Here is a 49,439-nt window from a genome sequence, read left to right on the forward strand (position 1 = left end):
TGCGCCCAAGAGTGCGCGCAAGACAATCGGACAGGGCGAAAAACGCAACCCTGCCAAATACTTGACAAGACGGTAGTTCTTCTTGCAGAAGTGCGACGACAGACAGTTAAGACACTGAAAAGACGGATCAGACGAGCCGGCAATCTGCAATCGTCTGATCCTATCTGACACGCATCAGACGGAAAGTGCGCCCAAATCGTCGTTTGCGCTCACATTTGGGCGCACCGCTTGGTCCGGCTTCCGGGCCGCCGAGATGTGCTCCACGGCATCGGCGAGCCCGTCCGGCGAGTGCTTCGCGTAGACCTGCTCGACCATCTGCATCGTGTTCCCGAGGATGCCGGCGATCTTCCAGAGCGGGACGCCCCGGCGCGCCATCCAGGTCGCCGCGGTATGCCGCAGGAGGTGCGGGTGGAAACCCTTCACGTCTGCCGCCCGTGCGATCCGTTCGATGTGATGGTAGATGTCGGATGACGTATCCAACACATAAGACGTGGTGCGCTCCTTGTAGGCGCGCTCCAGGATCGGCCGCAGGCGCGACGAGATGGGCACGCTCGGGCGCTTCTTCTTCGAGCGCAGGTCGCCGTGCCGGTGGTAGTGGATGACCCCGGCCTCTAGGTCGACCTGATCCCACTGGAGGTTCTCGATCACGGCCCGGCGCGCCGCCGTCTCGATCGCTAGGTGCAGGAAGCGCTCGGCCCGGGACAGCCGGCCGCCCTCGCGGCGGGTCTCAGCCTCCGCGATGATCCTGTCGACTTCCTCCGGCCGGAGCCAGCGGTCCCGCACCTCCGGCGGCTCCAGGCTGTCCAGCTCCAGGCGCGCCGTCGCCGGCAGCTTCCGGCGCTTGATCGCGAAGTTCACGGCCGCCTTGAGCTTCGCCACCTCCAGCCAGATCGTGCTGAGCTTGGCCGGCCGGCCGATGCGGCCGGCGCGCCGATCGCGCACGTAGTCGTCGAGATGGGCTTGCCCAATGTCTGCGACCGGCAGGTCGCCAAAGGCCTCCAGGAGGTGCCGGCCGCTGCGCGCGGTGTTCTCGCCGGAGACGAGCTTCGGCAAGGCCTCCTTCGCATAGAAGGCCCACACGTCCGCGAAGTCTAGGCCCGCCCCTTTCGGGTCGCGCGCGGCCCTTTGCTCGTTGATGAGCCACTCGCCGAAGTAGATCTGAGCCGAAGCCATTTCGCTCTTGCCTGTCGACGCACGGCGAGTTCGTCTTCCGTCGATCCAGTGGATGTAGAATTTCCCGTTGGCGTGCTTTTTGAGTTCGGGCGCTTTAGACATCTTTCAGTCTCCAGAAAATGCTCAAAGTCGCGCTCGCGAATTAAAACGGGCCGGCCGGGAATAAATGCTAGGCGGCCCGCGGATCTGAGCTTTCGCACCTTTGAGACTGAGCACCTCAGTCTCTGGGCTATCTCAGCCTCTGTCAGCAGCGTCTGCGTCATCTTCGGCGATGAGCTGGAATATCTTGAGCGCCGTGGCCGTCTTGAGCATCCGGTTGATCTGGACGGCCATGTAGCCCGGCCGACCCTTGGCTTCCGTGAGGCTGAGCGCAGCCGGCGCCCGGTGGTGCGCCTCTATGACGAACACGTCCGTCAGCTCGTTCAGCTCGATCCCGAGCGCGCTCGCCATGCGGGCGAGGTTCTCCCGGGTCGGGAAGCTCGTCTCGTTCTCCGTGGTGTTGACGACGTTCCGGTTGAGCCCAGCCCGGCGCGCCAGTTCGGCCTGCGTCCAGCCTCGATCCCGGCGCAGCTCCGCGATGCGGCCTGCGATCATGTGGAGCTTGTGCTTCCGGACGTTGTCGTCCTGCGGCTGGAAGCTGGGCTCGCGCACGGGCTCGTCATGCCCGGACCCACCAGACATATCCTCTGTGTTCGCGATCATCACGTCCTGATCCTCGCGGCAGTGGCGCCGCAACGCCGTCGTAAGACATTTTGTCCGAAAGCGCAAATCCGACCGTTGACGCCGGACAATATGTCCGTTACCTGTCTGATGCAACGGACGGGGGAGGCAATGGCGGGGTTCAACAGCACGAAGTTCCTCAAGGCCCACTTCCCCGACTGCGCGACCATGCGCAGCCTGCTCACGGCCTACGGCTTCGAGCCGCCGGCCGCGGACACCGCCGAGAAATGGTGGCGACGCGGATCGGTGCCGGGCGCGTGGCTTCCTGTCCTACTCGGCATGCTGGAGCTGGAGCACGGAAAGCCTGTCAGTCTCCTGCCGTACCTGGATCGCTAACGCTTCCGTGAGGAGCGCAATCGCGCTATATGTCGCTGTTCTCGTTTTGTGTCGCTAGAGCTAGGAAGGTGAGCCGTGAGCTTACAGTCGGAATGCGCTTTCTATTGGCGTTTCGCGCCCATCCTTGAGATGGCGAAGACTTCCTGGGTAGCCGGTCCAATCTTAGCGGAAGCTAGGGACGAGATCCAGAGCATTGCGGCGCACACCCGCAATGCTTTGCTCCGCGAAATGTGCATCAGCCTCTTGGACGCCACCACCGAGGATCGGATTGTCAACTTTCCGACGGAACAAGTGGTGAACGAAATCCTAGAAGGCATCGTTCAGGGCAACGGTGCAAAATTTCCAGGCATTTTCGAGGGGAAAAAGGTCGCACATCTAAACGTGCAGGCCTTCGGGTAATGCGCATTCTAGGTGTGGATCCCGGGGCGAAGGGGGCCCTAGCGCTTGTGGAAAACCACGCTGTACGCGTCTTCGACATGCCGCGCCTCACGGTGCGGCGTGGCGGGAGCGATAAGGACGAAGTCGACGGCTTCGCCCTTATGGACCTTCTGTCTGATCTGTCACCCGACGTAGCTTATCTGGAGCAGGTCGGTGGGATGGATGGTCAGTCGGCGTCTGCTGCCTTCAACTTCGGAAGGGCCGCTGGAGCCCCGGAATACCTGCTGATGGGCCTGCGCATCAGACACACGCGGGTGCCTCCGCAGGTCTGGAAGAAGGCCCTCAAGATCAAGGGCGGGAAGGACGACGCCCGCATGGAAGCGATGCGCCGCTGGCCGGCACTCGCGAAGGAGTTCCGCGTCCGCCGGCCCGACTTCGCCGAGGCCGCGCTGATCGCTGAGTACGGACGGCTCCAGGAGGGCGCCAATGACCTGTTTGCCTGACTTCTCCCAGCCGGCCCCGCACCGCGCCGACGCCCGCTTATCCGGGGCGCGCCGGTCCGAGCCCAACGCTCCCGGGATGGGCACGCTGAGCCCCCGCGAGCGCGAGGCGCTTCTGCTGCGCCTGGAGGCCTTCGCGGACGCCCCGCGCGAGCCCAGCCGCTACGCCGCCAACACCCTCCAGGCCGATCTGGTCTCCGCGTTCCGCGACGGCGACCGCCACTACCTTCTGGTCGTGCCGGCCGGCGGACAACCTGTCCGGGTCGACGTGACCGGCCGGCTCGGCGCCCTGTTCGCCTACCTGGGCGAAGTGATCGAGAAGGCCGGCATCTGATGCAGCCGGTCCCGCTCCCGCACCAGATCGTCGGCGGCCAGTTCCTCGCGAACGGAGGCCTGCTGCTGGCCGACGAGCCTCGCGTCGGCAAGACGGGCGCCTCGATCCTGGCGCTCGACTTCCTGATGGCCCGGCGCGTCCTGGTCGTCACGACGGCGTCGGGGCGGTTCAACTTCGGCCGCGAGGTGCGCGAGTGGCAGGCCTTCCCGCGGGAGGTCCAGGTCATGATGGGCACGGCCGGCCGCGTGCAGCCGCAGACCGACGTGGCGGTCGTGGGCTGGTCGACGGTCGGGAACGAGCAGCAGCAGGCCCATCTGCTCGACTGGCGCCCCGAGCTGGTCGTGCTCGACGAGAGCCACTACGCCAAGAGCTTCGAGGCGAAGCGGACCGTCGCGGCCATGGCGCTCGCGGACGCGGCCGACCGGACATTCTGTCTGTCCGGCACGCCCATGCCGAACAGCCCGCTCGACCTGTGGCCGATGCTCCGGACGCTGGCGCCCGAGCGGGTGAGCGATCTGAGCTTCGACGACTTCATGGGCCGCTACTGCGTCGTCCGCCACAAGTTCGTGGCTGGCGAGTGGAAGCCGATCGTCAAGAAGGGGAAGAACGAGGCCGAGCTGCGCCAGCGCCTCGACGGGCTGCTCCTGCGCCGGACCCAGCAGGACGTGGGGATCCGCGAGCCCATCTTCTCCACCCTGGCGCTCGACGGCGGCGCGGTCGGCACGGCCGCGATCCGGGCCGCGCTGGCCGAGCTGCCCGAGGCCGACGAGATCCTCGACGCCGCGGAGACCGGCGACACGAAGATGCTGGAGCACCACCTGGGCACGCTCCGGCGCGTGACGGGCATCGCCAAGGCCTACGCGGTCGCCGAGCTGGTGAAGGAGGAGATCGAGACCGGGAAGATGCAGCGCGTCGTCCTGATGTGCTGGCACACCGGGGCGATCGAGGCGCTCCGCGGCCTGCTCAAGGCCTACAACCCGGTCGTCCTGGACGGCTCGACCCCGGCGGCGAAGCGGGCCGGCGTGATCGAGGCTTTCCAGAACAACCGCTCCCAGGTGTTCATCGGTCAGATCATCGCCGCGGGCGAGGCGATCGACCTATCAGTTTCGCGCGACCTGATCTTCGTTGAGCAAAGCTTTGCTCCGAAGGACATGAAGCAGGCCGCGCTCCGGATCACTAACCACGGCCAGAAGGCTCAGTGTTTGGTGAGAGTAGCCGCGCTCGCGGGCTCGATAGACGAGGCCTTGACCGCGGTGTTAGTGCGCAAAGTCGCTTCAATCAAAGAGGTTCTCCAGTGAGCATTTCGATCACCATCAACGGCGACAACGCTTCCGAGGCGATCCGCGAGATCTTAACGCTGGCGGGCAGCATGGGCATGTCGCGGGGCACCGACACGTCGGCCGCCGCGCTCGCGACTGGCATGTCTGATGTGTCGTCCGACAATCGCCAGACGGCCGAGCCCGCGAAGGAGCCGGCCAAGTCGACCCGGAAAAAGGCCGACAAGCCGGCCCCGGCCGCCCCGCCGGAGCCCGCCCCCGAGGTGAAGGCCGCCGACGCGGCCGACGAAGCGGCCGAGAGCGAGAAGGTCGTCGAGGAGAAGGCCGCCGAGGCCAAGGTCGAGCCAACGGAGGTGTTCGATCGGAACGTCATGCGCAACGCGGGCGGCGAGTACGCCAAGCTGTACGGCATGGCCGCGGCCCAGGAGGACGGCCCGAAGATCATCGGATACCCCGCCTTCTCGAAGGTGCCGGACGAGGAGATCGAGAAGGCCACCCGGGCGCTCCGCGCGGCCATCGCCGAGAACCCCTACGGCCGCACGAAGGCCGCCGCCTGATGTCCGCCGGCCACGCCCAGCGGGATCATGCGCAATGGTCCGCCAGCGCAAGCGCCCGGCTCTGGGCGTGCGCCGGCAGCCTTGCCCTGTCCGGTCGCACCGGACAGGCTGACAGCGAGAGCGAGGCGGCTGCCTGGGGCACCGCCTGCCACGAGGTGTCCGAGGACTGCCTTCGCCACGGGCGCAAGCCCGAGGAATGGATCGGACGCTTCATCCAGACGAAGCGCCACCGGATCGAGGTCGACGAGGAGATGGCCGAGACGGCCCAGGTCTACGTCGACTACGTGATGGAGGCCGGCGTCTTCGGGCTCAAACCGACGTGGATCGAGGAGCGCTTCAAGCTCGACGCGATCAACCCGCCCTTCGAGGCCGGCGGCACGGCCGACACCGTCATCTACCACGACGGCGAGCAGCTCCTGGAGGTCGTCGATCTCAAGGGCGGCCGTGGCATCGTGGTCGAGGCGCTCGGCAATAAGCAGGCCCGGACCTACGCGCTCGGCGCCGTGCTCAACAACCCTGGGCTCGACATCCAGGAGGTCAAGGTCACGATCGTCCAGCCCCGGGCGCCGCACCGGGACGGGCCCATCCGCTCGGAGACCTTCCACGTCACCGACCTGATCGACTGGACGACCGAGCTGCTGGCGGCGATGCGGCTCGCGAAGCTGGCCGACGACACCTACGGCTCGAACGGGTCCGAGGATGGGTCCTTCGACGAGTGGGCCGAGCGGTTCCTGCACCCCGGCGATCACTGCACGTTCTGCCCGTGCGCCGGGTCCTGCCCGGCCCTGGCGGTCGCCGCGAAGTCGAAGGCGCTCCTGTTCTTCAAGGATGAGAGCGGCGTCGAGCAGGAGAACACGGTCGGCAAGCTCACGCCGGCCGAGGTCGCCGAGATCCTCGACCGGGCCGACATGATCCAGAACTGGCTCAACGCCGTGCGGGCCCACGCCCACGCGGAAGCGGAGGCCGGCGTCGAGATCCCGAACTATCAGCTCGTCGCCAAGGTCGGGCGCGAGCGCTGGAACGACGGCGCCGAGGCCGACGTGATCGCCGCGTGCGAGTGGGCCGAGCTGCCCCTTAGCGAATACCAGAATGCTCCGAAGCTGAGAACGCCTAAGCAAGTACGCAAGGCGCTCGGCCCGGATCTCGCCAAGCTCGTCGAGAGACACTCGACGGTGCCCACTGCCGGAACATCCCTGGTCCGGCAGGATAAGACGGTGCGCACTCCGGTCCAACCGAAGGCTCACCTGTTATTCGACGTGATTGACGACTGAAAGGACACAATATGACTTCCCGTACCGAAGATTTTCGCTCCCCGCTGGCCCGTCTGTCCCGCGTGAACCTCTACAAGCCCCGGGCGAACAAGAAGAACCCGGACAAGCTCAAGTACGAGGTGAACCTGCTCTATCCGAAGTCGGCCGACCTGTCGGCGATCAAGGCGGCCGTGATCCAGGCCGCCAAGGCCGAGTGGGGCGAGAAGGCGGTCGACCTGCTCAAGAACGGCGTCATCAAGCAGCCGATCCTGGACGGTGACGGCCCGCAGGGCGTGAACAAGACGACCGGCGAGCGCTACAAGGAGCTGGAGGGGATGTTCTTCATCCGCTGCGCCTCGAACCTCAAGCCGGCGCTGCTGAGCCCGAAGGTGACGGCCGCGGTCGAGGGCGAGCACCTCTACTCGGGCTGCTACGGCTACGCGGCCATCCACGCCTACACCTGGGAGAGCGACGAGCAGGGCAGGGGCGTCTCGATCGGGATCAGCATGGTCCAGCACGCGAAGGATGGCGAGCGCCTGGGCGGCGGCCAGCAGGATCCCTCGAAGTTCTTCGAGACGATCCCGGACGACGACAGCGGCACGGGCGGCGCGGCGGCCGACACGGGCGACGGCGCGGGCGCGCTGTTCTCCTGATCGTCTGATCCGTCATGCGACGCCGGGCATGGTGTCCGGCGTTGCCCCGCAGTAGGAGATCCTCAGATGTCACGCATGAAGTCCCTCGCCGTCGCCGCCCTGGGAGCTGGGCTCGGAATGGCCGCCGCGGCCGGCGCGCTCACCAACGCCGTCACCGCGGGCGCGGAGCTGATCTCGGGCGAGCCCCGGGCCGCGCGCCGCAGGCAGGCCCGCAAGGGCCATCGGTTCGTCATCGGCCGCCGCGGCAGCCGGAGCCGCTACCAGCCCCACCAGGGCTCCCGGGAGATCGCCCGGCGCGTCCGGCAGATCATGGACGGCCAGCTCGTCGCCTGGACGCCCCCGGGCACCGAGGCGCCGGCCGCAGACGCCGCCCTGCGCGCGGAGAAGGCGATCCCCGCCCAGGTGCTGATCGACGCCGGACTGGAGGCCGAGCGCCGGGCCAAGCGCAGCGAGACGGCCCGCAAGGCCGCTGTGACCCGCGCTCGCAAGCGGGAGGCGGCCAATGGCTAAGGGGCAGCCGGACCCGGGGATCGGGCACAACTCGGACAGCATCGCCGCCGACGAGCTTCGCACCTTCATCGAACGCCTGGAGCGCCTCGCCGAGGAGAAGGCGGGCATCATGGGCGACATGAAGGAAGTCATGGCCGAAGCAAAGGGCCGCGGTTTCGACGCCAAGACCATCCGGAAGATCTTGCGGATCCGTTCGCGCGATCATTCCGAGATGCAGGAAGAGGCCGCGGTACTCGAACTGTACTGCCAAGCGCTCGGCATGGAGAACTTCTTCGCATGACCGCGCCCACTCGCAAGGTCCGGGGCGGCTGCGGCTTCTGCGCCCCGGTGTTCGCCGCCGGCCTGATGATCGCCGGCTACGCCCTGGCCTTCTTCGTCACCCTGCACGGCTGATCGACCCGTCCCGCCCCGGTCCGCCGGGGCGGTCCTGTTTCCGCACCAAGGATGCCTGCCATGTTCGATGCAGACGACACCCCCGGCTACCTCCACGACGCCTACCGCGCCGCCCTCGACAACGGGCTGCTGAGCCTCAACCTGACCCGCGTGGGCACGGACAACCGCATGTGGCAGGCCTCCAGCCGCTTCGCGAAGTCCAGCGGCTTCCACGTCGAGATCGAGGCCGACGCCCTGGACGCGGTCATGAAGGCGCTCGGGGCCTGGGCCCGGATCGGCGCTCCGGCGCCCGCCGGCCTGTTCGACGACGAGCCCGCCACCGAGGGCGACCCGCGCGAGGACATGACGCTCGCGGACCGGCAGGCGCCGGCCGAGCCCGAGGGCGCGGGCCTGTTCGACTGATGTCCGGCCTGGAGATCGACTTCGAGACCCGCTCGCCCGTCAACCTCAAGGTCGAGGGCGTCTACCGCTACATGGAGCACCCGGAGACGGCGCCCCTGATGGCGAGCTATACGATCGACGGGGGCCCGGTCCGCCGCTGGCGCCCGCCGGAGCCGTGCCCAAACGACATCGTCGCCCACGTCGAGAAGGGCGGGACGATCGTCGCGCACAACGCCGGCTTCGAGCGGCTCCTGTGGCAGATGATCCTGTCGAAGCGCTACGGCTGGCCGGCGGTTCGCCTCCGGCAGTTCCGCTGCACGGCCGCGACGGCCGCCGCCCTGTCGCTCCCGCGCGACCTGGATGGGCTCGGAGTGGCGCTCAACCTGTCGGTCCAGAAGGACAAGACGGGCAAGACCCTGATCGACCGCTTCTCGAAACCGCGGAAGGTCACGAAGGCCGACCTGGAGCGCCACCAAGGCGGGCCCATGCCGGCGCTCTTTCACGAGCCGGCCGACTTCCCGGAGGATTTCGAGCGCTTCCACGACTACTGCGACGTGGACGTGCTGACGGAGCAGGCGGCCGATCGGCGCATGATACCGCTCCGGACCGAGTGCCAGGAGGCCTACTGGCGGTCCGAGCAGATCAACGACCGCGGCCTACGGATCGACGTGGAGAGCGCCAAGGCCGCGCTGCTCCTGGTCGACCGGGCGAAGCTTCGGCTGGATCGCGAGATGCGGCACCTGACGGAAGGGGAGGTCGAGGCCTGCTCCCAGGTCGCCAAGCTTAAGGACTGGTGCGCCGTCCGGCTCGGCCAGGGCCCGGCGATGAAAGCGGCCCTGGAGTTCTTCGACGGCGTGCTGCCGGAAGGGAGGGGCGAGGAGATCGCCAGCCTGGGCAAGGCCGACATGGACGACCTGCTGGAGCGGGAAGACCTGCCGCCGCTGGTCCGGAAGGCGCTGGAGCTGCGCCGCGACTACGCCAAGGCCTCCACGGCCAAGATCAAGGCCTTCCTGTCCCGCGCCGGCCAGGACGGCCGCATCCGGGGCGCCTTTCTGTTCCGGGCCGCCGGCACCGGCCGCTACAGCTCGACGGGCGCCCAGGTCCACAACCTGCCGCGGCCCCGCAAGGTGTTCGACGACGCGCACCTCGACCCGCGCGACCTGTTCGAGGCGATCCGGAAGGCGAACGTCGAGTGGCTGGAGATGCTCTACGGCGAGGAGCTGGGCAAGCCGCTCCCGCTGCTCTCGGACAGCATTCGCGGCTTCATCTGGGCCGACCCGGGCAAGGAGCTGCTCGCTGCGGACTACAGCGGTATCGAGGGCGCAATCCAGGCGTGGTTTGCCGGCGAGGAGTGGAAGGTCAAGGCGCTATTCGACCTGATCGCCGACCCGAGCCTGCCCGATATGTACCGGCGGGCCGCGGCCGGCATCTTCAACACGACCACGGATCTGCTGATGAAGAAGGACAAGCGCCGGCAGGTCGGCAAGGTGTCCGAGCTGAGCCTGGGCTACCAGGGCGGCGTCGGCGCCTTCCGGAGCATGGCCCGGAACTACTCGCTCAAGCTCGGGCCCATCTTCGGCCCCGCGTGGGAGGCCGCGGACCCGGAGCGCCGCGAGAAGGTGCTCAAGCGCTACGAGGAGTGCCTGGAGCGCGGCGAGCTGCTGACGAAGCAGCTCACCCGGGAGGAGTGGATGGGCGCCGAGCTGGTGAAGGTCGGCTGGCGCGCCACGCACCCGGCGATCGTCGCGAGCTGGAAGGAGCTGGAGGCCGCGGCGCGCGAGGCGGTCGTGTCGCCCGGCACGAAGGTCCAGGCGCTCAAGGTGTCGTTCCTGGTCGCCCGGGGCTTCCTCTGGTGCCTGCTGCCGTCCGGCCGGTGCCTCGCCTACGGGGCGCCCTCGATCCGCGAGGTGGAGGTGCCATGGGCCGACAAGGCCCTGACGCCGGAGCTGCGCGAGAAGCGCCCGGTCGTGACCTGCCTGGGCGTCGACAGCCAGACCCGCCGGCTGATCCGCTACGCGCTCTACGGCGGCCTGATCTTCGAGAACGTGGTCCAGGCCATCGCGCTCGATCTCCTGGACAACGGGATCGAGATCGCTGAGCGCGCCGGCTACCCCGTGGTCGGGCACGTCCACGACGAGATCATCACGGAGGTGCCCCGAGGCTGGGGCGATCTCGCGTGGTTCGAGAAGGCGATCTGTGAATTGCCGGGATGGGCTCGCGGTCTGCCGCTGACTGCTGGCGGATGGCGCGGCAAACGCTACAGAAAAGACTAGACGTCATAAGGCTGTGTGCCGTTTGCCCACATCTGACACTTATGCTGCGCACATGGGCAGGCGCCCCTGTCAACCTCACGCCTATTAAATAACCTGATCGACAGACATAACGGGGCCGTGATAGCGCCGTTATGGCGCCAGTGTGGCGTCTCAGCCATAGGTTCTGCTGAGATGAGTGAAGGTCCCAGATACGAAACGCCTTGGGCTAACGCTCTGAACGAGCGCTCGTATTGGTATCACACCATGAAGTTCCCGGACGGTGACACTGTCCGTGGTAGCTGGACTATTGCTGACTTTAGTCAGTACATCGGCGGTTACGATCTCCAGGGTAAGTCTGTCCTGGATGTAGGCACAGCGTCTGGCTTCCTGGCCTTCAATGCTGAGAAGGCCGGTGCGCAAGTCACGGGCTTGGATGCAGCTTCGACCGACGAGTTTAGGCACGTCCCTTTTTCAGACAGCCTGTCATACAGGGACATCCGACAATTCAAAGATACGTGGACGACCCACAACCTAATCCCAATAAAGAACTCCTGGTGGCACGCGTGGCATAAGTACAACAGCAAAGCCCGCTGCGTGTACGCGCCCATGCCCGAGCTGTATGAGTGGCCGGAGCAGATGTTCGACGTGGTCATGGCCGGCGCGATCGTCGAGCACCTGTCGGAGCCCGTATACGCGATCGGAGCCTGGGCTCGCCTCGCGCGCGAAGCCGTACTGATCCCGTTCACCGACGTTGTTCCGGTAGACGACCTGATGATGCGGCCGATCACACCGCTGGACAACAGCGCGATCAACTACGTCTGGTGGCACCTGTCGCGCGGCCTCTACAACAAGATCTTCGACAATCTCGGCTTCGACGTGCATTACACGCTCGCGCGTGCTGAGCACCATGACGCCGAGGGCGGCACGCAGCTCGCCACCCGTCCGTCGATCATCGCGATCAGACGGGGGACGGACGCGGCCAGACGCTTCGACGCCTCGAAGCTGGAGGATCCGTTCCCGAGCGTGCTGGTGTCTGCCGTGCCGGCGCCGCCAGACACGGTCGTCCCGGCCGGGAAGAAGCGCTGGTGGCGCGGGAAGCTGTAGTGGGTGACGGTCCGATGGCCGACGAGATCCACCCTGCGGACCGGCGAGCGTTCCTGCTCGCCGGGCTCTCAAAGTCCAGCAAGCTCGTCGAGGTCGGGCCCAGCTACAACCCGCTGGTGCCCAAGCGCGACGGCTGGAACACGTTCATAATCGACCACGCCTCGCGCCAAGATCTCGTCGCGAAGTATGAGATCCACGCCAAGGCGATCGACGTTATCGAGGAAGTCGACTTCATCTGGCGCGGCGGATCGTTGGCGGATGCTCTGCCGGAAGACCAGCGCGGCACGTTCGACGCCTTCATCGCGTCGCACGTTATCGAGCATACGCCCGATATCGTCACGTTCCTACAGGCGGCGCGGACCGTTGTGCGCCCGGACGGCCTTGTCATCCTGGCCGTGCCGGACAAGCGGAAGTGCTTCGACTTCTACCGGCAGCCATCCTCGACGGCCGATGCAGTCGTCGCGTTCGAGGAGCGCCGAGATCGGCACGAGCTGCGCACCCATATCGAGTATTCGATTCGGACCGTTCTGAAAGGCGGCATGCCGGCTTGGTTCGATACCGATACCCGTCCGGTCGAGATCATCAAAGGCCTGGACGATCTACCGATCACGCTGTCGCTGAGATTCAACAACGACTACGTCGACGCCCACAACTGGATCTTCGTCCCGTCGAGCTTCCGCCTGATGATGCTGGAGCTGGGGCAGACCGGCTACATCGATCTTGAAGTCGACGAGCTGGTCGAGCGCCCCGACACCGAATTTCTGGTGCGGATGCGCCCCGGCTTCCGGAAGCTCGGTCTGCCCGAGCTACAGGCCCGACGCCGGGCGTTGATGGATCAGGTCCTGATCGAGATCGCTGAGCAGACACGCCAGATCGAGGGCGCGCCGCTCTACGTCGCCAGCCAGCCGCCACCGCCGCCGCGGCCTCGACGCCGCTGGTGGCAGCGCCGAGCGTAGTGATTCGAATGGGATGCGTAGCAACCGCTGCAAGGGCTGCTTGCGACCCATAGTGGGCGGCCTGAGGCGTATCAGGATTTCCACAAACCGGACGTAAGTCGGTTGCTTTGCGACATCAGCTTGGGATGCAAGTGGGGGGCCGACGTACCCTGGGCGGGTTCGCACAGGAGATGTGCTTGGCCGACGTCGGCGCAGCGACATGCCGGCGGGCGCTTGAAGCGATCTTAACTCGCATCGGGCTTGATGCCTTGGACGGAGGCTTCCCGGCATGGCGAGCGTCGAAGCAGTAAAGACGAAGGTAATGCGCGTTGTTTCGCTGTCGCCTTTCACGGCGGCCCTATGTCTCGCCGGAGCTTGCCTGGTCGAGGGCATGTCCCGGTACTTCAAATTTAAGACGCAGGCCACAGATCCTGGATCGGTTTTAGTGCTAATCGCGCTATGCGTCACACTGCGGTTTTTGCCTGTCCTCCGGGCGAGACCATGGCTGACTATCCCGTTCGATGTCTTTGCGGTCGTCGTTGTCGTCCTCGACTTGACGCTGATCCTTCCCTGGCAGGCGCAAGCGTTCGGGTTGCCACTGGCCGATGACGTTATCCATGCCTTCGATCTATCTATTGGCTTCGATCACACCGTATGGATGAGATGGCTCAACGCGCATCCAGATGTCACGTGGGCGCTGGGTATCGTCTACAACACTATGATACCCCAGACGATCCTGATAATCGTCCTGTGTCTGATGATGGGGCGTATCAGGCATCTCGACCGCTATCTGTGCGCCTTTGCCATAGCAATTATTCTCACCTCAGCGCTCAGCATCTTGTTGCCGACCCGCGGCATCGTCGCCATCCTCGACCCGGCGCTAAGGAATTTGCCCGGTTGGCCGTTCGCTGCAACGGATATCGCGACCTACGACGCCCTCAGATCAGGGGCACTGCGCGATCTAATTGGCGTACCGAAGTTGGGCATCGTCTCATTCCCGAGCTTCCACGCTGCGTCGGCGGTTTTGGCAACTTGGGCATTCTGGGCTTGGCGGCCGGCGCGCTGTCCCGCCGCGGTGTTGAACGGTACGGTCTCCATTGCCACCGTGGGATGTGGCGGCCACTACGTCGCAGATGTGGTGGCGGGCTTCTTCGTCGCCACGTGCTCGATCCTGCTGGCCGTGCGAGGTTCAGACCTCGGGTACACGCTCCTGGACCGCATAAAGCCAATCTCACGTTCCAACGTCCAGAGAGACGCAGGATCTCCAGAGATAGCTTAGGATCGATATTGGGCCGAACGTTAACGTTCGCCCCGATGCTCTTGGCGCTCAGAAGCGGGCCATCGCAAAACCATTCATCGCGGACACCGCGAGCGATCACACGGGGTTGCGGAGCGACCATCATACGATGTCTCCGGACAGGAGAGCGATCTGGAACGCCGCGCGATCGACCGGCAGGTTGGCAACGACCGCGTCGGAATAGAAGATCATCCGGACCTGATCGCCCTTGTTGAAGTGGGCCATGCGAGAATACTGACTGACGTACCTGCCGTTATTGGTCGGCCGGAAGGTCCAGTTCATGTGCGACCCATCTTCCTCTGCCGTGTGGACGCCGAAGCCGTAGAAGAACGAGCCTGTATTGTCCGGGAAGCGCAGCGCGCCCGTGATGTTGTAGACGCCGGACATGGGCACGAGGTAGTAGCTCTGCCCCGAGCCCGTCTTGAACAGCCCCTCGACATCCGCCTCTGTCGCGTTGAGCATGATCCGCTGGAAGCCGTTGCCGGCGGAGGCGGTCAAGCCGGAGCTGCCGAGCCCGACCGCCGCGCAGAAGTGCGCGCCCGTCGCGAGGTTCTCGATCCGCTTCCGGCCGAACGACTGCCCCAGGAGCTGATCCGTCCAGATCGCACCCTGCGCTTGGCCGTCGATCGACAGGAGCAGCGCGGCCGTGTCGATCCCGGCGGCGTTCTTGATCGTGCCCCAGCCGACCGACACGGTGTTGGTGCCCTGGCCCGGCCCGGTGCCCTGCTGCACCGGCTGGAAGCCGAGGCTGCCTGCCGGCCCCTGCGGACCCTGATCGCCCTTGTCGCCTTTTGGGCCCTGGACGCCCTGGATCCCCTGGTCGCCCTTCGGGCCCTGAATGCCCTGGTCGCCCTTGGAGCCCGTGTCACCCTTCGGGCCCTGGGAGCCGGTGTCGCCCTTCGGCCCGGCCGCGCCCGGGTCGCCCTGGACACCCTGGATCCCCTGGTCGCCCTTGGGCCCCTGAATGCCCTGGTCGCCCTTGTCGCCCTTGGGCCCCTGCACGCCCTGCGCGCCGGCATCGCCCTTTGCACCCTGCGCGCCGGGCTCGCCCTGCACACCCTGGAGCCCCTGGTCTCCCTTGTCACCCTTCGGGCCGGCCACGCCCTGCGGGCCGCGGATCTGGCCCACGTTGGTGAAGCCCGAGCCGGTCCAGGCGTAGCCGTCACCGGCCGCGTAGCCCGAGCCCGAGCTGGTGACGATGTACGTGTCGCCCGGGGTGTTCCCGGAGGCGGGGAGGTCGGCCGGCGTGGGCACGCTTCCCTTGATGACGACGCCCGCGCCCTGGTCGCCCTTCGCGCCCTGCTCGCCCTGATCGCCCTTCGGGCCCTGGATCCCCTGGTCGCCCTTGTCGCCCTTCGGGCCCTGGACGCCCTGATCGCCCTTGTCGCCCTTCGGGCCCTGCGCGCCGTCCTCGCCGTCCGCGCCGGGCAGGCCCTGGAGCCCGCGGGCGCCCGTGTCGCCCTTCGGCCCCTGGAGGCCCTGGTCGCCCTTGTCGCCCTTCGGGCCCGTCAGACCCTGCGGGCCGCGGTCGCCGGTCGCCCCGGGCGCGCCCTGCTCACCCTGATCGCCCTTCGGCCCCTGCACGCCCTGGACGCCCTGGTGCCCGGGATCGCCCTGCGGTCCCTGGGAGCCCGTGTCGCCCTTCGGGCCCTGCTGGCCCTGCTGGCCGCGGTCGCCCTTGTCGCCCTTGTCACCCTTCTCGCCCTTGAGGCTGGCGAGCCACTCGATCACGTTCCCCTGGAAGCCGTTGGCCTTTGCCACGCCGTAGGCGTCCAGCGTCTGCTCGAAGGCGGCGCTGATCGCGTCCAGCTCGGCGTCGATCTGCGTCGCCGGCAGGGGGCGCTGTGGGTTGTTGGCCTGATAGCCGGAGAAGCTGTACTTGCGCTGGTAGTTCATCGCGCCCTCGAAAGCAGAAGGGCCCGCTGCCCCGGAAGACAGCGGACCCTAAGTCTTATGACAGATCAGACAGGCGAGGCCTAGAAGACGTGGTTCCCGCCCAGGTCGATCAGGTTGCCACCGACGAGCAGGGCGCCCTGGCCGCCGCGGCCGTTACCGCCAGCACGGTTGTTGCCGCCGGACTGATTGTAGATGACCGCCGACCCACCGGGGAAACCGATGCCGTCGTTGTTCTGGGCACGCGAGGCGGTCGTGCCGTTGGCGAAGGCCACGCCGTAGACGCCGCCCCCGGTGTCGCCCGTCTGCGCGATGTGGATCATCTGATTGTCCCGCGCCCGCATCTGCGTGCAGCCGTTGAACAGGATGAACCCCTGCTTGTTCGCCCCGCCAGCGTCCAGGTAGAGCAGGCAGTCGGCGATCTCGAACTGCGAGATGCTGTCGAACTGCGCGCAGACCGCCTGGGCGTTGATGTGGCCGCCCTTCCAGGAGTGGCCCGGCACCTGATAGCCGTTGCCGACCATATGCAGGCCCACCTGGACGCCCACGGCGACGCAGTCCGTGAAGGACGAGCCCTCGACCGTCGCCTGCCCGGGACCGGCGCCTTCGTTGACCAGGAACGCCGTGCCCACGCCGATGACCGTGCAGCCCTCGCACGACCAGTCGCCCGAGGCGCCACCGCTCGGCGATACCTCGCCGAAGATGTAGATGCCCGTGCTGTCGACCGGGAAGGACTGGTTGTAGAAGCCCACGACGGTGACGCCGCGGATGCGCGAGGTGGCCGGGCCGTTGACCGCCAGGAAGTAGCTCGGCCGAGCGTCGACACGACCCTCGAACCGCATATCCTCCACGACGATGTTCTGGAACGAGCCGCCCAGCGCCGAGGCGTTCCGTAAGTAGCAGGCCGAGCCCTGGCCGATGTTCGGCATGGCCGAGACGACGATCCGGAAGCCCGAGAGCTTGATGAAGCCGGCGTCGACCACGAGGCCGTTCTGCCCGCCACCCGTGAAGGTGATGGTCGAGTTGGTGTCGGCGCCCTCCATGAAGATCGAGCCGTTCTGACCGAGGCTGGCGGTCAGCGGCGCGTTCACCACGAAGATGCCCTGCGGGACGACGAACCGGCCGCCGCCCTTGGCCTGGAGCGCGTTGATCGCGTTCTGGAAGGCGACGCGGTTGGTCTCCGGGTCGGCGTTGACGCTCGCGCCGTAGTCGAGCGGGGACACGGCGAAGGAGTTGATGTCCATCTCAGTACCTATGCTTGAGTTGCACTTTGTCTGGTGAGACGCGCCCATAGGCGCGTCCCGTCGTCACTGTCGGATGACAGATCAGACACTTGAGATCAGACGACGATGTCCTGACCGATCTCGGTGTAGGCGCCGGCGCCGTAGGCGCCCCCGCCGCGCTTCGTGTTGAAGGCCGACCGGACGTTGCTGTTGCCCGAGACGCTGTAGAGCGCCGCGCTGTCGGCCCGTCCGATGTCGAAGAAGTTGCCCTGGACCAGCACGTTGCTGCTGTCCGAGATCGCGATGCCCCAGATGCCCCGCTGCGTCGGGCCACCCGTGATCTCGTCCACGTAGCGGGTCGAGTTGTTGTGGATCTGGATCTCGTCGCAGTTGATGACCCGGATATGGCCCTGGCTGTTCGCGGCGGCCGAGCCGTCGAGGTACAGCAGAGTGTCCGAGATCTTGAACTCGTACCAAGTCTCCAGAAGGATGCAGATCTGACGAGCGTTGATGTGCCCGCCCTTCCACGCGTTGCCCGGAGGCCTGTACCAGCCGCCCTGCATGTGCAGGCCGTACTGGACGCCGACGAGCGTGCACTCGTTGGCCTCGAAACCTTCCATGACGTACTGCTGGATCTGGCCGCCGACGCACCAGATGCCCTTGTAGACGCGGAAGATGTTGCAGTTGTAGAGCTGGATCGCGTTGGCGCCCTGCGTGTCGCAGATGATGTAGATGCCGGTCGCGGTGTTGCCCTCGCCCCACCCCGAGTAGCCGTCCACGTTGAAGTCGCGGATGACGCCCGAGGACGGGTTGCGCACGTAGAGGACGTTGGAGCAGGGCGCGTCGTCCGTCAGACGGACGTGCAGGCCGTCCACGGTGATGCCGTTGCAACCCTGGAGGACGCCGATGATCGACAGGACCGACCCGTTGCCGAGGTTCGGACAGCCGGTTGCGACGACGCCGAAGTCCTTGAACGCACAAGCGTTGTTCGGCGTGACCTGCTGGAGCACGAGGCCATTGTTGAGGTTCGGGCCATTGAAGACCAGCACCGAAGCGTCTGCACCCGCACCCTTGATGACGCAGCTCTTATCGGTGGTGCCGCCGATCGGGTTCTGGATGAGGAAGCGGCCGGGCGGGATGTAGATCTGACCGCCCTCCGGCGTGTTGTTGAGGGCGTTGAAGGCCGCCTGGAATGCCCCGGAACAGTCACCGCCGTTCGACACGGCGCCGTAGTCGACGATATTATAGATTAACGGGCTTACGACCGACATTTGATGCCTCGCTATGCTTGGAAAGAGCCCGGCGAGGCGCTTGAGATGCTTTGCGCATGTGGCCACGCTGTCTCGCGGGGACCGCTCCCCCGCCGGGCCGGCGCACCATACGCATATCAGACAGCGTCAGACAATACGTCGGACAAAATGGCTTGACTCAATCAGACAGATCGACCAAATGTGAGGGCGTAACGCCGCCATGGCGTCCCACGGAGTGCCACCATGAACCGACAGCCCAAGGGGCAGAATTTGGTCCGCGCCACGGTCCACCTGGACGCGGCTTTACTGGCCGAGCTGGACGACGCCGGCCGCGCGCGCAGCCTGTCCCGCAGCGCCATGCTCGCCCAGCTCCTGCGCCAGATGCTCCCGAAGACACGGAGGACTTCCTGATGCAGCCCCGATCCCTCGACGAGCTGCGCCGGCTGCTGCCGGGCGTCGGCGTCTCGATCTACGCGATGGAGCCCGGCGGGCCCGTCACCCTGGAGCTACTGGAGGAGGGCGACCCGGGCGAGGCGCCGCAGGCGATCGTCTGGACCGCATCGACCGAGCGCGAGGCTTGGGAGAAGGCCTTCCCGCCGACGCCGGCTGAGCCCGTGCCTCAGGGCAGCTTCATGCCGCCCGAGGGCTCACCGGCTCGCGCCGAGCTGGCCGCCGCGGTAGAGGACCCGACCGCCGGCTTAGCCGCCGAGCTGGCCGCGGAACTGGCCGCCGACGCTGGCGGGCTGTTCGACTAATGGGCGCTCTCGCCTGAGCAGATCGCCCGCGCAGCTTCGGTTCCGCGGGCGTCTGATGTGTCATCCGCACCCGAGGCCCCCGTGAACGCCCACGCCCGCATCGTCCGGACCGCCTATGCCGTCGCGTTCCTGCAACGGCTCGACCTGCACGGCCGCCACCACCTCACCGCGCTCGATCCGGAGACGGGCGAGATCGAGGCGCGCTATTTCCCGGCTGAAAGCTGGGGCGAGATCGCCGCGTGGATCGAGGCGCGGGCGCATCGCAACCTGTACTATTCGGTGAACGAGCCCATCCCGGACGCGCCCCACGCGAAGCTGCGGAAGGAGCATATTGCTCGGATACGAGCCATCGTCGCCGACCTGGACCCGGCCGGCTCAACACCCGAGGAGACCCAGGCCTCGCGCGACGAGCTGCTCGACCGGGCGCACGAGCTGGCCGACGACAGCGAGCACCCGCCGACGCTCGCGGTAGACAGCGGCAACGGCGTGCAGTTCGCCTGGATCCTGCGCGAGAAGCTCAAACCGGCGATCTACCGGATCGACGCGGAGGATCTCGGCGCCGGCATCGCGGCCGCGCTCGACGGCGACGCGGTGCAGAATATCGACCGCATCATGCGGCTGCCCGGGACGATCAATCACTCGGCGCCGAAGAAGCGCGCCCGCGGGCTGATGGGCGGGCCCGTCACGATTCTCGACGACTGCTCGCACCCGGATCGGACCTACACGATCGAGGAGCTGGAGACCGAGTACGAGCCGATCGCCGGCGCGGACCAGAAGGACCGGGACGCGGCCGTCCAGGCTGCGATGGACGATCTGGACTGGAACACCGCCGAGGCCGGGCCGGGCGCCGAGCTGGTGGCGCGCATGAAGGCCGACGCCGAGGCCGACCCCTACTTCAAGGGCCTGCTCTCGGGCCGCTTATCGAGCGCCCCGGGCGACGGCTCGGGCTCGGCGTGGCGCGCCGCTCTAGCCGGCGCCATGGCGCGCAAGGGCTACGAGCTGAACGACTATGCGGCCGTGGCCTTCGTCTTCCCACCGGGCCAGCCCGGCAACGGCGGCCCGGTCACGCTGCGCATGGTCGCCCGGGATTGGGCCCGCGTCGGCAAGGCCGCCCAGGCCGCGGCGCCCAAAGCGGCCGAGATGTTCGTGGCGATCGAGGCCGAGCCCGACACCAGCCACTTCCCGGCACCCGTGCCGGAGAGCTTCGACACCTACGACCTGCTCGCCACGACCGCGACGGCCCCCGTGATCCAGTTGATCGACCCGGCCGACTGGTATGGGCGCGAGCCCAATGTGAAGGAGTGGTACGTCGAGGCCTTCGTCCCGCGCGGCGAGGTCACGATGCTCACCGGCAAGGGCGGCGTCGGCAAGAGCCTGCTCGCGCTCCAGCTCCTGATCGCCGTGGCGCTCGGGATCCCGTTCCTGGGGCTCCAGACGCGCCGGGCGAAGTGCCTGGGCTTCTTCTGCGAGGACGATCCGGACGTGCTGCACGCCCGCGTGCGGGACATCTGCCGGGCTCTCGGCCGCGACGAGCGCGAGCTGTCGGGCTGGCTTTATCTCGTCTCGCGCAAATACGACGACAACCTGCTCTGCACCTTTGACCGCCACGGCTCCGGCGTGGTGCTCAAGGCGACGCCCCTGTTCGAGGAGCTGGTGCGGGTCGCGAAGGAGCTGGGCGTCGAAGTGTCATGCCTGGACACGATCGCGGACATCTTCGGCGGTGACGAGATCAACCGGCAGCAGGTCCGCCAGTTCGTGCAGGGCTGTGCGGGCCGGCTGGCCGCTGAGACGGGCGGCGCCTGCCTGATGCTCGGGCACCCGTCCCGGGCTGGCGAGCAGAACGGGGAGGGCACGTCGGGCTCGACGGCGTGGCACGGCTCCGTGCGCTCGCGCTTCTACCTCGACCACATCGGCGACGAGGGCGGGCTCTACCGCGAGCTGACGACCAAGAAGTCGAACTACGGCCCGGCCGGGGCGAAGTGGAAGCTGATGTGGAAGGCGGGCGTCTTGGAGGTGGTGACGGCGTCCAGGACCGTCGCGGAGGGGGCCCCAGAAATTACGGGCTCGCTCCACCGCATCGTGCTCGACGCCGTGTCGAGCGCCAACCGCGACGGCGTCCGCCTCACCCTGGGGCGCACATCCAAGAGCAAGGCCGAGCCGATCCTGCGCCGCCGCGAAACGGGCGCGCTTGCGCCCTACACGGCCGCAGAGGTCGAGGAAGCCCTGGCGCAGCTCGTCGCGATCGGCGCGGTCGTGGAGGCCGAAGTGGGTCGCGACGGCTCGCGGCGGGCTATCATGGGTCTCAAGGCCGTGGCGGTAACGGCCGGTGAACCGGACAATTCGTCCGATGACGGCGGATTTTTCGACTGATTGGGTGCAGCAAACTAGGCGATCAAGGCACGGGCCAATTTGCTGCAAACCAGCTAAGTCGTTGAAGTCGTTGCAGCGAACTTCCGCAGCAAACTAAGAATGCAGCAGCGCCGCAAACTGCCGCAAACTTCCGAACAACACCCTGGTATCGTTCACGAATCTCTAGTTTGCTGCGCTCTGCTCAGACTGCCGCAAACTAGGGGGTATTACATACAGGGCATCCGCCCCGGCCGCGGGGGCCGAGCTGCGCCCCGCCATGTATCCCTGACCGAGCGATCTCGGACGTTTTGTCCGAAAAGATTTTCCAGCGCCTTTTCCCGTCGTGGAGTGGGCTCGATCGAGACGGCAGGTCGAGGGCCTCCATCCGCGGGCGCGGCGGGCGCGCCGGGTGCGCCGGGCGCGCGGCGCCCGGGCGCCCAGGCAGGCACTGGCGGGCACGCCCCGGGCGGGCGTTGCGCGGGCGCTCCGGGACATCCCGTCCGGATCGCGATGGCTCCGCGTTTCGCCAGAAACGGCCCGCCAGGGCTCAAGGCCGATTTTCGGCGCCCGTCGTAGCTCCCGGACCCCGCCGCGGCCGCTGGCGGGCCGTTTCTGGCGATTTTCAGCGGACGGCGCTCGCGACAGATCAGACGAAACGCAAAAGGCCCGCTCGGGGGAGCGGGCCTTTCAGGGTCGACAGGGTGCGGGCGGCTAGTAGTCGTAGGGGTGGCAGCGGCGATGCGTCCACTCCGTCAGCTTGGCGAGGCCCAGGAAGGGGAGGGCGACCGCGGACCCGGCCGCGGCGAGGGCGAGGACGTAGAACATCAGAGCGCACCCAAGGCGACAGCGACGGCGAGGAAGGCGACGGCGCCGAACATCACGGCGGACGCTTCGGCGAGGGGGAGCAGGACGGCGCGGGCGGTCACGCGACGCGCTCCACCAGGACGACGTAGCCGCCCGCGACCGTGAGGCGCGCCGCGACGGCGCCCCGGCGCAGCGATCCGGCCGCGGCGATGGCCGCGCGGTAGGCCCGCCAGCCGCCCTCTGTGTCGCGCAGCGACAGGCTGTCGAGCACGGCGACGACGGCGCCGACGAAGCGGGCGCCCGCGGTGTCGACGCGGCGCGCGACGAGCGCCATCTCGGCGGGTCCGACGTGCGGCGGATAGGTGGTGACGTGGTATTCAGCCATGGTCGTGGTGCTCCGTTGGCAGGCAAGGGGTCCGCTGTGGCGGCTGTGCCGCCCTCGCGCGGGGCGAAGGCGGCAGGGTCGCGACAGGTCGGGCGACAGATCAGACGTGCGCGGCCTCGACAGCGTCGGCGGACGCCTCGACGTTGAGCAGGTCGAGGCTCGCGGCGATGCGCTCCACCTCGCTCCAGTTGATGCGGTGGCAGCCGGCCACGAAGTCGCCCGACGCCTCGATGCTGTCGACCTGGAAGTGACCGACGCGGACGGTGCGGCCGTTGCGGTGCCAAGCCTCGCCGCGCTCGCGGCACAGCTTGACGAAGCGGAAAGCCTTGATCGCGTGGGACAGCGGGACTTCGGCGCCGAGCGAGGTCTCCAGCACGTCGCCGCGCACCCGCAGGTAGGCGCCGCCGCGTTCGTCGCGGCCGTGAAAGTAGGCGGTCGGCTCACCCGACAGCCAGGCCTCGCGCAAGGTGCGCTCCCGCTCGACGCGGGCCGCGGCGTCGCGAGCGTCGCGGGCCGCCTTGGCAGCCGCCGCGGCTTCGGCGCGAGCGAGGCGCGCGGCGATGCGCTCGGGCGTGTTGCGGGCGCTCCAGATGCGGAACGCGGCCGCTTCGTCCGCGTCGGTGTCGTAGGCCGGACGCGGCAGGCCGAACGCTTCGGCGTAGTCGCACGCGGGGTTGGCGATGCGGTTCAGCGAGGCGAGAGCGTCGGCGCGGTCGTAATCGCGCTTGCGGGGGAGCCGCTCAACGGTCGCGGTGTAGTCCGCGAGGTAGGCTTCAAGGTTCGCCGCGTGGATCTCGGGAGCGGACACCGCGTCAAGGTTGCGGTCGCCGCGGTTTTGACCGCCGAAGGCGCCGATGAAAGGAACCGTGAAGGTTTTGCGCACGCGGCCGTAGCCGAGCGCCGAGTGAGCCGGGCCGATATGCTTGCCGTTCGTGGTGACGCTATAGCTTCGCGCAGTAACGAGCGCGATCAGTTCGCCGTCAACACCCGGGACAAGGTGCGCGATCGGCGTGGAATAGCTGTAGAGCTTGCGGCCTTCAAACCAGAAATTGCCGTTGTGCGAGCGGGCGCTGTCCTGAGCCTGATGGGCCCAGATGTGAGCGACTTGGCGGTTAGCGACGACGTTCGGCATGACGTTCGATCCTTCTAGCGCGTCGGGTGACAGATCAGACGAAGCGGCCGTTGCCGCGGGGGAGCTTGACCGCCTTGACGCGGTCCGAGGGGAACATGGCCCGGAAGGTGGCGCGGGCCTCGCGCGGGGAGGTGGCGGCCACGTCCGCCTCAAAGGCGAAACCAAGGCCCGGGACGGTCCAGAGGACGATGAAGCGGATCATCAGCGGGGAGCCTTCACAAGGCGGCCCGTCGAGGCGTCACGCCAACGGCGGGTGCGGGGGCAGTAGATGGGCCCGACCGATGCGGCCTCGACGGGCGCGGCAGGCGCCTCGACGGCAGGCGCGGCGGGCTTACGGAAGGGGAGGAACATCGCGAGGGCCGAAGCGGCGATCAGCGCGCTTGCGGCGATCAGCGGGATATGCGGGGCCGTCTCGCCAAGGGGAGCGGCTAGCGGCGCCGTGTAGGCCATGAAGGTGTGAGCGGGTTCGGCCGCGACGGCTTGCGCCGTCACGGACATGGTCGAGCAGAGCGGGAGCAGGGCGGCTAATAAGGGGCGGGCTTTGGTCTGGAAGATCATGACACCGTGTCCGTTAGTGACTGCGTTACAGCACCTGTATCAGACAGATTGTCCGTCACGTCAAGCGGCACGACAGACAAAATGTCCGGAAAAGTGCGTACCTGTCTGACAGCCGATTTGCTCAATCGATAGATGCGGCCTATCAAGAGCGGGAGCGGCAATAGGCGGCGTCGCTATCCCGTTGTGCCGCTGACAGAATGTCCGGAGGCTGCAAGTGCCTGATCTGAAAGGGCGGATGACGCCGCAGGAAAGCGCATTCGTTGAGGCGATGGTGCGGACAGGCGATGCGGTCTATTCGGCGACCGTCGCAGGGTATGCGCAACCGCCGTCCGCCGCGTCCAAGGCGTTGAAGCGCCCGGACATCGTCGCCGCGATCCAAACGGCTGTGCGGCTGCGCGTGCAGGGCGAGGGCGCGGCCGTCGCGCGCACCGTGCTCGTCGAGATCGCCCTGGATAAGACCGCGCCGAAGGCTCCGCGCGTCGCCGCGGCCCGCGCGCTCGCCGAGATGACGCACCTAGGCGGCGTCGAGGGCGCGGGGCTCGACAAGCCGCTGTCCGAGATGACGCGCGCCGAGCTTGTCGAGGCGCGGCAGCGGGCAATTGCCTACCTCGCGGAGCTTGACGCGCCCGTGCTCGAAGCGGCGCCGCTTCCGGCGCCCGCGGGCGGGCTTTTCGACTGATTTGCGCCCCAAACCGCACGGTGCGGGATGCTAAGTCATTGATCTAACGGGGCGCCGCGCACTTCTAGGGGAAGTCCGACGCCTCGCGCGTGGCGCCCGGCAGCCGCCCGGCCGCGCGCGGGCGCGCCCCGGCCCCCGGGTACACCCGCGTCCGCGCGCGTCGGCGGTGGCCGGGGCCGCTGAGAAAATTGCGGCCGAAACCACGAACCGGACATTCTGTCCGGATCATCCCCGTTTTGTCCGGTCCGTCTGCCTTGTCCGGTCCGTCTGCTCGCGCTAGCGTGAGATATGACCAAACAGCCGCTTGCCGTCGTCACCATGGCCTTCAACGAGGCGATGCTGCTGCCGATCTGGGCGAGGCACTACGGCCGGCAGGTCGGCGCTGAGCACTGCTACGTCCTGGACCACGGCTCGACCGATGGGTCGACGCGGGACCTGCCCGTCAACGTCCTCCGGCTCCCGCGCTCGCCCCACGACGAGCACCGCCGGGCCGTGGCGGCGGGCGATTTCTGCACGTCGCTGCTCTACTTCTACGACCGGGTCCTGTTCACCGACACGGACGAGATGGTCGTGGCGGACCCGGCCCGCGATCCGAACCTTGTCGAGTTCGTCCGGCGGCTGCCCGGGGCGCCCTCGATCGTCTCGGCATTCGGCGTCGACCTGCTGCACGACCACACGCGGGAAGGCCCCCTGGATTGGGCACGCCCGTTGACCGATCAGCGCAGCGTGATCCGGCCGTTCAACTCGCTGTGCAAGCCCACGCTGATCCGCGAGCGCCCGGATTGGGCCGCCGGCTTCCATTTCAGCCACCGGGTGCCGGCGACGACGATCACGCCGTTCCTCTACCTGTTCCACATCGCCTTCGTGGACAACGACCTGCTGGTGCAGCGCCAGATCGAGCGCAACAAGGTGGCGAAGGCCCAGGTCGATCACCACCAGATCCCGCCCCAGCCGCTGCTCGATCACGTCAAGCGGGACATGGAGACGGTTCGGCGCGTCGGGACGAAGCTGGAGGCCGGCGATCGGGAGTTCGAGCGGGTGCGGGCTCGGTTCACGGAGCTGCTCGACCGGCGCGAGTTCGTGCAGCTCGACGAGTTCTGGGAGCTGCCGCGCCGGTTCCGCGGCCTGATCTGACGCCGGACATCTTGTCCGCACCTCGTGAGGTGCATGCGGGCTAGTTTAGGTAGCGGCCTTCGACGTGGCTGAGCGCTACGCGCACCTGACGCCAAAGGTCGCTGTCAAATTCGAGGTCCCGTAGCTCGTCGAGCGTGAGGGCTGCGAAACGGTCGCGAACGGGGCCCGGTGGGAGCGTATCGAGGACCAGCTTCCGGGTTCGCTCCATCGCTGCGTCTGATTTGTGTCTTGACGCTGTCTTGTCTTCGGACATATCGTCCGTCATGGCACGCTTTCCACTCACCGCTGCCGCGCTTGAGCACGAGGCCGAGGAGCTGATCTCGGGCCTGCTGGCTCAGCCGGCGTTCAAATCCGCAATCCAGGAGCTTCTGATGGCCTCCGTGAAGGAACTGAAAGACGCGCTCGACGGCGCGAAAGCGAGCGTCGACAGCCTGACCGCCAAGGTCGGACAGGTCTCCGGCTCCGGGATCGACCCGGCCGATCTGGATCCGGTTCTGGCCGAGGTCAACACCCTTCGGCAGACGGTCGACGCTCTCTCGGCCTCGCTTCCGGCACCCAAGGCGGCCGGCACACCCACAGTCATGTCATAATGTCGGCCGACGACCACAATAATTAGAAAAAGATAAATGTCAGCCCGGGCACTTGAGCTGCCCGGGCTATTTTAATCATAGTCGATGCTTATATCTCAGTCCCTAATTTGCTCGGCTTCGAGCCACAACGGATCTGTGGAAGATCTTAGCTGATCGAGCATCTCGCTCACACGAGCAAAATGAGACCTCTCCGGGGTATAAATCCACCCCTCGTCACCTTTATGACGCGATAGAATGTTTTCTCGAATCAAAAGTCTGAGTATAGAACCAGCGATCTTCTTCGATGCTCCGCCGCCGAAGCCCCGCAATAGTGCCTCTTCTTTGCGTCCGGCCCCCTTTTGTTTGAATGTCTTTTTTAGAATTGCGACGAGAATCTCCAGCGATGGCGAAAGTCCAGCTTTTTTGATCTGCGCGACGGTTTGTACCGAGTCAAAATCGTCAACTAGATCCAATTGAACCCAATCCGGCAGACCGGAGAATGACGCTGCCCCAGACACTCGGCTGGCCATACTACTTCTGATCGCCACACGATTCGGGGGTGAATTCGGAAGCACCAAATGCTCAAATGTTGTATCTGTTATTGTAAAATTCGTTACATTTTCGTCATTTATCACAAATTGCGATATAAAGGCCCCTGAGATCGTTAGCCCTTGAAGATCGGCCGGCTTTAACGCGTTACGAGACAACGACGCGACTATATCACCGGCTAGCGTTGCGTTCTTTGCAGCAGCGGCTCGGGAGGCAAGCTGCCTAAAACTATCAACGCGTTTTGACATATCTAATGCGAGTATAGACTGTCCGAGCGCTCGGAGCGGGTTTAGCCAGTTTTCGGAAATAGCGCGACGTCGTTGTGCCTCGTCATCGTCTGGAAGTTTAGCAACGTCCTTCGCTCGCAAACCGTCCAGAATAAACATGTCCACGAACTGGCGGTCTTGTGACTCTGCACCGATCCGCCCAAGGCTGGGAAGTCTTTGCAGCATCGCAGCAGCTTCCTCTACCGGAAGTTGGCCGACAACCGCCTCAAAGGCATCTTGTAGATCTCGCTGAGAAATTGGACCGATATTCGACGGCCGTGTCCTAGTTATTCGACTAAGGGCGACGAAGACCCGATATATAGTTTCCTCGTCGAAAAACGCATTGATGCGGGCGTCACGCTTGCAAACCACCCTGATGAAGTGATTCCAAAACTCCACGCCTTCGCTTGCGATGCCGAACATACTTCCAAGTTCGTCATCTGACAGTAGTGCGATAGTTTGGCAAATGAGCGGTTTCCGCGGCAGCCATGACGGGAGTTCGACTGCTAGACCAGCAGCATCGAAATACGCCTCTAGCTGCTCATCTGTAAATTCATCTTTCGCTTTGATGATAAGTGTATTATTCCTTTTAAGCCCTAGTGCAGTGAGCATTTCTTCGTTTGACGAAAAGTAATGCTCTCGCCCAGCTATCAAACATCCAGCGCTTGTGTTCTCGACTAAGTCCTTCACACCTCTCAACGCGCGTGCCCGAAGCTGTCGTAATCGGGTCTCATCTGTCGCCCACGATTGGCTTCCTAGCTCGTCGAAACCGTCGAGCAGAAGTATCAGACTTTGCCTGTTATTGGCTCTTACGGCTGCTGCGGCGAGATCATCTTTCCCAAGAACATAAGCACCTCTTCGGATGATCTCCTCGCCACGGTCGAGGCCCCAACATTCGCGGAGATTAACCGCGTAAGGGAATCGAAATGTCCCAGCCCAGCCGTCGGATAACAAATTAAACAATTCTCTTACGCATCGGCTTTTTCCGGAGCCGTATTCTCCAAGTAAAATGACGTTTTGCCCGGCCCGGAGCATGTCCGCTATTTCGTTAACACTGACGTCCTTGCCCCCGTCAAGTCTGGTGTAAGCAACCGGGACATAATTTGTCTTGTCTATCGCTCCGCTCAATGGATCGATCGAACTACCGAATGATGATGTTAGCCGGGCTTCTTTGTACTGAGGAAAGTGAAAAAAGAGGGTTCCCAACTGCCCGACCGATAAAACTGTAATTTTCACGGCGGCGGCCGCATCGATCATTGCCTGTGTGGGAGGCTTTGGAAGAACGATATAGCCGCGAAGCACTACTCCATCTACAATCAAACTCTGCCGAGCAAGACCGAGGCGGCCGATACCTTGCCTCACTTTGTCTAAGTCGTACTGCTTACTAATTTCAATAGCTACTGTTTCGTATTCGCTCTTATGGACAACTCCGTCGAAATTGACTCCCGCAATTCGCCCCGGCTCACAGTCTTTGCCGAAAACAAGCGTCGCAATCCCTCGAACTTGTTCTTCGAGTGTCTTCCAACTTGGTTGAGCCATAGCGCTGCACGCACCCTACCACGACCTCAATGTCTTCAATTACAACGTCAAATTGGCTCGATCAACCGATGGTACGACTTTAAGAACAAATGTTGAAACGCCATGTCGGCAGACGCCTTGTCCGTTTTGACGTGTGACCGTCTGCCGGATCTTACGCCTAAGGATCGGGTTCCGCTCGAAGCGTCCGGGGCCGCTCGTCTGATCTGTCTTGTGGAGGTCCGTCCGATGTCTTATTGAAATGGGCCATGACGCTACCCGCTTTCATCCGCCGCGCGTTCTCCTTCACCGCCTTTCAGCAGGCGCAGGGCGACGACAGCTTTCCCGGCACCGAGCTGGATGTCGAGCTAGACACCACCAACAACGCCCTCGACGCGCTGCTCGACGCCTTCAAGACCGTTCTGCGAGCTGACGGGAAGCTCGCCAACGGCATCGTCACCCGCAACAGCCTAGCCGCCGACCTGATCCTGGGGATCGGCGCAGCCCGGCCCTGGAACCCGACCCAACCCTACCTCGCCGACGAGACCGTCACCCGCGGCTACGCGATCTACCGGGCGCTCGCCTCGAGCCTGGGCGTCGACCCCGCTGCCGGCGGTGCGAGCTGGGAGCTGGCCGCGGACCTGTCGCAGGCGGTCGTGATCGCCGATGGGGGAGTGGGCACGGCCGCGCTCCAGGACGGCAGCGTCACGAACGCCAAGCTCGCCGCCGGGATCGACGGCGCCAAGCTCCAGGACGGCTCCGTGCCGGCCTCGAAGATCGGCGCCGGGCTCGGCACCGTGCCGATCGGCGCCCGCATGGCCTACGCCGGCTTCCGGGCGCCGCCCGGCTGGCTGTTCGAGGCCGGGCAGCCGATCTCGCGCACCGACTACGCCGACCTGTTCGCCGCGCTCACCGAGACGCTCCAGGTGGACATCGGCGCCGGGCAGAAGACGCTGCTCAACGCCTCGAAGTCGATCGCCGGTCTCGGCCTTCGCTCGGCAGTCGTCGAGGGCGTCGGGATCCCGGCCGGCGCGCGGCTGGTGAGCGACCAGAACGGCCAGCTCTCGATCAACGCCGCGGCGACCGCCAGCGCGGTCCAGGCGACGATCCGCATCTTCCCGTACGGGAACGGCGACGGCGCGACGACCTTCAACGTGCCCGACAGCCGCGGCCGGGCCGACTTCGGCCGCGACGACATGCTGACGAGCTATTGGGGCACGGGCGCCGGGCGCCTTGTCGCGACGGTCGACGGCGGCAGCCTCCAGGCCGGTGCCTTCGACGCCGGGGCGGGCAAAGAGCAGACCCTGCTCAAGATCACGAATCTGCCGAACAACCTTCCGGCGGGCAAGGTCACGGTGAACTTCCCGAAGCATAACCTCGCGACATACGGCGCTTTGGCGACTGCATCGGTGACGACTGCCAGTGGAGCCCTTCCCGTTCAGAACGTCTGGACGGGCACGGTGAACGGCGAAAGCAATCCGCAGCAGGCAAGCGCGGATTTCCAAGTCGACGGGACAAATGCGAACCCGACCGGGTCGCAGCCATTCAGCATCATCCCGCCCGCTCACGTCACAAACAAGATCATCTTCGCCGGAGTATAGTCATGCAGTCACGCCTGCCGACGATATGCGCCAATTACGGCGTCCGAGCCCAGAACGACTTAGGCTACACGCGCAACAAGGTCGCCGGACTGTTCGGCAACGGCGATGTCGAGAGCCAGGGCTTCAACACCCTCCAGGAGATCTCGCCGATCGTGGCGGGCTCGGCCGGCGGCTACGGCTGGATGCAGTGGACCGGGCCGCGGCGCCGCGCCTACCTCGCCTGGGCCTCCGCGCTCGGCCTCGATCCGGCCGCCGACGAGACGAACTACCGCTACATGGTCCACGAGCTGCTGACGATCGAGACGGCGGCGCACCGGGCGATCCTGGCGTGCGCCGACACGCCCGAGGCGGCCGCGGCCGTGGTCTGCACGAAGTACCTGCGCCCCGGGATCCCGCACCTCGACCGCCGCATCGCCAGCGCCAAGGCCGCCGCGGCCCTGATCGGCCCGGCGAAGGGCGCCAGCTCGCCCGACCTGGGCCCGGTCGGCGTGCCCATCAACCCGGCAGCGCCGCCCGTGCGCCTCCAGCGCGGCCAGTGGCCCGAGGACGCCCTGACGCGCTTCGAGGTCCAGGCGATCCAACAGCGGCTGCTCGATCTCGGCTACCATGTCGTCGGCTTCGTGGACGGGAAGTGGGGCGAGCGGACCGCCGCGGCGATCACCGCCCTCCAGGAGAACGCCCACACCGCGCTCCAGCGGACCGACGTGGCGATCGACGGGCACTACGGGCCCCAGACCCGGGCGCTGCTCGCCGACGACGCGAGCCGGCCGACCGTCTCGCCCGAGCGGGCCGGCGTGACCGCCAAGACGCTCGCCAAGGCCGGCAACCCGGTCGTGAAGACGGGCTCCAAGATCACCTGGGCGTCGGTGGGCTCGATCCTGGCGGGCCTGGGCGCCTTCGCCGTGACGCTCCAGCAGAACTGGACGACCAACCTCGACCTGGGCTGGCCGCTCAACATGGTGCTCGGCTTCCTGCCGCCGTGGGCCCTCCCGGTCGTGGTCGTGGCCTTCAACCTCTACACCGCCGCCAAGGCATCCGGCCTGATCGGCGTGGCGGTCGAGCGGGTCCGCTCGGGGATCGACAACACGGGCGCCGCCCAGGACGAGCCGGGCAAGTTCACGCTGCCCAGCCTGCCCTTCGGTCTCGACAAGCTGCTGCCCCGGTGATCGGGGCGGTCGCTGCCGTAGTCGGCAACCCCGCAACAGCCGATAAGGCAGCAGAGGTCCAGGCCCACGTCATGCAGTTAGATCTGACGACGGCGTTTGCGTTCATCGCGTGTATCCTCAGTGTTGGCGCGCTCGTATTCAGGTCTGGCGGTCAAGCTCAGGCTCAGAAGTCCTTTGAAACGTACTCGACCAAGATCGACACCGACCGTCAGAAGTGGCGCGAGGATTTCGAGAAGTCGGTTGAGCAGCGGTTCGGCGCCGTGAACGGAGCGGTGACACTTTGCCGTGAGCAGGTCCATGACGTTCGCGAGGATCTTGCGAGGAACTACTTGACTAAGTCCGAAGTCAAAGAGATCGAACTGCGCGTGTCCAACAGTCAAGACCGGATCCTTGACCATCTCGACAAGATCGACACTCGGCTTAACGAGATGCAGACCCGCGTACTCGAAGCGATCAATAAGGCAACGTCCCGTGGCTAGGATCGACCCGCGGACCGGGAAGCGAAAGGACTGGACGCCCCCGGTGAAGCCGGAGGCTGAGCGCAAGGCCGAGCGCGAGAAGGCCGTCGCCCTGATCCGCGCCCTCGACCGCGAGGAGATCGTCACCGAGGCGCGCGAGCGATTCATGCCGTTCGTGCGCTTCACCATGCCGGATCCGCAGGACCCGGACGACGCGAAGCGCTCGGCCTACGACGACCAGGACTTCCACCGCGCGATTGGCCTCGCTCTGGAGAAGGTCGAGCGCGGCGACATGCCGTTTCTGATCCTGACGGTGCCGCCCCGCCACGGGAAGTCGCAGCTCACCTCCCGGCACTTCCCGGCTTGGCTGCTCGGGCGCGACCCGCGCCGGCATATCGTAGTCGCCGCCCACACCGACAATCTGGCCGAGGACTTCGGCGCCGACGTGCGCAACATCATGTCGATGCCGCAGTACAAGCAGGTGTTCCCCGAGGTGGCCTTCCAGCGGGGCGGCAACGCCAAGAACCGCCTCCAGACGACCAAGGGCGGGCTCGCCTTCTTCGTCGGCCGTGGGACGGCCCTGATCGGCCGCGGCGCCGACTTCCTGATCCTGGACGACCTTATCAAGAACGCCGAGGAAGCCCGGTCCGCGGCCGTGCGCGAGGAAGTCTGGGAGTGGGTCGTCAAGGTCGCCATGACCCGGCGCATGTCGGCCCGCAGCCCGGTCGTCATCATCATGCAGCGCTGGCACGAGGACGATCCGGTCGGCCGCATCACCGACCCGACGAACCCGAAGCACGACCCGATCCTGGCCTCGAAGTTCAAGATCATCGATCTGCCGGCGCTCGCGGTGGACGACGACCCGCTCGGCCGGCCGAAGGGGAGGGCGCTCTGGCCGCTGTCGAAAGGTCAGCCGAAGTTCGATGAGGAGTTCCTGGAGCAGCAGCGGCGCCTCGATCCGACCGGCTTCCACGCGCTCTACCAGCAGCAGCCGTCCGCCGTGGACGGGACGCTGTTCCTGCGCGACAACATCCGCCTCTACGGGCCCGACGACCTGCCGGCGAACCTGACGCCCTACTGCACGTCGGACCACGCGGTCGGCGAGGACCGGAAGAAGCACGACGCCTCCGTGCTGCTCGGGGGCGGGCTCGACCGCGGCAACAACCTCTGGCTCACCAACTGCATCTGGGAGCGCTGGGCGACCGACCGCATCGTCGAGGCGATGTTGGATATGGCCCAGGAGCTGAACCCGCTGATCTGGGCGGCCGAGCGCGGCCACATCTCGAAGTCGATCGGGCCGTTCCTGCGCAAGCGGATGCACGAGCGCAACATCTTCTTCCCACTGCGCGAGATCACGCCGAGCGAGAACAAGGAAGTCCGAGCCCAGGCTATTGCCGGCCGGGTCGCTCAGGGCAAGGTGTTCTTCCCGCGGCACGCCGCCTGGACTGAGCGCGCGATCGACGAGCTGCTGAAATTCCCGAACGGCCGGAACGACGACTTCGTGGACGCACTCGCCTACTTCGGCATCCTGCTCCAGAGCATGTTCGCGCCCGGCCGGTCCGAGGCCGAGAAGGCCGCCGCGCAGCCGAAGACGGGCAGCTACGCCTGGATCAAGGCGATGCAGCGCCGCCAGGAACGTGACGATCAGATCCGGCAAGGGGGAGGGTACTGATGTCCAAGATCACCGACCAGGATGTACTTAGTGCCACCAGTAACGGGGACGGGACGCACGACGGCGTAAAGCTGGCACAGTGGCTTTACGAGGCCTATACTGGCAAGCCGCTGCCTCGCGACAAGGCTGAGGCGCTGGTGCAGGAAGGCGTGCGGCGGGCTCGCATCCGCAAGGACCAGGAGGCCCGAGGCTGATGTTCGACGACCCCCAGACCGCACTCGCGGACGAAGCGCCTCCGACCGCTGCCGAGGTGACGCCCGAGCAGGTCGGTCCGGCGAAGGAGCAGGCCCCGACCGAGCAGGAGCTGGCGCTCCAGCGGCGGATCTCGAAAACGATCCGTGAGGACAAGCGCCACTTCAAGAAGGCCTTCGAGCAGATGCGCAGTGATATGCGCGTCGCGATGCGCGGCCACGACAAGGATTGGTCGGACGACAAGTACAAGGCCAATATCACGGGCCGTCACGTCAAGGCCAAGACTGCCGCGCTCTACGCGAAGAACCCGAAGGCGGTCGCCCGGCGGGCCGACAAGATTGACTTCAAGCTCTGGAACGAGGATCAGCAGTCGCTGCTGATGGCCTTCCAGACGATGCAGGCCGCCCAGCAGGCCGCGCAGATGTCGCAGGCCCAGGCGGCCGGCGACCCGAACGCGCTGGCGGCCGGCGCCACGGCGCCCGAGCCGCAGCTCCCGCCGGGCTTCGCCGAGGCCCAGGCCCTGATCCAGGACTTCCAGGAGGGCATGGCCGCGCGCATGCAGGCCCAGCGGATCGCGAAGACGCTGGAGAAGCTGTTCGCCCACGCGATCAAGGAGCAGCAGCCCCTGGGCTTCAAGGAGAGCATGAAGCAGACCGTGCGGCGCGCCTGCACGACCGGCGTCGGCTACGTGAAGCTCTGCTACCAGCGGCAGATGGGCCCGTCCCCGAGCGTCGAGTACCGGCTGAACGACAGCCGCGTGCGCCTGGAGCACCTCAAGGCCCTGATCGAGGCCCAGCAGGGCGACGAAGGCTCCGTGGCCGACCTGGAGGCCGAGGCCGCCGAGATCGAGGCCATGGTCGAGAGCCTGTCGGCCGAGCCCGAGATCGTCACGTCCGAGGGCCTGGTTTTCGACTTCCCGCAGTCGACCAGGGTCATCCCGGACCGCCTGTGCCGGTCGCTCGAAGGCTTCGTCGGCGCCCGGCATCTGACGCTGGAGTACCTCTACACCCCGGAGGAGGTGAAGGAGATCTTCGGCGTCGATCTCGGCAAGAAGTTCAAGCCCTACCTCGCCAGCGGGAAGCTCGCCGACGACACATCCGAGAGCTACCAGCATCAGAGCGACATGCTCGACAGTGATGAGCCGGCCGGCGAGCAGCCGAAGGGCGATCTGTGCCTTGTCTGGGAGTATTTCGACAAGGCGGCGGGGCTCGTCTACTACGTCTGCGACGGTCACGAGGGCTTCCTCAAGCCTCCGGCCGCTCCGGATGTCTACGTCGACCAGTTCTGGCCGGTGTGGGCACTCACGTTCAACGCGGTAGAGAGCGAGGACGAGCTTTTTCCGCCGTCCGACGTGGCGCTGCTGCGCGACATCCAGAAGGAGTACAACCGCTCCCGGGACGGCAAGCGCGAGCACCGCCGGGCCGCGCGCCCGCGGTGGGTGTTCTCGAAGGGCTCGTTCACCGATGAGGATCTGTCCTGGCTCGGGACCGCCCCGGCGTTCTCGGCCACGGGCCTCAACATCGATCCGACGAAGGACATCAAGACCCAGCTCCAGGCCGTACCCGTGCCGGGCGTCGACCCGAACCTGTACGATGTCGGGGAGATCATGGCCGATCTCCAGTACGTCGTCGGCAACTCGACGGCCGGGCTCGGCGCGCCGCAGAAGGGCACCGCGACCGCCAACTCGATCGCGGCCGGCGCCAACGCCACGGCCGACCAGTCGGCGGTGGACGATCTCGACAACTTCCTCACCGCGATCGTCCGGGGCGCCGGGCAGATCCTGATGCGGGAGATGTCCGAGGAGACCGTCGTCAAGGTCGTCGGGCCGGGCGCCGTCTGGCCCGAGATGACGCTCCAGGAGATCGCGGACGAATTGTCCCTGGAGATCGAGGCCGGCTCGACGGGCAAGCCCAATCAGGCGGTCGAGATCGCGAATTGGGAGAAGATGCTCCCCTTCATCATGCAGATGCAGGGGATCAGCCCGCAGTGGCTGGCTCGCGAGACGCTCCGGCGCCTCGACGACCGCATGGATCTCACCGACGCCCTGGTGGACAGCCTTCCGTCCATCGTCGCGCAGAACCGGCAGGCCCAGGCCGCACCGGGAGATCCCAACGCTCAGCCGGACGCCCAAGGGCACAACGGCGCAGCAAACGGCCCGGCGGCCCCTGGTGGGCCCGCCGGACGTGGCGCACCGATGGGTGCGCAGTCTAAGGCTCCACCTGTCTGATCTGTCTTGCGACACCGGACATTCTGTCGTATCGAAGCAAAGGGTTAGAGGATCAACATGCCTTTCGACCGTGAAGATCTCTCCGAGGAACTGGACGAGGCTCTCGAAGTCCAGGCCGGTTCCGAGGGGACGGACGGGCAGGCCGGCGCCGATGGCGCCAAGCCTGCTGATGGCGAGGGCTCGTCCGCCTCGCAGGCGAAAACCGAAGACGAAGGCCTTCTGGGCGTGGTCCGCGACGCGGCCCCGGCCAAGAAGCCCGACGCCGCGGCGGCCTCGCCAGCCGAAGGTGCCGAGACGGGTGACAAGCCCGGCGAAGGCGCTCCCAAGCAGCCGGACAACGAGAACTACTCGGATGTCCCGTTTAACAAGCATCCGCGGTTCCGCCAGCTCCTGAGCGAGCGGAACGCCAACAAGGGCGACGCCGAGAAGTATCGGCAGGTCGACACGTTCATCCGTGACAACGGGATGACCGCCCAGGAGGCGGCAGACCTGCTCACGGTGGGCGCCATGGCGAAGACGAACCCGGCGAAAGCCTGGGAACTGGCGCGCCCGTGGGTCGAGAACCTCTTGAAGGCATGCGGGGAGGTGTTGTCCCCGGATCTGCAACAGGCCGTCCAGGAAGGACGGATGACGCAGGAGGCCGCCTACGAGGTGAGCCGCTCGCGCGCATCCGTCGCCGCCATGGAGGCCTCGCGCGGGTTCGAGGAGCGTCGTCGGCAGGAGCAGTCCCAGACCGAGCACGCCCGCTCGATCACGACCGCCGCCGAGGATTGGGAGACGGATCGCCGGGCGAGGGACCCGAACTACGACACGAAACTCGAACTGATCCATCGCGAGATCGCGTGGCGCCACCACAACGGCGATGTCCCGAAGACGCCGCAGGAGGTCAAGGCCCAGCTCGATGACGCCTACAAGGCCGTCAACGCTGCGCTCAAGCCCCCGGCGACGCCTCCGGCGGCAGCCCCGGGCCGGCAGGCGCCCCCGCGCACCGCGACCAAGCCCGTCACGGGTGGATCAGTGGCTGGTGGCAACGCGAAGCCCGCGCCGCGGTCAATGCTGGAAGTCGTCCAGCAGGCTGCAGGTTAAGGGCCGCACGGCTTAGGATAAGGTCATGCCGTTTACTGCGAACGAACTGGCGAACATCGCCAACTCCGCTCTCGACTACTACCTCAACAAGGGCAAGGTCGAGAAGCAGAACATCCAGGAGAAGCCCATGTCGAAGGCCTTCGAGGCCTCCGCTGGGCAGTTCCCGGGTGGTAAGGGTCTGGTCTCCATCGGTGTGAAGGGCGGCCAGGGCGGCGGCTCCTTCCAGGGCTACACCCACGACGATCAGGTCACGTACTACAACCCGGCGTCCAACCTGCGGGTCGGCTACGCCTGGAAGGAGCACCACATCGGCCTGGGCCTGACCCACACCGAGCTGAAAATCGACGGCATCACCGTCGTCGAGGACGGCGCGGACCAGACCACGACCGAGAAGGACGGCCGCGAGCAGTTCGCCCTGGCGAACCTGCTCGAAGGCAAGATGGAGGACTTCGACGAGGACAAGAAGAAGTCCTGGGACGAGCTGCTCCACGGCGACGGTACGGGCGACGCGAAGGCGCTCGCCGGCATCCAGTCGATCATCCTCGACAACCCGGCGGTGGGCTCGACCGGTGGCCTGTCCCGCGTCACCTACCCCTGGTGGCGCAACCGGGCGGCCACGGCCGCCGCGGCGGCCGCGGGCACCGGCCAGGACGCTATCGCCAGCTCGGCGGCTGGCGGCGGCGTGCTGATGCAGTTCCTCCAGAAGGAGGATCGGCAGCTCAAGCGCTTCTCCCAGGGCGGCGTGAAGCTGCGCCGGTTCGCCGGCTCGGACTTCATCGACGCCATGGAGCGCGAGATCCGTGCGAACGGCAACTACTCGCTCAGCGGCTTCCGGGCCGCGGGCACCGTGGATGGGAAGATGGCCGACCCGACCTGGGACGGCAACGAGATCATCTACGACCCGACCCTGGACGACATGGGCCTCGCCAAGCGGATGTACGCGATCGATATGCGCCGCATCCGTCTGATGTACATGATCGGCGAGAAGAACAAGAAGGCCTCGCCGCCGCGTCCCTACGACCGCTACGTGATGTACCGCGGTCTCACCTCGACCGCGGTCATGATCGCGTCGCAGCTCAACACGAGCGGCGTCTACGACATCAAGTAACGGTGTCGTCTGATCTGTCATAATACAGGGCGGCTCCTTCGGGGGCCGCCCTCAAATCTGAGGGGCTAGGAGGCCCGCCACCATGGACACCGCACACGTCTTTGTCGCCCTTGCCGGAGATCGCGGAAACAGCGTGCCCAAGACGGTCACGCCCGCCGAGATCCAGATCCTCCAGCGCATGCACGGCGACGACGCGGTGCATGACATCCTGCCCGGCGAACCCGTGCAGCGCTCGAAGCAGCAAGAGCTGGGCCGGCTGGCCGGCATGTATCGGGCCCGTGACGAGGACGGGAAGCCGCACCTCCAGGTCATGTTCCCGAGCCACACCCTGCTCCCGATGACGATCGACGAGCTGGGGCTCCACGACAGCCTGTTCCGCGCGACCGAGCGCGCCCGGCCGTCGACCCGCACCGTCGAGGTGCCCGTCGAGCAGACCCACGGCGCGCCGGGCACCGCGCCCGTGCAGGTCGGATGGGACAACACGCAGTTCGAGCCGAGCGAGGTCCCGGCCGACCCGGAGACGCAGCCCGAGCTGGTGGGCACGATGGTCGACCCGCGCTCCCAGCACCAGAACGACGAGCCGCCCGGTGTGGCCCTCGACGCCACGAACGACGGTGACGCCGACAAGCTCCGCGCCCGTGCCGAGGCGCAGGGCACCGGGCCGGGCTCCGTCCCGACCCAGACCGGCGCCCGGACGGACGGCGGCCCGGTCGAGACGGCCGGCGCCAAGACGGCCGAGCAGAAGGCGGCCGAGGTCGCCCCGGCGGCCGACGCCAACGCCCTGTTCTCGTAAGGGGAGACGACGATGGCCCGCGGGCAGACGCTGCTCAAGCTGCTGGACGACCTGCGGGCCGAATGCCGGCTGTCGCCGAACCCCTCCCACAACGCCCAGCAGCGCGAGACGCAGGTCCGCCTGCTCCAGCGCATGCAGGAGTGGCTCTACGACGACTACGACTGGCCGCACCTCCGGATCGAGCGCACCTTCCCGAGCCAGCGCGGCCAGCGCTACTATGGCCTGCCGAAGGACATCGCGCTCGAACGGATCCTGCACCTGGAGGTCCGCTTCGGGACGCGCTGGCTCCCGGTCGGCACGGGGATCGACACGGAGTGCTACGCCGGGATCGACAGCGACAGCGGGCAGCAGGGCTGGCCGGTCCGGCGGTGGCGGATCTGGGAGGACGACCGGATCGAGCTGTGGCCGGTGCCCGACCAGGACGCCGGGACCGGGATCGGCGATGACGGTTCGATCAAGGTCGTCGGGATCCGCAACCTGAGGCCCTTCCGCGACGACACCGATGTCTGCGACCTGGATGACCGCCTGATCGTCCTGTACGCGGCGGCCGAGCTGCTCGCGGCGGCCGGTGCGAAGGACGCCCAGCTCAAGCTCCAGCAGGCCGCGGCGCGCTACGCGAAGCTCAAGGGCGACCTGACGCCCCGGCGGCGCGTGCAGATGTTCGCCGAGCGCCCCGAACGCGCCCCGCTGCGCGGCATGCCGATGGTCGACTACCGCCCGGCGAGCAAGTGATGGGCACGATCTGGATCCGCGAGTTCACGGGCGGCCTCGACACCCGCAAGCTGGCCGAAACCTCGAAGGGCGGCACGCTCGTCCAGGCGGTCGACGGCCACATCAACCGGGGCGGCGAGTTCGAGCAGCGCGCCGCGTTCGTGCCGGTCTACACCCTGCCGAAGGGCACCGTGGGGCTCGCCTTCACCAAGGCCGGGCCGACCGTCTTCGGCTCGATCCCCGACCCGGGCGTGCCCAACGGGGTGAACTACCAGCGCCTCCAGCACCCGGACGGCGCGACCGAGCTGGTCGCGGTCCGGAGCTTCGACCTGTTCTCCGGGAAGATCTTCGCGGTCGGAACCTTCGCGGACGGCGACATCTACCAGTTCTACGACGGCAAGCGCGTCACGAACTACGGCACCAACACCGCCGTGGTCCCGGGATCGCCGGTTCGGACCTTCGGCCGCAAGCTGTACTACCTGACAGGTCCGAACCTGATCTACTCGAACCTCGCGGACCCGACCAACTTCGACGCGGACAGCGGTACGAAACTGCCGGACGGGACGACGACCGACGTGAGCGCGCCCGACGCGGACGGGAAGACCACGAAGACGGAGACGACCCGCAAGACGAACGCGGACGGTACGGTCACAATCACCGTCGTCGTCACCAAGCCGGACGGCTCCGTCACGACCACGACCAGCACCGAGCCCGCCCCGACGACGGGCGTGGGCGCCGGCTTCAACGACCTGTCCGAAGAGGACTACGGGTCCGAGGATCTGACGGCGATCGGCCGCTACCAGAACTACCTCGCGATCTTCTCGGACCGGACGGTCCAGGTCCGCTACATGGACCCGGACCCGGCGCTCTCGAAGGGCATCCAGTCGCTGCACAACACGGGCACGATCAGCCCGCGCAGCGTGACGGAGTTCGGCGACACCGACCTGTTCTACCTCGACGCCTCCGGGCTCCGCTCGCTCAAGGCGCGCGATGCCTCGAACGCGGCCGTGAGCACCGACATCGGCTCAGCGATCGACGTGCTGCTGACGGACTTCGTCGCCCAGCAGAGCGCCGAGGACGTGCAGAACGCCATCGGCGTGATCGAGCCCCGCGATGGCCGCTTCTGGCTGGCGATCGGCGATACGATTTTCGTGTTCTCCTACTTCCCCGCGGCGAAGGTGAGCGCATGGACAATCTACAAGCCCGGCTTCAAGGTCGAGGAGATCATCGTCTACAAGCGGCGGGTCTACTTACGATCTGGCGACCAGATCTACGTGTATGGCGGCCTAGGCGCGGAGCTGCTGTACGACGACACCGAAGCCGTGGCGTGGCTACCCTACCTCGACGGCGACCGGCCGACCGAGACGAAGACGCTCCAGGGGATCGACGCCGCGGTCCGCGGCTCCTGGCGCGTCGACATCGGCATGGACCCGGCGCAGGTCGAGGCCAGCGACAAGATCGGCGTCGTCACAGAGACGACCTTCATGGCGAACCGGATCCCGGCCAGCCATCAGGCGACCCACTTCTCCCTGCGCTTCCGCTCGGACGGCCGCTACCTGCCGAACAAGCCGGCGGTGTTGGGCTCGGCCGCGATCACCTACTCGGCCGAGAGCGACAAGGCCCGGTCATGATCCTGGAGCCTGTCACCTACGCCACGGCCCTCCAGGTCGGCCAAGGCATGCGCGAGCGCGACGTGATGGAGTTCGCCGCGGTCGCGCCCGTGGGCGCCGAGGATCTGGCGCCCTGGCTCGCCCAGCGCTTCGGCCGGCGATCCGAGCTGCTCTGCGCCCGGACCGACGACGGCGAGCCCGTCTGCATCGGCGGCGCGGTCGAGGTGCGGCCGGGCTCGGCCACGCTGCTGTTCTACGGCACCGACCGCTTCCCCGAGATCGCCCTGGGGATGACCCGCTTCATCCGCCGGCACTACTTCCCGAGCCTCGCGGCGGCGGGCACGCACCGGATCGAGTGCGTCACCCTCGACAGCTACCGGGAGATGCAGCGCTGGCTGGAGACGCTCGGCCTGGAGCGCGAGAGCACCCTGCGCGCCTACGGGCGCGACCGCGAAGACTTCGCCATGTACGCCTGGATCGACGCCGATGCTCGTTCGCCTCGCCATTGAAGCCGACCGCGCCGCCCTGGTCGAGCTGTGCGTCCAGGCAGTCGAGGAGAGCGTTCGCGGCATCCCGCCGGACCGGGAGATCATCAACGAGACGATCGACAGCTCCTTCGCGACCGCGGAGCCGACCTTCTTCGTGATCGAGCGCCAGCGGGAGCTGATCGGCTTCATGATGGCGTCGATCGGAAGCTACGCCTTCGCCTCTGGCATCTTCACGACCCAGCAGGTAATGTTCGTCCGTCCCGATATGCGCGGCACTCGGGCGGCCGCACTCCTGATCCGGCATCTGATCGCCTGGAGCACTAGGCTCGGCGCGAAAGAGATCACAGGCGGCAACAACAACGGGCTCTACACCGAACAGACCGCTTGCCTGCTGGAAAAGCATGGTTTCGAGCGCGTCGGGGTGTTTATGCGCCGTCCGGGAGTGCAGTAATGTCGAAGAAGGATGGCGGCGCCGGCAAGCAGGCGAACATCGCACGTATGGAGGAAGCCCAGCGGCAGGCGACTATCCGCCAGGGCACCGACCAGATCAACTCGACGTTCGACAGCCAATTCACGCCGGACTTCTTCAACAAGCAGCGCGACAACTTCCTCGCGTTCCAGCTCCCGCAGCTCGACGGGCAGTACGGTGACGCTCAGCGGCAGCTCACCTACAACCTCGCGCGGAACGGGAACCTGGACAGCTCGACCCGCGGCTTCCAGCAGGGCCAGCTCCAGAAGACGTACAACACCCAGCGGACGACCGTCGCCGACAACGCGAACAGCTACGCCAACTCGGCACGGAGCAACGTCGAGCAGGCCCGCAACAACCTGATCTCGACGCTCAACGCCACGGGCGACGCGACCCAGGCCGCCAGCTCGGCGACCAATCAGGCCGCGATCCTGGCACAGCCGCAGGCCTACAGCCCGCTTGTCGACGCCTTCGCCACCACGACCGGCGCCCTCGCTTCCCAGGCCCAGGCCGATCGCGCCCAGGCTATCGCCAACGGAACCTACACGGGCGGCTCGGGCCTGTTCGGCACGTCCGGCGGCTCCGTCCGCGTCACGAGGTAAGGCCCATGTGTGATCCGCTCACCATCGCAGGCGCGGCGCTCTCGGCCGGCGGCATCGCGGCCAACTCGATCGGCGCCTCCCAGGCCGCCGCCGCGTCGAGCCGCGCCTACGCGGCCGAGCAGGCCCGGCAGGCCCAGCTCCGGCAGGAGGCCGCGCAGGTCCAGCAGCACTCGAACAGCCTCTACGAGGGGTTCGCCGGCAAGCAGCAGGACCGGGCGGCCGATCTCGCCTCGACGCTCCGCAGCGCCCAGCTCCCGGCCCAGGGTTCGGCCTCGACGACCGTCGAGGCGCCGGCCAGCAGCTCGAACATCACGACGCAGGGGGAGGCCTCCCAGCGGGCGAGCGCGGACGCCTATGCCGGCCAGCAGGCCACGGCGCTCGGCGACCTGCGGTCCTTCGGCGACCTGCTCGGGACGAACGCCCTGGCCCAGGCCCGGGACGCCTCCCAGATCGGCCAGATCGGCAACTTCATGCGGGGCTCGGCCTCCGTGCTGCCGCAGGAGCTGAATGCGGCCAGCCACGCGGGCGACACCGCCAAGCTGTTCGGCGGCCTCGCGGGCGGGCTCGGCAAGGTCGGGATCGCGGCCGGCATCAACGGGAGCACCCTGGGCGGCCTGTTCGGTGGCGGCGCCAGCTCCGGCGGGAACGTCTCCACCTCGCTCCCGACGATGGCCGCCTCCGGGATGGGCTCGATCGCCAACGCCTACGGCAACCTGCCGGCCGCGCCCATGTCGATCGCCCAGCCGTTCGGCGCGGACCCGTCCTTCGCCAGCAGCCCCTACCGCGTCTGAGGTCGACATGCCGTCCTTCCGCAACAACGCCGTCGACCCGCAGCAGATCTCCAGCGCGTTCGACAGCATCGCCAACGCCTTCAAGGTCACGCCCCAGGAGATCCTGGCCGGCGCGAAGTCGCGTGAGACGATGCAGAAGGTCCAGTACCTCGCCGACGCCTACAAGCTCGCCCAGGACCCGAACAGCGACCAGGGCCAGCTCGACCGCCTCGCCTCGATCGCGGGCGCCTACGCGCCGAGCCAGAGCCTGACGGCGGTGGACCGGAACAACGCTACCTCCCTTCGCACGAACGCGGCCGACAACGCCCGCGCGCTCCAGCTCGCCCGCGAGGGGCAGGCCGGCGAGACGACCCGCACCCTCCTGTCGCCGGTCGGGGAGGGGCAGACCCGCTTCATCCCGCCGTCCGTCGCAAGCCTGTACGGGCTGCCGGCGCAGCAGATCGGCGCCGTGAAGGCGAACGAAGGGCAGACGGTGGCGCTGCCCGGCGGCGGGACGGTCGAGGGGCGCGAGAAGCCCCTGACGGAGGACGCCGTCAAGGCGCGGGTGCTGGCCGGCATGGAGCCGGCGGCGCAGCGCGCGGCCGCCTTCGGCAACACGCCCGTCGAGACCGTCATGACCCCGCAGGGCCCGCGCATCTCCTCGCGTCTGGACGCGATCGGGCAGGCCCCGGCGCCGGACACCCAGAAGGCTCAGTTCTTCAACTACGACACCCCGGACGGGAAGTCCGGCACCGCCCGCACGGACGGCTCGGGCAAGCTCGTCGACACCCAGACCGGGGCCGAGCTGCCGCCGGGCTCGCGCACCTACACGGCTCAGCTCACCGGCAACAAGTCGGACACCGGGCTCGGCGCGAGCGCGAAGTCCAACATCGAGACGCAGCTCCTGGATCTCTCGAACCTGGAGCAGAGCGTCAACGCGCTCGACAAGATCGCGACGACCAATCCGCAGTCGATCGGCCTCACTGGGCAGGTTCTGGGCATCGGCCAGGACGCCATGGCGACGATGAAGGAGGCCGCGACCATGTTCGGCCCCAAAGCCCAGGACTATCTCAAGCAGGTCGAGGACGGTTCTCTGCCACCCGAGATGTCCCGATACTTCAACCCGAACATCCCGCAGGCGACGTTGCTTGAGAACACCATTCTGGCGCAGTACGCCAAGATGCAGGACCCGAACGGCCGGCTCAGCAATCAGCAGATGGAGATCGCCGCCAAGGCGCTCGGGATCGACGGCATGCTTAAGTCGGCCGACAAGACGAAGGCCGTCATCGCCGGCATCCGGCAGCAGATCGCGGCCAAGCGCGCCATGATCGGCGGGGCCGCGCCGGCCGCCAACGCGATCCGGCCGCCGGACGCCGCTGGTGGGCCCGCCCCGGCGCCGGCCGGCACGCCCGTTCGTCGGAAGTGGACCGCCAGCGGGGAGCTACAGTGATGCCGATCGAGGTTGAAGGTCCGGACGGCGCGATCAACGAGTTCCCGGACGGCACCCCGGATGCGGTCATCTCGAAGGCCATGCAGTCCGTCTACGGCGCCCCGAAGGCTGCCCCGGCCACGACGGGCGGGATCGGCGATCTGGTCGCCGGGGCGCTGTCGCGCGCCGAGAGCGCGGCCGGCGGGCTCGTCGAGCGAGCGGCCGAGAAGGTCGGGCTCGGACCCAAGGGGCCGTCGTCCTACCAGCAGTCGTCGGACCTGGACGCCCAGATGCGCGGCGTGCCGGCGGCCCCGGTCACGTCCAAGCCCCAGGAGGGCGGCGAGCGGCGCTCCGGCGCGCTGGCCGGCCTATTCGGCGTGGCCGACCAGGGCGTGCGCGGCGTCGCTCAGGGCGCGGCGACCATGGCCGGCCTGCCGGTCGACCTGACGACCATGGTGCTCAACATGACGCCCGGCGTAGCCCAGCTCCGGACCGCGCTCGGCCTCACGCCGAACATCTCGAAGCCCTTCCTGGGCTCGGACTTTAACAAGAGCGCGCTCGACACCGCGAACGACGCGACCATCGGCGGGATCAACGCGGCCACGGGCGCCAACCTCGACCTGCCGGTGCGTGAGGGCGCCAACGTGTTCGAGCGCGCCGCCAACCGGGTCGGGCAGGAGATCGGCGGCGCCGCGCTCCCGGCGGGCGCGGCGATCGGCAAGGCCGCCCAGGTCGGCATGGAGGGCGCGCGGGCGATCCAGAACCCGATCGCCCGGCACTTCGTCGAGCAGGCCGCCGCGAACCCCTCGAAGTTCCTGGGCCGCGAGGTCGGCGCGGCCGGCGTGGCCGGCGCGGGCGCGGCGGGCGTGAACGAGCTGACGCGCGCGGCCGGCGTGGACGAGCACGGAGTTGGGCACGCAGCCGGCGATCTGGCCGGCGCGCTCGGCGCCCTGGGCCTCTACGGGATCGGTAGCCACGCGATCAGCAAGGTCGGCGACGTGTACGGCGCGATCACCGGCAGCGATCGGTTCGCCAATCAGGTCGTGCGGGACGCGGTCGTCGATCGCCTCGCCACGGCGTCGGGCGCGCCCACTGTGCCGGTCGGCAAGCGCGACGTGTTCGACACGTCGGACATCGTGTCCGCGATCGAGCGCGGCCGGGCCAACCCGATCGGCGACACGGTCCCGGGCTACCAGGACACCCTGGCCGACGTGACCCGTAACCCGGGCATCGCCGCGACGGAGTACGGTCGCCGCACCTCCGGCAGCCCGACCCTGGCGCAGCGCGGCGTGGAGAACGAGCAGGCCGTCAACTCGGCGATCGACAGCCTCGCCCCCGAGGGCAACGCCGGGGCGCTGCGCGAGGGCCTCGCCGGCTGGCGCGAGCAGCTCCAGACAGGCGCGAGCGCCGAGGCCCAGGCCGCACAGGCCCGGTTCGAGGAAGCGGCCAGCCGCCTCCAGGCGCAGATGCACCCGGACGCCCGGGGCCAGGACATCCGGGCCGCCCTGGAGGACGCCAAGGCCGCCGCGCGCGAGCTGGAGCGCTCCCATTGGGCCGGCGTGTCGACCGGGGACGCTGACATCCGCCCGCTGGTCGACGCCTTCGGGAACGTCCGCAGCGGCCTCACCCAGACCGCCCGGGACCTGTTCGACCCGTCGCACCTCACCGGGATCCCGCAGCGGTTCGTCCCGGCCGAAGCCGGCGCCGCGGCCGATGGGGCCGGAGCGGCCGGCCGGGCGGCCATGGATGGGCTCGACCCGTCCGAGCGCGCCATGGCCGAACGGCTGCTGGGCGACCGCCCGGCACCGGCCGGCGCGGCTGCCCCCGAGCCCGAGCCTGTGCGGGTCCCCCTGCGCGAGATGGCCGACCTGCGCTCGGCCCTCGCGGCCGAGCACCGGGACGCCTTGTCCACCTCTAATCCCGCGCGTGCGCGCGTGATCGAGCAGTACATCTCGGCGCTGGACGACTACGCCCGGCAGGCCAACCCGAACGTCGAGGCCTACGACGCGGCCCGGGATTTCTCGCGCCAGCTCAACGACCGCTTCACCCGGCCGCAGACGGACGTGGCCCAGGTGCTCGATCGCAATCAGGGCGTCTACCGCCAGTCCGACGCGAGCGTCCCAGGCCGGTTCGCGCGCCCCGACAGCGCCGACCAGGGCGGGTTCGAGGCGCTGATGCGCGAGGCCGGCACCGACCCGCGGGCCCGCAACGCCGTGGCCGACCAGATCCGTGAGGCCGCGTCGGCCGCGCAGACGCCGGAGGCCGCGACCCGGTTCATGGAGGAGCACAGCCGCGTGCTCGACCAGTTCCCCGAGCTGCGGGCCCAGCTCGAAACGCGCGCCCGGACGCAGCGGTCGGCCAACCTCGCGGAGGAGCGCCGGGCCGGCCTGGAGCGCGAGCTGGGCACGGAGAACACGCGCGGCAGCTCGGCCGTGGGTCAGTACCTCCACTATGGCACCGAGCAGACCAGCCGGGCGATCCAGGGCGTCTTCTCGGCCGCCAAGCCCGCCGAAGCCGCGCGCGAGCTGCTCGACTTCGCCGGCCGGGACAAGAGCGCGGTCGACGGCATGCGTCGGGCGATCTGGGAGGAAGCGGAGCGCGTCGGCCGGCGGAAGGGCGAGACGACCGCCTCGACGGACGGCGTGCAGCCGTGGATGCCCGGGAAGCTCAAGGCGTTCGTGGACAAGCCCAACGTGCGCGCCGTGCTCCAGGAGGCTTACCGGGACGAGCCCGAGCACCTCGCGAACCTCGACAAGCTCGCGGAGGTACTCCAGCACACGAACGTCGGGGCGCGCGGCCGGGCGCCGAACAGCTCCGGCACGGCCCAGGGCATGATGGACACGATCCGCAGCTCCGTGTCGCCCGAGAGCATCCAGAGCGGCGTCATGTCGGTCAAGCGCGGCCAGATCGGCGTGCCGTGGTTCGTCACGTCGATCGCCGCGCGGCTCGCCCGCAACAGCGTCAAGGCCGCCCAGGCCGGCGCGATCAATCGCATGCTCGACGAAGCCCTGGTCAATCCGGAGGCAGCCGCCGCGCTGCTGCGCGAGAACAACCCGGTGAACCGGGCCTACCTCGCGCGCAGCTCGAAGCTCTGGGGGATCCAGCACGGCGACCAGATCGCCAGCGCCCTCAACGACAACGAGGAGCCCGATCCCGTGAAGGACGCGCTCAAGAGGAGCCGGCGGTGAGCATCGCAGACGCATTCCGGCGGACGGCCGCCCAGATCGGCGCCAACCCGCTCGATCTGGCGACGGTCGCATCCTACGAGAGCGGCGGGAAGCTCAACCCGGCCGTCATGGGCGGGGCCGGCGGGCGCTACGCCGGCATCTTCCAGTTCGGCCCGTGGGAGCAGCAGCACTACGGCGTCTCGAACCGGAGCACGGCCGAGCAACAGGTCGAGGCGGCCGGCCGGTTCCTCAAGGATCGCGGCTTCAAGCCCGGCATGGGCCTGCTCGATATGTATTCGGCGATCAACGCCGGCCGGGTCGGCCGCTACAACGCCAGCGACGCGGGCAACGGCGGCGCCCCGGGCACGGTGCGCGACAAGGTCGAGAAGCAGATGGGCGTCCACGTCGAGAAGGCGAGGGCGCTGCTCGGCGCCCTCGGCGGCGCCCCGGCGTCTGATGCGCCGGCCGCCGGCCAGACACCGCAGGCGGGCACGGATCTCGCCGCGGCGCTTGGGCCGGGCGTCACGCTGCCGACCCTGGCGCCGGCCGTCCCGGTCGTGCTACCGGCCGAGCCGGACCCGACGATCCAGACCCAGCAGGCTCAGCAGCTCCAGGAGCAGCGCGCCCAGCAGGAGCAGCAGAGGAAGCAGGCCCTGCTGAGCGTGAGCGCGTTCTACCGCTGAGTGCGCCCAAGAGTGCGCGCAAGACAATCGGACAGGGCGAAAAACGCAACCCTGCCAAATACTTGACAAGACGGTAGTTCTTCTTGCAGAAGTGCG

At 67.3% G+C, this 49,439-nt stretch carries 49 protein-coding genes; 39 read left to right on the top strand and 10 right to left on the bottom strand.

Features of this window, described 5'->3' with window-relative positions; genetic code table 11:
- Positions 1–174: 174 nt before the first annotated feature.
- Together BM419_RS26355 and BM419_RS26365 are read right to left on the bottom strand one after the other, a co-directional pair.
- Positions 175–1,173 (bottom strand): tyrosine-type recombinase/integrase, encoded by a 999-nt coding sequence (locus tag BM419_RS26355; protein WP_175556379.1) that lies wholly within the window; start codon positions 1,171–1,173, stop codon positions 175–177.
- 234 nt (positions 1,174–1,407) lie between these two features.
- A complete protein-coding gene (locus BM419_RS26365; protein WP_091928148.1) occupies positions 1,408–1,875 on the bottom strand; it encodes a helix-turn-helix domain-containing protein in 468 nt (155 codons plus the stop codon).
- A gap of 129 nt (positions 1,876–2,004) precedes the next feature.
- Between BM419_RS26365 and BM419_RS26370 the strand changes: the two genes are divergently transcribed.
- The 15 genes from BM419_RS26370 to BM419_RS26440 all read left to right on the top strand — a co-directional run bounded on the left by BM419_RS26370 (position 2,005) and on the right by BM419_RS26440 (position 14,032).
- A complete protein-coding gene (locus tag BM419_RS26370; protein WP_091928149.1) occupies positions 2,005–2,229 on the top strand; it encodes a hypothetical protein in 225 nt (74 codons plus the stop codon).
- 75 nt (positions 2,230–2,304) lie between these two features.
- The gene (locus BM419_RS26375) at positions 2,305–2,628 is read left to right on the top strand and encodes a hypothetical protein (protein WP_091928150.1); all 324 of its coding nucleotides are present in this window, start codon (positions 2,305–2,307) and stop codon (positions 2,626–2,628) included.
- Positions 2,629–2,705: 77 nt separating this feature from the next.
- Positions 2,706–3,110 (top strand): RuvC family protein, encoded by a 405-nt coding sequence (locus BM419_RS32075; RefSeq protein WP_139257122.1) that lies wholly within the window; start codon positions 2,706–2,708, stop codon positions 3,108–3,110.
- Positions 3,094–3,441 carry a hypothetical protein gene (locus BM419_RS26385; RefSeq protein WP_139257123.1) on the top strand — a complete coding sequence of 116 codons (348 nt, stop codon included), beginning with the start codon at positions 3,094–3,096 and terminating at the stop codon, positions 3,439–3,441. The genes BM419_RS32075 and BM419_RS26385 overlap by 17 nt, the downstream gene beginning before the upstream one ends.
- On the top strand, positions 3,441–4,739 hold the full coding sequence (locus BM419_RS26390; protein WP_091928153.1) for an SNF2-related protein: 1,299 nt from the start codon (positions 3,441–3,443) through the stop codon (positions 4,737–4,739). The genes BM419_RS26385 and BM419_RS26390 overlap by 1 nt, the downstream gene beginning before the upstream one ends.
- Entirely contained in the window at positions 4,736–5,275 is a 540-nt protein-coding gene (locus BM419_RS26395; protein WP_091928154.1) for a hypothetical protein, read from the top strand. The genes BM419_RS26390 and BM419_RS26395 overlap by 4 nt, the downstream gene beginning before the upstream one ends.
- Positions 5,275–6,546, top strand: a complete 1,272-nt coding sequence (locus tag BM419_RS26400) for a DUF2800 domain-containing protein (protein WP_091928155.1) — start codon at positions 5,275–5,277, stop codon at positions 6,544–6,546. Before BM419_RS26395 ends, BM419_RS26400 begins: the two co-directional genes overlap by 1 nt.
- An 11-nt stretch (positions 6,547–6,557) precedes the next feature.
- Positions 6,558–7,178 carry an ssDNA-binding protein gene (locus tag BM419_RS26405; protein ID WP_091928156.1) on the top strand — a complete coding sequence of 207 codons (621 nt, stop codon included), beginning with the start codon at positions 6,558–6,560 and terminating at the stop codon, positions 7,176–7,178.
- A gap of 66 nt (positions 7,179–7,244) precedes the next feature.
- Complete coding sequence (locus tag BM419_RS26410; protein ID WP_139257124.1) at positions 7,245–7,688, top strand: hypothetical protein; 444 nt, start codon at positions 7,245–7,247, stop codon at positions 7,686–7,688.
- Positions 7,681–7,968: a DUF2312 domain-containing protein gene (locus tag BM419_RS26415; RefSeq protein ID WP_091928158.1), complete on the top strand. Its 288-nt coding sequence runs from the start codon at positions 7,681–7,683 to the stop codon at positions 7,966–7,968. The genes BM419_RS26410 and BM419_RS26415 overlap by 8 nt, the downstream gene beginning before the upstream one ends.
- A 173-nt stretch (positions 7,969–8,141) precedes the next feature.
- Positions 8,142–8,483, top strand: a complete 342-nt coding sequence (locus BM419_RS26420; protein WP_091928159.1) for a hypothetical protein — start codon at positions 8,142–8,144, stop codon at positions 8,481–8,483.
- Entirely contained in the window at positions 8,483–10,735 is a 2,253-nt protein-coding gene (locus BM419_RS26425; RefSeq protein ID WP_091928160.1) for a DNA polymerase family A protein, read from the top strand. The genes BM419_RS26420 and BM419_RS26425 overlap by 1 nt, the downstream gene beginning before the upstream one ends.
- A gap of 585 nt (positions 10,736–11,320) precedes the next feature.
- Positions 11,321–11,818, top strand: a complete 498-nt coding sequence (locus BM419_RS26430) for a hypothetical protein (protein ID WP_139257125.1) — start codon at positions 11,321–11,323, stop codon at positions 11,816–11,818.
- Positions 11,819–11,832: 14 nt separating this feature from the next.
- Positions 11,833–12,774, top strand: a complete 942-nt coding sequence (locus tag BM419_RS26435) for a class I SAM-dependent methyltransferase (protein WP_091928193.1) — start codon at positions 11,833–11,835, stop codon at positions 12,772–12,774.
- A gap of 268 nt (positions 12,775–13,042) precedes the next feature.
- Positions 13,043–14,032: a phosphatase PAP2 family protein gene (locus BM419_RS26440; RefSeq protein WP_091928162.1), complete on the top strand. Its 990-nt coding sequence runs from the start codon at positions 13,043–13,045 to the stop codon at positions 14,030–14,032.
- A 120-nt stretch (positions 14,033–14,152) separates the two neighbouring features.
- Here BM419_RS26440 and BM419_RS26445 read toward each other — a convergent pair whose 3' ends face one another.
- From BM419_RS26445 to BM419_RS26455, 3 genes are all read right to left on the bottom strand, one after another.
- Positions 14,153–15,946: a collagen-like domain-containing protein gene (locus BM419_RS26445; protein WP_091928163.1), complete on the bottom strand. Its 1,794-nt coding sequence runs from the start codon at positions 15,944–15,946 to the stop codon at positions 14,153–14,155.
- An 80-nt stretch (positions 15,947–16,026) separates the two neighbouring features.
- Entirely contained in the window at positions 16,027–17,187 is a 1,161-nt protein-coding gene (locus BM419_RS26450) for a hypothetical protein (RefSeq protein ID WP_091928164.1), read from the bottom strand.
- A 95-nt stretch (positions 17,188–17,282) separates the two neighbouring features.
- A complete protein-coding gene (locus BM419_RS26455) occupies positions 17,283–18,437 on the bottom strand; it encodes a glycosyl hydrolase family 28-related protein (protein ID WP_091928165.1) in 1,155 nt (384 codons plus the stop codon).
- A gap of 222 nt (positions 18,438–18,659) precedes the next feature.
- Here BM419_RS26455 and BM419_RS31740 point away from each other — a divergent pair, with 222 nt between their 5' ends.
- The 3 genes from BM419_RS31740 to BM419_RS26465 all read left to right on the top strand — a co-directional run bounded on the left by BM419_RS31740 (position 18,660) and on the right by BM419_RS26465 (position 21,541).
- Positions 18,660–18,827: a type II toxin-antitoxin system HicB family antitoxin gene (locus tag BM419_RS31740; RefSeq protein ID WP_107491588.1), complete on the top strand. Its 168-nt coding sequence runs from the start codon at positions 18,660–18,662 to the stop codon at positions 18,825–18,827.
- Positions 18,827–19,171: a hypothetical protein gene (locus tag BM419_RS26460; RefSeq protein WP_091928166.1), complete on the top strand. Its 345-nt coding sequence runs from the start codon at positions 18,827–18,829 to the stop codon at positions 19,169–19,171. Before BM419_RS31740 ends, BM419_RS26460 begins: the two co-directional genes overlap by 1 nt.
- Before the next feature lie 81 nt (positions 19,172–19,252).
- Positions 19,253–21,541 (top strand): AAA family ATPase, encoded by a 2,289-nt coding sequence (locus tag BM419_RS26465; protein ID WP_091928167.1) that lies wholly within the window; start codon positions 19,253–19,255, stop codon positions 21,539–21,541.
- Positions 21,542–22,442: 901 nt separating this feature from the next.
- Here BM419_RS26465 and BM419_RS26470 read toward each other — a convergent pair.
- From BM419_RS26470 to BM419_RS26480, 4 genes are all read right to left on the bottom strand, one after another.
- Positions 22,443–22,709 carry a hypothetical protein gene (locus tag BM419_RS26470; protein WP_091928168.1) on the bottom strand — a complete coding sequence of 89 codons (267 nt, stop codon included), beginning with the start codon at positions 22,707–22,709 and terminating at the stop codon, positions 22,443–22,445.
- Between the two features lie 100 nt (positions 22,710–22,809).
- Positions 22,810–23,841 carry a hypothetical protein gene (locus tag BM419_RS26475; protein WP_091928169.1) on the bottom strand — a complete coding sequence of 344 codons (1,032 nt, stop codon included), beginning with the start codon at positions 23,839–23,841 and terminating at the stop codon, positions 22,810–22,812.
- A 34-nt stretch (positions 23,842–23,875) separates the two neighbouring features.
- Positions 23,876–24,043: a hypothetical protein gene (locus tag BM419_RS32610; RefSeq protein ID WP_175556380.1), complete on the bottom strand. Its 168-nt coding sequence runs from the start codon at positions 24,041–24,043 to the stop codon at positions 23,876–23,878.
- Positions 24,043–24,399 carry a hypothetical protein gene (locus BM419_RS26480; protein ID WP_091928170.1) on the bottom strand — a complete coding sequence of 119 codons (357 nt, stop codon included), beginning with the start codon at positions 24,397–24,399 and terminating at the stop codon, positions 24,043–24,045. The genes BM419_RS32610 and BM419_RS26480 overlap by 1 nt, the downstream gene beginning before the upstream one ends.
- A gap of 214 nt (positions 24,400–24,613) precedes the next feature.
- On the opposite strand from BM419_RS26480, the gene BM419_RS26485 reads away from it, so the two are divergent.
- The 3 genes from BM419_RS26485 (at position 24,614) to BM419_RS26495 (ending at position 26,802) form a co-directional block, all read left to right on the top strand.
- On the top strand, positions 24,614–25,078 hold the full coding sequence (locus BM419_RS26485) for a terminase small subunit (protein ID WP_139257126.1): 465 nt from the start codon (positions 24,614–24,616) through the stop codon (positions 25,076–25,078).
- A gap of 288 nt (positions 25,079–25,366) precedes the next feature.
- Positions 25,367–26,212: a glycosyltransferase family 2 protein gene (locus tag BM419_RS26490; RefSeq protein ID WP_091928172.1), complete on the top strand. Its 846-nt coding sequence runs from the start codon at positions 25,367–25,369 to the stop codon at positions 26,210–26,212.
- 263 nt (positions 26,213–26,475) lie between these two features.
- Positions 26,476–26,802, top strand: a complete 327-nt coding sequence (locus tag BM419_RS26495) for a hypothetical protein (protein ID WP_091928173.1) — start codon at positions 26,476–26,478, stop codon at positions 26,800–26,802.
- A 95-nt stretch (positions 26,803–26,897) separates the two neighbouring features.
- Here the strand turns inward: BM419_RS26495 and BM419_RS31745 are convergent, their stop codons facing one another.
- Entirely contained in the window at positions 26,898–29,135 is a 2,238-nt protein-coding gene (locus tag BM419_RS31745) for an NACHT domain-containing protein (protein WP_107684807.1), read from the bottom strand.
- A gap of 245 nt (positions 29,136–29,380) precedes the next feature.
- Between BM419_RS31745 and BM419_RS26500 the strand changes: the two genes are divergently transcribed.
- The 18 genes from BM419_RS26500 (at position 29,381) to BM419_RS26585 (ending at position 49,343) form a co-directional block, all read left to right on the top strand.
- Positions 29,381–30,712: a phage tail protein gene (locus tag BM419_RS26500; protein WP_091928174.1), complete on the top strand. Its 1,332-nt coding sequence runs from the start codon at positions 29,381–29,383 to the stop codon at positions 30,710–30,712.
- Between the two features lie 2 nt (positions 30,713–30,714).
- Complete coding sequence (locus tag BM419_RS26505; protein ID WP_091928175.1) at positions 30,715–31,878, top strand: phage tail tip lysozyme; 1,164 nt, start codon at positions 30,715–30,717, stop codon at positions 31,876–31,878.
- Positions 31,875–32,357 (top strand): hypothetical protein, encoded by a 483-nt coding sequence (locus BM419_RS26510; RefSeq protein WP_139257127.1) that lies wholly within the window; start codon positions 31,875–31,877, stop codon positions 32,355–32,357. The genes BM419_RS26505 and BM419_RS26510 overlap by 4 nt, the downstream gene beginning before the upstream one ends.
- Positions 32,350–34,008, top strand: coding sequence for a phage terminase large subunit (gene terL, locus BM419_RS26515; RefSeq protein WP_139257128.1), 1,659 nt, complete (start codon positions 32,350–32,352; stop codon positions 34,006–34,008). The genes BM419_RS26510 and terL overlap by 8 nt, the downstream gene beginning before the upstream one ends.
- A complete protein-coding gene (locus tag BM419_RS26520; protein WP_091928178.1) occupies positions 34,008–34,202 on the top strand; it encodes a hypothetical protein in 195 nt (64 codons plus the stop codon). Before terL ends, BM419_RS26520 begins: the two co-directional genes overlap by 1 nt.
- Positions 34,202–36,427 (top strand): hypothetical protein, encoded by a 2,226-nt coding sequence (locus BM419_RS26525; protein WP_091928179.1) that lies wholly within the window; start codon positions 34,202–34,204, stop codon positions 36,425–36,427. Before BM419_RS26520 ends, BM419_RS26525 begins: the two co-directional genes overlap by 1 nt.
- Before the next feature lie 57 nt (positions 36,428–36,484).
- Complete coding sequence (locus tag BM419_RS26530) at positions 36,485–37,513, top strand: hypothetical protein (RefSeq protein ID WP_091928180.1); 1,029 nt, start codon at positions 36,485–36,487, stop codon at positions 37,511–37,513.
- A 25-nt stretch (positions 37,514–37,538) separates the two neighbouring features.
- The gene (locus BM419_RS26535; protein ID WP_091928181.1) at positions 37,539–38,621 is read left to right on the top strand and encodes a phage major capsid protein; all 1,083 of its coding nucleotides are present in this window, start codon (positions 37,539–37,541) and stop codon (positions 38,619–38,621) included.
- A gap of 133 nt (positions 38,622–38,754) precedes the next feature.
- Entirely contained in the window at positions 38,755–39,414 is a 660-nt protein-coding gene (locus BM419_RS26540; protein WP_091928182.1) for a hypothetical protein, read from the top strand.
- A gap of 12 nt (positions 39,415–39,426) precedes the next feature.
- Positions 39,427–40,146 carry a phage adaptor protein gene (locus BM419_RS26545; protein WP_091928183.1) on the top strand — a complete coding sequence of 240 codons (720 nt, stop codon included), beginning with the start codon at positions 39,427–39,429 and terminating at the stop codon, positions 40,144–40,146.
- A complete protein-coding gene (locus BM419_RS26550) occupies positions 40,146–41,756 on the top strand; it encodes a hypothetical protein (RefSeq protein WP_091928184.1) in 1,611 nt (536 codons plus the stop codon). The genes BM419_RS26545 and BM419_RS26550 overlap by 1 nt, the downstream gene beginning before the upstream one ends.
- On the top strand, positions 41,753–42,244 hold the full coding sequence (locus tag BM419_RS26555) for a hypothetical protein (RefSeq protein WP_091928185.1): 492 nt from the start codon (positions 41,753–41,755) through the stop codon (positions 42,242–42,244). The genes BM419_RS26550 and BM419_RS26555 overlap by 4 nt, the downstream gene beginning before the upstream one ends.
- Positions 42,222–42,674: a GNAT family N-acetyltransferase gene (locus BM419_RS26560; RefSeq protein WP_091928186.1), complete on the top strand. Its 453-nt coding sequence runs from the start codon at positions 42,222–42,224 to the stop codon at positions 42,672–42,674. Before BM419_RS26555 ends, BM419_RS26560 begins: the two co-directional genes overlap by 23 nt.
- Positions 42,674–43,294 (top strand): hypothetical protein, encoded by a 621-nt coding sequence (locus BM419_RS26565; RefSeq protein ID WP_091928187.1) that lies wholly within the window; start codon positions 42,674–42,676, stop codon positions 43,292–43,294. The genes BM419_RS26560 and BM419_RS26565 overlap by 1 nt, the downstream gene beginning before the upstream one ends.
- 5 nt (positions 43,295–43,299) lie before the next feature.
- Positions 43,300–44,085, top strand: a complete 786-nt coding sequence (locus BM419_RS26570) for a hypothetical protein (protein WP_091928188.1) — start codon at positions 43,300–43,302, stop codon at positions 44,083–44,085.
- Between the two features lie 7 nt (positions 44,086–44,092).
- Complete coding sequence (locus BM419_RS26575; protein WP_091928189.1) at positions 44,093–45,514, top strand: hypothetical protein; 1,422 nt, start codon at positions 44,093–44,095, stop codon at positions 45,512–45,514.
- Positions 45,514–48,681, top strand: coding sequence for a flagellar biosynthesis protein FlhF (locus BM419_RS26580; protein ID WP_091928190.1), 3,168 nt, complete (start codon positions 45,514–45,516; stop codon positions 48,679–48,681). Before BM419_RS26575 ends, BM419_RS26580 begins: the two co-directional genes overlap by 1 nt.
- Positions 48,678–49,343, top strand: a complete 666-nt coding sequence (locus tag BM419_RS26585; protein WP_091928191.1) for a transglycosylase SLT domain-containing protein — start codon at positions 48,678–48,680, stop codon at positions 49,341–49,343. The genes BM419_RS26580 and BM419_RS26585 overlap by 4 nt, the downstream gene beginning before the upstream one ends.
- Positions 49,344–49,439: the final 96 nt, after the last annotated feature.

This window comes from Methylobacterium sp. yr668, from assembly GCF_900116245.1.
In the GTDB taxonomy this organism is placed as follows: Bacteria; Pseudomonadota; Alphaproteobacteria; order Rhizobiales; family Beijerinckiaceae; genus Methylobacterium.

What these genes read in the sequence shown, in the direction of transcription:
- BM419_RS26570 (WP_091928188.1), top strand. Translation starts at nt 43,300, where the DNA reads ATGTGTGATCCGCTCACCATCGCAGGCGCGGCGCTCTCGGCCGGCGGC.
- BM419_RS32610 (WP_175556380.1), bottom strand. Translation starts at nt 24,043, where the DNA reads ATGATCCGCTTCATCGTCCTCTGGACCGTCCCGGGCCTTGGTTTCGCC.
- BM419_RS26405 (WP_091928156.1), top strand. Translation starts at nt 6,558, where the DNA reads ATGACTTCCCGTACCGAAGATTTTCGCTCCCCGCTGGCCCGTCTGTCC.
- BM419_RS26550 (WP_091928184.1), top strand. Translation starts at nt 40,146, where the DNA reads ATGGGCACGATCTGGATCCGCGAGTTCACGGGCGGCCTCGACACCCGC.
- BM419_RS26440 (WP_091928162.1), top strand. Translation starts at nt 13,043, where the DNA reads ATGGCGAGCGTCGAAGCAGTAAAGACGAAGGTAATGCGCGTTGTTTCG.
- BM419_RS26495 (WP_091928173.1), top strand. Translation starts at nt 26,476, where the DNA reads ATGGCACGCTTTCCACTCACCGCTGCCGCGCTTGAGCACGAGGCCGAG.
- BM419_RS26535 (WP_091928181.1), top strand. Translation starts at nt 37,539, where the DNA reads ATGCCGTTTACTGCGAACGAACTGGCGAACATCGCCAACTCCGCTCTC.
- BM419_RS26400 (WP_091928155.1), top strand. Translation starts at nt 5,275, where the DNA reads ATGTCCGCCGGCCACGCCCAGCGGGATCATGCGCAATGGTCCGCCAGC.
- BM419_RS26490 (WP_091928172.1), top strand. Translation starts at nt 25,367, where the DNA reads ATGACCAAACAGCCGCTTGCCGTCGTCACCATGGCCTTCAACGAGGCG.
- BM419_RS26460 (WP_091928166.1), top strand. Translation starts at nt 18,827, where the DNA reads ATGCAGCCCCGATCCCTCGACGAGCTGCGCCGGCTGCTGCCGGGCGTC.
- BM419_RS26415 (WP_091928158.1), top strand. Translation starts at nt 7,681, where the DNA reads ATGGCTAAGGGGCAGCCGGACCCGGGGATCGGGCACAACTCGGACAGC.
- BM419_RS26575 (WP_091928189.1), top strand. Translation starts at nt 44,093, where the DNA reads ATGCCGTCCTTCCGCAACAACGCCGTCGACCCGCAGCAGATCTCCAGC.
- BM419_RS26410 (WP_139257124.1), top strand. Translation starts at nt 7,245, where the DNA reads ATGTCACGCATGAAGTCCCTCGCCGTCGCCGCCCTGGGAGCTGGGCTC.
- BM419_RS31740 (WP_107491588.1), top strand. Translation starts at nt 18,660, where the DNA reads ATGAACCGACAGCCCAAGGGGCAGAATTTGGTCCGCGCCACGGTCCAC.
- BM419_RS26365 (WP_091928148.1), bottom strand. Translation starts at nt 1,875, where the DNA reads ATGATCGCGAACACAGAGGATATGTCTGGTGGGTCCGGGCATGACGAG.
- BM419_RS26420 (WP_091928159.1), top strand. Translation starts at nt 8,142, where the DNA reads ATGTTCGATGCAGACGACACCCCCGGCTACCTCCACGACGCCTACCGC.
- BM419_RS26385 (WP_139257123.1), top strand. Translation starts at nt 3,094, where the DNA reads ATGACCTGTTTGCCTGACTTCTCCCAGCCGGCCCCGCACCGCGCCGAC.
- BM419_RS26500 (WP_091928174.1), top strand. Translation starts at nt 29,381, where the DNA reads ATGACGCTACCCGCTTTCATCCGCCGCGCGTTCTCCTTCACCGCCTTT.
- BM419_RS26445 (WP_091928163.1), bottom strand. Translation starts at nt 15,946, where the DNA reads ATGAACTACCAGCGCAAGTACAGCTTCTCCGGCTATCAGGCCAACAAC.
- BM419_RS26580 (WP_091928190.1), top strand. Translation starts at nt 45,514, where the DNA reads ATGCCGATCGAGGTTGAAGGTCCGGACGGCGCGATCAACGAGTTCCCG.
- BM419_RS26530 (WP_091928180.1), top strand. Translation starts at nt 36,485, where the DNA reads ATGCCTTTCGACCGTGAAGATCTCTCCGAGGAACTGGACGAGGCTCTC.
- BM419_RS26505 (WP_091928175.1), top strand. Translation starts at nt 30,715, where the DNA reads ATGCAGTCACGCCTGCCGACGATATGCGCCAATTACGGCGTCCGAGCC.
- BM419_RS26480 (WP_091928170.1), bottom strand. Translation starts at nt 24,399, where the DNA reads ATGATCTTCCAGACCAAAGCCCGCCCCTTATTAGCCGCCCTGCTCCCG.
- BM419_RS26470 (WP_091928168.1), bottom strand. Translation starts at nt 22,709, where the DNA reads ATGGCTGAATACCACGTCACCACCTATCCGCCGCACGTCGGACCCGCC.
- BM419_RS26455 (WP_091928165.1), bottom strand. Translation starts at nt 18,437, where the DNA reads ATGTCGGTCGTAAGCCCGTTAATCTATAATATCGTCGACTACGGCGCC.
- BM419_RS26450 (WP_091928164.1), bottom strand. Translation starts at nt 17,187, where the DNA reads ATGGACATCAACTCCTTCGCCGTGTCCCCGCTCGACTACGGCGCGAGC.
- BM419_RS31745 (WP_107684807.1), bottom strand. Translation starts at nt 29,135, where the DNA reads ATGGCTCAACCAAGTTGGAAGACACTCGAAGAACAAGTTCGAGGGATT.
- BM419_RS26425 (WP_091928160.1), top strand. Translation starts at nt 8,483, where the DNA reads ATGTCCGGCCTGGAGATCGACTTCGAGACCCGCTCGCCCGTCAACCTC.
- BM419_RS26435 (WP_091928193.1), top strand. Translation starts at nt 11,833, where the DNA reads ATGGCCGACGAGATCCACCCTGCGGACCGGCGAGCGTTCCTGCTCGCC.
- BM419_RS26525 (WP_091928179.1), top strand. Translation starts at nt 34,202, where the DNA reads ATGTTCGACGACCCCCAGACCGCACTCGCGGACGAAGCGCCTCCGACC.
- BM419_RS26560 (WP_091928186.1), top strand. Translation starts at nt 42,222, where the DNA reads ATGCTCGTTCGCCTCGCCATTGAAGCCGACCGCGCCGCCCTGGTCGAG.
- BM419_RS26475 (WP_091928169.1), bottom strand. Translation starts at nt 23,841, where the DNA reads ATGCCGAACGTCGTCGCTAACCGCCAAGTCGCTCACATCTGGGCCCAT.
- BM419_RS26520 (WP_091928178.1), top strand. Translation starts at nt 34,008, where the DNA reads ATGTCCAAGATCACCGACCAGGATGTACTTAGTGCCACCAGTAACGGG.
- BM419_RS26390 (WP_091928153.1), top strand. Translation starts at nt 3,441, where the DNA reads ATGCAGCCGGTCCCGCTCCCGCACCAGATCGTCGGCGGCCAGTTCCTC.
- BM419_RS32075 (WP_139257122.1), top strand. Translation starts at nt 2,706, where the DNA reads ATGCCGCGCCTCACGGTGCGGCGTGGCGGGAGCGATAAGGACGAAGTC.
- BM419_RS26545 (WP_091928183.1), top strand. Translation starts at nt 39,427, where the DNA reads ATGGCCCGCGGGCAGACGCTGCTCAAGCTGCTGGACGACCTGCGGGCC.
- BM419_RS26370 (WP_091928149.1), top strand. Translation starts at nt 2,005, where the DNA reads ATGGCGGGGTTCAACAGCACGAAGTTCCTCAAGGCCCACTTCCCCGAC.
- BM419_RS26355 (WP_175556379.1), bottom strand. Translation starts at nt 1,173, where the DNA reads ATGGCTTCGGCTCAGATCTACTTCGGCGAGTGGCTCATCAACGAGCAA.
- BM419_RS26565 (WP_091928187.1), top strand. Translation starts at nt 42,674, where the DNA reads ATGTCGAAGAAGGATGGCGGCGCCGGCAAGCAGGCGAACATCGCACGT.
- BM419_RS26430 (WP_139257125.1), top strand. Translation starts at nt 11,321, where the DNA reads ATGCCCGAGCTGTATGAGTGGCCGGAGCAGATGTTCGACGTGGTCATG.
- BM419_RS26555 (WP_091928185.1), top strand. Translation starts at nt 41,753, where the DNA reads ATGATCCTGGAGCCTGTCACCTACGCCACGGCCCTCCAGGTCGGCCAA.